Annotated in this window: 21 protein-coding genes (2 of these 21 cut by a window edge); 10 read left to right on the plus strand and 11 right to left on the minus strand. The window is 59.6% G+C overall.

Translation table 11 applies throughout. The features are described from left to right. The 7 genes from ACILSI_RS06050 to ACILSI_RS06080 all read right to left on the minus strand — a co-directional run. Window positions 1–99: the 5' end (the start) of a hypothetical protein gene (locus ACILSI_RS06050; protein ID WP_395720957.1), read on the minus strand. It extends 423 nt beyond the left edge of the window; 99 of the gene's 522 nt are visible here — the first part of the coding sequence; its start codon is at window positions 97–99; its stop codon lies beyond the left edge, outside the window. Between the two features lie 10 nt (window positions 100–109). Then, entirely contained in the window at window positions 110–769 is a 660-nt protein-coding gene (locus ACILSI_RS06055; RefSeq protein ID WP_395720958.1) for a lysophospholipid acyltransferase family protein, read from the minus strand. A 6-nt stretch (window positions 770–775) separates the two neighbouring features. After that, window positions 776–2,272 (minus strand): xylulokinase, encoded by a 1,497-nt coding sequence (gene xylB, locus ACILSI_RS06060; RefSeq protein WP_395720959.1) that lies wholly within the window; start codon window positions 2,270–2,272, stop codon window positions 776–778. Window positions 2,273–2,435: 163 nt separating this feature from the next. Then, a complete protein-coding gene (locus ACILSI_RS06065) occupies window positions 2,436–2,834 on the minus strand; it encodes a hypothetical protein (RefSeq protein ID WP_395720960.1) in 399 nt (132 codons plus the stop codon). A 37-nt stretch (window positions 2,835–2,871) separates the two neighbouring features. Further along, the gene (locus ACILSI_RS06070; protein WP_395720961.1) at window positions 2,872–4,539 is read right to left on the minus strand and encodes an ABC1 kinase family protein; all 1,668 of its coding nucleotides are present in this window, start codon (window positions 4,537–4,539) and stop codon (window positions 2,872–2,874) included. A gap of 54 nt (window positions 4,540–4,593) precedes the next feature. Continuing rightward, entirely contained in the window at window positions 4,594–5,052 is a 459-nt protein-coding gene (locus ACILSI_RS06075; RefSeq protein WP_395720962.1) for a very short patch repair endonuclease, read from the minus strand. A gap of 12 nt (window positions 5,053–5,064) precedes the next feature. Next, the gene (locus tag ACILSI_RS06080) at window positions 5,065–7,107 is read right to left on the minus strand and encodes an FHA domain-containing protein (RefSeq protein ID WP_395720963.1); all 2,043 of its coding nucleotides are present in this window, start codon (window positions 7,105–7,107) and stop codon (window positions 5,065–5,067) included. Between the two features lie 227 nt (window positions 7,108–7,334). On the opposite strand from ACILSI_RS06080, the gene ACILSI_RS06085 reads away from it, so the two are divergent. Both ACILSI_RS06085 and ACILSI_RS06090 read left to right on the plus strand, forming a co-directional pair. Next, a complete protein-coding gene (locus ACILSI_RS06085) occupies window positions 7,335–7,820 on the plus strand; it encodes a DNA-3-methyladenine glycosylase family protein (RefSeq protein WP_395720964.1) in 486 nt (161 codons plus the stop codon). A 69-nt stretch (window positions 7,821–7,889) separates the two neighbouring features. Then, window positions 7,890–9,299 (plus strand): DEAD/DEAH box helicase, encoded by a 1,410-nt coding sequence (locus ACILSI_RS06090; RefSeq protein WP_395720965.1) that lies wholly within the window; start codon window positions 7,890–7,892, stop codon window positions 9,297–9,299. Between the two features lie 21 nt (window positions 9,300–9,320). Here ACILSI_RS06090 and ACILSI_RS06095 read toward each other — a convergent pair whose 3' ends face one another. Continuing rightward, window positions 9,321–10,682 (minus strand): hypothetical protein, encoded by a 1,362-nt coding sequence (locus ACILSI_RS06095; protein WP_395720966.1) that lies wholly within the window; start codon window positions 10,680–10,682, stop codon window positions 9,321–9,323. A 92-nt stretch (window positions 10,683–10,774) separates the two neighbouring features. Here ACILSI_RS06095 and ACILSI_RS06100 point away from each other — a divergent pair, with 92 nt between their 5' ends. The 3 genes from ACILSI_RS06100 to xylA all read left to right on the plus strand — a co-directional run bounded on the left by ACILSI_RS06100 (window position 10,775) and on the right by xylA (window position 14,376). Continuing rightward, window positions 10,775–11,689, plus strand: coding sequence for a ThuA domain-containing protein (locus ACILSI_RS06100; RefSeq protein WP_395720967.1), 915 nt, complete (start codon window positions 10,775–10,777; stop codon window positions 11,687–11,689). 6 nt (window positions 11,690–11,695) lie between these two features. After that, window positions 11,696–12,967, plus strand: a complete 1,272-nt coding sequence (locus ACILSI_RS06105) for an MFS transporter (protein ID WP_395720968.1) — start codon at window positions 11,696–11,698, stop codon at window positions 12,965–12,967. Window positions 12,968–13,065: 98 nt separating this feature from the next. Continuing rightward, the gene (gene xylA, locus ACILSI_RS06110; protein WP_395720969.1) at window positions 13,066–14,376 is read left to right on the plus strand and encodes a xylose isomerase; all 1,311 of its coding nucleotides are present in this window, start codon (window positions 13,066–13,068) and stop codon (window positions 14,374–14,376) included. Between the two features lie 823 nt (window positions 14,377–15,199). On the opposite strand, the gene ACILSI_RS06115 is transcribed toward xylA, so the two are convergent. Continuing rightward, window positions 15,200–16,336 (minus strand): LptF/LptG family permease, encoded by a 1,137-nt coding sequence (locus tag ACILSI_RS06115; protein ID WP_395720970.1) that lies wholly within the window; start codon window positions 16,334–16,336, stop codon window positions 15,200–15,202. A gap of 112 nt (window positions 16,337–16,448) precedes the next feature. After that, on the minus strand, window positions 16,449–17,297 hold the full coding sequence (locus ACILSI_RS06120; RefSeq protein ID WP_395720971.1) for a hypothetical protein: 849 nt from the start codon (window positions 17,295–17,297) through the stop codon (window positions 16,449–16,451). Window positions 17,298–17,479: 182 nt separating this feature from the next. Here ACILSI_RS06120 and ACILSI_RS06125 point away from each other — a divergent pair, with 182 nt between their 5' ends. Beyond that, complete coding sequence (locus ACILSI_RS06125; protein WP_395720972.1) at window positions 17,480–18,037, plus strand: YaeQ family protein; 558 nt, start codon at window positions 17,480–17,482, stop codon at window positions 18,035–18,037. 56 nt (window positions 18,038–18,093) lie between these two features. Continuing rightward, window positions 18,094–19,287, plus strand: coding sequence for a serine hydrolase domain-containing protein (locus ACILSI_RS06130; protein WP_395720973.1), 1,194 nt, complete (start codon window positions 18,094–18,096; stop codon window positions 19,285–19,287). A 31-nt stretch (window positions 19,288–19,318) separates the two neighbouring features. On the opposite strand, the gene ACILSI_RS06135 is transcribed toward ACILSI_RS06130, so the two are convergent. Next, on the minus strand, window positions 19,319–19,528 hold the full coding sequence (locus ACILSI_RS06135) for a hypothetical protein (RefSeq protein ID WP_395720974.1): 210 nt from the start codon (window positions 19,526–19,528) through the stop codon (window positions 19,319–19,321). 456 nt (window positions 19,529–19,984) lie between these two features. On the opposite strand from ACILSI_RS06135, the gene ACILSI_RS06140 reads away from it, so the two are divergent. The 3 genes from ACILSI_RS06140 to vccA all read left to right on the plus strand — a co-directional run. Continuing rightward, a complete protein-coding gene (locus ACILSI_RS06140) occupies window positions 19,985–23,338 on the plus strand; it encodes a PVC-type heme-binding CxxCH protein (RefSeq protein ID WP_395720975.1) in 3,354 nt (1,117 codons plus the stop codon). 301 nt (window positions 23,339–23,639) lie between these two features. Next, window positions 23,640–55,463 carry an autotransporter-associated beta strand repeat-containing protein gene (locus ACILSI_RS06145; RefSeq protein ID WP_395720976.1) on the plus strand — a complete coding sequence of 10,608 codons (31,824 nt, stop codon included), beginning with the start codon at window positions 23,640–23,642 and terminating at the stop codon, window positions 55,461–55,463. Between the two features lie 135 nt (window positions 55,464–55,598). After that, window positions 55,599–57,671: the start of a Verru_Chthon cassette protein A gene (gene vccA, locus ACILSI_RS06150; RefSeq protein ID WP_395720977.1), read on the plus strand. Its footprint extends 3,057 nt past the window's final position; 2,073 of the gene's 5,130 nt are visible here — the first part of the coding sequence; it begins with the start codon at window positions 55,599–55,601; its stop codon lies off the right edge, out of view.

A 57,671-nucleotide genomic window follows, 5' to 3' on the forward strand; every position in this document is an offset into this window, starting at 1 on the left:
CAGGCTGCTCTGGCAGAACTGGCAGGTGACGAAGCGGGTGTTCTCGGCCACCTGAAGCGGGGCACCGCAGTGGTTGCAACGGACGGAGAGCGTTTCCATGCCGTGGAGGCTAGCGGGCACACTGGAGATTTTCAAGAGTGGTCCCAACCCGCATCACATCTTCCAATGCGGCCCGCTTTTGCTCAAATTCCTCCTCGCTCATGCGGCGTGGAATGAGGTGCGGCTTGTCGAAGACGATGGTGACCTTTGCGAAGGGCAGTGGCAGGAGAAACTCGTCCCAGGTCTTGAACTTGATGGCGTGGCTGTAGTGGAGGTGCACCGGAATGATCGGCACGCCGGTGAGCTGCGCGAGTTTCACAATGCCGGGCTGCACTCGATGCAGCGGGCCGCGTGGCCCATCGGGCGTGATGCCGATCTCGTAACCTTCACGCGCCTTCGCGGCGAGGGCGATCAGGGCGCTCATGCCTTTTTCGGGCTTGGAACTCGATCCGCGCTCGGCTTCGATGCCAAAGCTCTCACACACATCGGCGATGATCTGCCCGTCTTTGCTCGGGCTGGTCAAAATGGTGCCCGGCACGTTCGCAAACCACTCGTGGTGCAGCCAGGGGATGAGAAACATGCGGTTGTGCCAGAAGGACCAGATCCAGCCTTTGCGCGTGGCATCGAAGACACCCGCGTCATCGCGAATTTCCCAGCGCAGGGTCATGCCGATGCCTCGCATGAGCCAAGCGACGAGCTTTCCGACGTTTTTGATGCGAATCCTGGCCATCTTGATTTACAGCCAGCCGGTTTGATTCAGACGACCGGTGAGCTCCATCTGTTTTTCGAGCTGGGTGGCATAGAAGGCGGCGTTCTCGGGATTCGGTTTGCAGCGGGTGGATTCGTCGAGGGTGACGAGCTTGGCGCAGAGCTGCTCGTAGCTGACTTTCCCAGTCTGGTTGCCGTGCGCGTAGGCGGCCTGGATGGCTCCGCCGAGCGCGGCGCCTTCGCTGGTGTTGAGCGTGACGACCTCGGCGTTGAAGCAGTCGGCGGCGATCTGACGCCACACACCGCTCTTGCTGCCACCACCCGTGAGGCGGATCTCGGTGGGATTCATGCCGAGATCGCGGAAACGTTTCAAACCGTAGGCGAGACCGAGGGTGGCTCCTTCCACGGCGGCGCGGGCGATGTTGGCAGGAGCCATGTTCGTCGGACGCAGACCGTGGATGACGCCGGTGCCGTTCGGCAGGTTCGGGGTGCGCTCGCCATTGAGGTAAGGCAGGAACATCACGCCGTCCGCGCCGACGGGCGCGGATTTCACGGCGGTTTCGAGCATCTTCAAATCCCAGCGGAACATCTCGCGCACCTGCTCGGTGACGACGGTGACGTTCATCGTGCAGACGAGCGGCAGCCACTGGTCGGTGCTGTCGCAAAACGCGGCTACTTCGCCCTGTCCATCGACGACAGGACTGTCAGCGACACCATAAAGCGTGCCGCTGGTGCCGAAGCTGGCGGTGACGACGCCGGGCTTGATGTTGCCGGTGCCGATCGCGCCCATCATGTTGTCGCCGCCGCCGGCGCTGATGATCACGTCGTAGCTCAGGCCCCACTGCGCGGCGAGTTCCTTGCGGATGGTGCCGTGGACCGATTTGGACGAACCGAGCGGTGGCAGCATGCCGCGCACGCTCGGATCAATGTAGTCGCAGATTTCATAGGCCCACTGACGCGTGTTCACGTTGAGGATGCCCATGCCTGACGCATCGCCGTATTCCATGCGCTTCACGCCGCTGAGCCAGAAGTTGATGTAATCGTGCGGCAGCAGGATGGTTTTCGTTTTCGCGAAGTTCTCCGGCTCGTTCTGCTTCATCCACAGCAGCTTCGGAATCGTGTAGCCCGGCAGCATCGCATTGCCCGCGACGGCGATCACGCCTGGCTGGCCGCCGAAATGATGCGCGATCTCCGCGCACTGAGCTTGGGTGGAAGTATCGCACCACAGCTTGGCCGGGCGCACCGGTTGGTCATCCGCGCCGAGCGCCACGAGGCCGTGTTGCTGTCCGCTAACGCCGATCCCGGCGATCTTTGCCTTGTCGCTGCCGATTTGCTCCAAGCACTGACGGACGGACGCATCCACCGCGTCGAGCCACGACTGCGGATCTTGTTCGAGATGCCCCGGCGGCAGTCCTTCGATCAAATCATAGCTGCTGTGGCCGGTGGCGATGATTTTGCCGCTGTCGAGGTCCAGGATGATGGCCTTGGTGCTCTGTGTGCCGCTGTCGATGCCGAGGAAATACATGGGAAGGGGATGTGAGGGGTAAGTAGTGAGAAGTCAGAGGTTGGCGCTGGTTTTCGGCGAAAAGGATGCGGCTTCCAAGTGCAAAGTTTCAGGTTGCTCGTGTTGAAATGATTTGGGCAGCCTGGATGCTCGATGATTGCTGGGATGACGGGCTGGCACTTTTTCATTCACCAGCCGCATCACCACACAGCCGGACGGAAACCCAAATCAGGGCAGGCAGCGCAACGATGAAGAGCGAAAAGGCCAAACCCAAACGCAGCAGCCAGGGACCCAGACTATGCCGTGTGGTGATGCCTGCGAGGCGGCAGAGTATTTCCGCGATCCATCCAAGGGTATAGCCCATGTTTGCCAAAACCGGAGCAGCGAGCAACGACAAAGGCTCCACGGCATCTTCTCCAGGTCGAAGGTGGCCGGAACTGGAAACAGCCCACACAAAAACTGGCAGGCAGACCAGCACAGCAGAGCCAATGATGAAATTGTAGGCCAGTCGTCGCTTTTCCCACCACTTGATGATCGAGCCGTATGTCGGAGATGAATCGAGGGGTTGAAAGAGCCAGCTCACGTTGGTGAATGGTTGGGGGTGGTCAAAGTGTTGCCCTTCAATCCTTCGACTGGATGTTCCCGGACTTGCGGATGGCGCGCATGAGACGCCAGCCGAGGAAAAGCGAGATCGCATAGCCGATGGCACCGAAGATGGACACACCATAAAGCAGCGGGGCGGCCTGGCGGCTCCACAGTTCGCTGGAGCCGAGGAAGACGGCGGCGGTGAGGATGCCGAGGACCAAACGGTTCACGATGGGATCGAGATGACGGTGGTCGAGATGCACGGTGAGCGATCCATCGCGAAAACGGGCGAGCAGGTCGGTCAGATCACGCGGCAGGGCGGTGAGCAGGCGGTCCCAGACGCGGAAGGTGCGTCGTGCGCGTTTGGCGATGCGGCTGGGCGACAAACGTCGCAGCATCAGACGCGAGCAATACGGCTGCATCAGCTCGGTGAGGCTCACGTCCGGGCTGAAGCGGCGCGAGGTGCCCTCCAGTACGATGATGGTCTTCAAAAGCAGCGCCAGGGCCGGCGGCAGCACGATGTGATGGCTACGGATGATCTCCACGAGATTTGATAGCGCCGCGCCGACGTGGATTTCGTTCAGCGGATGGCCGGTGTAGTCCGCCATGAAGTCCTGCAAGTCGGCGCGGAGTTTTTCACGCGCACAATCGGCCGGCACGGCACCGAGGCGAAGCACCTGCTCGGACACGAGATTGGAATCGTTTTCCACGATGCCAAGCAGCAGCGCCTCCACTTCATCGCGCAGGTCTTCGTCAATGCGGCCGACCATGCCACAATCGACCACGCCCACGACATTTCCAGGCAGCAGGATGAGATTTCCGGGATGCGGGTCGGCATGGTAGAAGCCGTCGCGGAAGACCATTTCGAGGTACATGTTGGCCCCGCGTTTGGCGAACTCACCCAAGTCCTCGCCGGATTGCTTCAGCCTCTCGATCTCCGTGCCGCGAATACCTTCCAGGTGCTCCATGGTGACGACCTGATGCGAGCAAAGATCGCTGAATACTTCCGGGATGCACACGGTCGGGTCGTCGGCGAAGTTGCGGGAGAATTCCTCCAGGTTTTGCCGTTCGTAGCTGAAATCGAGCTCGCGCAACAGCGTGCGGCGGAACTGGCGAACGACGGCGAGCGGCTGGTAGGTGCGCAGGGCAGGGGAATGCTTCTCCAGCAGCTCGGCGAGCGCCTGCACGATCTCCAGATCCGTCGCGGCTTGCTCGGCCACACCGGCGCGGCGTACTTTGACCACCACGCTCTGGCCGGTGTGCAGCAAGGCCTCGTGAACCTGCGCCACGGAGGCGGCGGCGAGCGGTTCGTCGTCAAACTGCGCGAAAAGCTCTTGGATGGGATGCCCCAGCTCTTTTTCAATCGTGGCACGGGCCACAGAAGCGGCATCGGGCGGCACGTTGGCCTGCAATTGGGAGAGTTCCTCGGTCAGCTCAGGGCCGAGCAGGTCGGCGCGGGTGCTGAGCATCTGCCCCAGCTTGATGAAGGTGGTGCCCAGTTCGGTCAGCGCCATTCGCGCCCGTGCGGCCTGCGTCACGCCCTCGGTGAGCGACTGGCCGTCCGCGCTTTTCAGCCGGTCTTGAAGCCAGGCGTATTTGAAGCCGCCGAACAGGTCCGCCAGCCCGTATTTGCCGAGCACGGCGGCTATTTCCGCGATGCGCTTCGCGTAACGTTCCAGTCGGGCCAGGGCGTCGATCTTCATGATGGCCGCCACTCTCTGCGGAAACGTGGCGGCTGACAAGGTGCTTCGCTCTTCTCAGCTTGCGGCGGGCACTCTTCCCAGAGCGCGTCGCAGCCGCGAAAGCGCCCGTCCGGCCTTGTTCTTCGTCAACGCGCATTCCCAAATGCGCAGCACGGTCCAGCCGGCTTTGCGGAGTGCGCGGGTCACGAGGTGGTCGCGTGTCTGGTTCCGTTCGATCTGGGCGTCCCAGAACTTCCGGTTGCTCTTCGGCCGACGGCAATGACGCGGGCAGCCGTGCCAGTAGCAGCCATCGACAAACACGACCACGCGCTCGCGGCGAAACACGAAATCAGGCCGCACTTTGATCCGCCCAGTGGTGGACGGGCGGACGAGCAGCGCCACCTGCCGCCGCCAGCCGGTGATGCGGTGCTCGCGCATCAGTTTCACCAGCCGCAGCTCCGTCGCCGCGTTGCCCTGTGAACGGATCAGGCTCATTACCTCGCTACGCTTCGTCTGGGTGAAGACATCCGCCATGGGGCCGCCTTTCTATGCCTGGGCCTTGCCGCGTATGCGCTCGGATTTCATCGGCGTGCCGGGCTTGGTGCTGCGGGCAAACTCGATGTGCATGATGCGCGGTGCGCGCGTTTGTGAGGCGATGATGTGCCTGCGCAGCGCAGCCTTGCCGGCCTCGATCTCGCGCCAGACTTCCTGCGCCTCAGGCGATGACTGCGGAAGGTCGGCAAAACGCGCGTAAAGCAGGTCCATGGCCTCCTTCCAGTCCCGCATCGGAGTCAGGCGTGCGGTGAGTTCAGCGAGATCCTTGCGGGCGGCGTCGATGGCACGCGCCACTTCGGCCTGCTGGGCTGTGTGCCGGCGGATTTGCTCCAAAGTGTCCTGATGCGCGTGAATGGTGGCGTCAAGGCTTGCGGCCTCGGCACGGAGAGAGGTTTCGCGGGCTTCAAGATCGCTGAGACGCTTCTGCGCGGCCTCGGTGTCCACGGCGAGTTTCTGCGCCAGATGCTCCTGCTCGGCCAGTCGCGCCGCGCCGGCAGACAGCGCGGTGAGCTGCTCTCGGACCTGAATCAGTTGCTCCCCCGCCGAGGCCAGCTCCTCGCACTGTGCTTCGATGCCAGCACGGCGCATGGCGGCCTCGTCGAGACTGGCCGTCGCCTGGGCAAGGCGCTGGGTGGTGTCCGCGAGAGATGCCTCCGCTTCCTCACGGCGGGTGGTGATGGCGGCCAGCTCGTCCTTTTGCTTGCTGATCTCGTCCTGGACACCCCGCAGCGCTGCATCAGCACGCTGTCGGGCGGACTCTGAATCGGCGGTGGCCGAGACAGCCAGCCGTTCGGCATCTTGAAGCGCGGCGACGCGCGCCTGAGCCGCGCTGAGCGCGGCTTCCGCACGCTTTTGCTCGTCACAGAGCGTGGCCTGGCGCGTCTCAGCCTCCTGGCTGAGCATGAGCGTCTGCTTGAGTTTTTTCTCGGCGGCATCCACCTGCTCGGCGATGGCGGCAAGCTGTTTATGCAACGCCTTCTTTCGCAGCTCGGCTTCCGCGGCCTGTTTGCTTAATTCATCATGGCGGGCTGTCTCACGTTCGCAATCCAGGCGTAGTTGCCCAAGTCGGGCGCTTTCCTGCTCTTCCTGGGCTTTGAGGGTCTCCAGTTTGCTTTTTTTGCTGGCTTCAGCGTCGGCGGCCTGCTGGCGCAGCGCCTCGCGGCGGGCTGTCTCAAGCTCACACTCCTTGCGCAGTTGCTCCAGGCGGTCGGTGTCCTGCTTCTGCTGTGCCGAGAGGGCGTCGAGTTTTCCTTTTGCGGCGGTTTCAGCCGCGCCGGCCTGCTGGCGCAGTTCGTCAACACGGGCTTCTTCACGTTCACGCTCCTTGCGCAATTGTTCCAGTAGGGCGCTTTCCTTCTCCTGCTGCGAGGCGTGCGCTTCGAGTTTGGCCTTCGTGGCTGCTTCGGTTGCGGCTAGCTTCTGCAACTCGGCCGATTTTTCCTCATGTTCGGCCGCGAGTGTCTGAATGGCCGCCAGCCATTCGCCATGTGTCGTTTCAGCGTGCTTCGCGGCCGCCTGCAGCGGCAGCATGCGTTCTTCAGCCGCGCGCAGGGTGATTATTCGGCTCTCATGGGCGGATCTCTCCTTCTCAGCCCGCAGCCGCCAGTCGGCCAGCTCCTGGCGGACGTCATCCACCTCCTCCTGCAGGCGTTGCTTTTCTTTTGCCAGAGACGCGGTGTCCTCCTCTGCGTCTGGCCCTGGTCTGGCAGACGGCTTCTTTTCAGCCGGGGCCTCTGAAGTCGTCTCTTGCTCTTCAAGATCGAGCACGGCGGTGAGCGGTCCGAATGAAAGCCTATCTCCCTGGCGGAGGATGCGGCTCTCGACACGCACGTCATTCACCAGCGTGCCGGTGGTGGAGCAGAGGTCGCGCACTTCAACACGCCCATCCGCATGACAAATCACCTCGGCATGGTGGTCGGAAAGGCGCTCGTCATCCACGACCACGTCGTTGTCCTCGGCACGTCCGAGGCTGAGACGATCCGCGAGGGGAACCTCCTCCTGCCCGTCTTCAAGAACGAATGTGAGCTTTGCCATGGGTGTGCATGCCGTTTGCGGCGGAATCACATAAGCATCAACCGCTTTTTTAGCCGAATGCAGCCTTGATCAATCAAGATCTATTGACGAACAGGCTCTGCATGCACGCTGAAGCCGAGTTTTTGCTCTCCCAACGCTGCCCCCTCATGCGCCGACTGATCAAGACGCATGGCCCTTGCGGACTCGTGCCGCAAAAGCGCTCACCTTAAGAGGCGCTCGTCAGCGCCGTGGCACATCAGCAACTTCACGCGAACGCCGCCGAGGCGATTCTGCGCCGCTTCAAGGCGCTATTCCCGAAAACACGCTTTCCCAAGCCGGAACAAGTCTTGAGCACGGCGGATGAGGCGTTGCGTGGCTGTGGCTTCTCCACCAGCAAGATGCTTGCGATCCGCGACATCGCCGCCAAGACGCTCAGCGGTCAGATTCCCACACGCGCGGCGGCATTGAAGCTGGATGATGACGAATTGATCACGCGCCTCGTCGCAGTGCGTGGCGTGGGCCGCTGGACTGTGGAGATGCTGCTCATCTTCACCCTCGGCAGGCCGGATGTGTTTCCCAGCGATGACTATGGCGTGCGCAACGGCTGGCGCGTCGCCCAGAAGCTCGATGAGATGCCCAAGCCCAAGGAATTCCGCCTGCTGGCCGAGCGCTGGCAGCCACATCGCACGCTCGCTGCGTGGTGTCTGTGGCGTGCGGCGGACGCGAGCAAGTAACCCCTTCGCGGCGCAACGGGACCACTGAAACGTCTCGCTTCTTGCCTCGCGCACGCGTATGGACGTGCAATGTCCTTTAAAGCCCTCGGTCTCGACCCACACATCCTCCAAGCCATCCAAGAAGCCGGTTACACGGAACCCACACCGATCCAGGCTGCGGCCATCCCGGTGGTTATTCAAGGTGGAGATGTGATTGGCATCGCGCAGACCGGCACCGGCAAGACCGCCGCCTTCACCCTGCCAATCCTCACGCGTCTGACCGCGCATCCCATTCCCCAGGGGCAGCGCCGCCGCACCCGCGTACTCGTTCTCGCCCCCACGCGTGAACTCGTGGCTCAGATTGAAGAAAACGTGCTCGCTTACGCCAGGCATCTGCCGCTCAAAATCGCGAAAGTGTATGGCGGTGTCGGCGAAAAGCCGCAAAAGGACGCTCTGCGTGCCGGCAGCGACATCGTCATCGCCTGCCCAGGTCGTTTGCTGGATTTGATGGGGCAGGGCTGCGCGGATTTCTCCCAGCTCGAATACCTTGTGCTCGATGAGGCCGACCGCATGCTCGACATGGGCTTCCTGCCGGACATCCGCCGCATTCTCAACCAACTGCCCAAGAAGCGCCAGACGCTGATGTTCTCCGCCACGCTCTCGAAGGAGATCGAAAGCCTCACGCATGAGTTCCAGCGCGCGCCGAAGATCGTGCAGATCGGCAAACGCGCCAATCCCGCCGAGACGGTGACGCAGCTTGTCTATGAGCTGCACAAACACCTCAAGATGGCGCTGCTTTCGCATCTGCTCGAAGATGAAAAAATGCAAATGGTGCTCGTCTTCAGCCGCACGAAGCACGGCGCGGACAAGATCGCCAAAAAGCTCGAACAAACCGGCGTGAAGTGCGCCACGCTGCACGCCAACCGCTCGCAAAACCAGCGCCTGCGTGCCCTGGACGACTTCAAAACCGGCAAGGTTCGCGTCCTCGTCGCCACCGACATCGCCGCGCGCGGCATTGACGTGGACGGCATCTCCCACGTCGTGAATTTCGACTTCCCGCACATCGTTGAGGACTACGTTCACCGCATCGGCCGCACCGGCCGCGCCCAGGCCATCGGCGACGCGATCAGCTTCGTCTCTCCCGATGAAATCGACGACGTGCGCAAACTGGAGCGCTTCATTGGCCGTGGTCTCGTCCGCAAAAAAGCCGAAGGCTTCAACTACAACGCCGCTCCTCAGCCGCTCACCGATGACCGCCCCGAGCGTCGCAACCAGCGCCCGTTCCAGCAACAGCAACGCCGCCCGCAAGGCCAGGGCGGCCCGCGTCAGGGTGGCGGCCCATCAGGTCAAGGCGGCGGTCGCCCAGAAGGCCAGCGCCGAGACAACCGGCGTCCCGCCTCCAGTCAGTCCGCTCCCAGACCCCAAAACCAGCCGCAGCGCGACGCGCAGTCACCCACCGGTGCTCGCAGCCTGTGGAACCGGCTGACTGGCAAAAAATAGCCCGGCTCCGCCGAGTCTGGATCACTTTGCAAACCACCCCTTCGCCAATCGACTTGTGGCGAAGAACTCCAGCAACTGCTTCGCCACTTTCTCGCGACCGCTGTTGCTGGGATGAGTGCCGTCGTTGCTGAAGTCGTCCTTGGTGTATTTGAGATCGTCGAACTTGCGGCCTTTTTCGCCTTCAGACCAAAGATACGGCCCCCACAGTAGCAGCGGTGACTTGGCAGATGCGAGGGCTTCATCACCGCCGATCTGTTTCTGAATGAGATGGCGCACCGCAAAGGCGCCTTCATACGCGTAAGGCTCCGGATTGAGGCCGGTTGAGGCGTAACCGCCGTAGATGCGGCTGGCGAGGTAGGCGATGCGCAGGTTCGGGAAGCGCCTCTTCAAATTGTGCAGCACGGTGGTGGTGTCGGCTTCGAGTTTGGTGAGATGATCGGGCATCGAGCCGTTGGGGGCGGCATTGGCAAGTTTCAACCAAGCCACCTGCACCTGTTGAGGGCTGACACCGGCGGTTTGCAGGCGACGCATCGCTTCATCCCAGTTACGTCCCTCCGGCGGCGCCCATGCGGCCATGGTCTGCCCACCCTGCGCGCAATCGACGATGGTGAGCTTGTCCGATTTGCGGCTGTCCTGGTCAGCAATGCGCTTGAAGAACGAAAACTCCTGCGTGGCGTTCGACATGCTGATGGAAACGAGCACGATCTTGCCGCTGTCGGCGGGTTTGCCCTCGGCATCGAGCGGCTTGATCTGCGCGAGCGCCGTGTCGGCAGATATTTTCAACGCCTCAGGCGGCGCGTTGCTGCCTTTGCCATAGAGGCCACCGTCTTCACCCTCATACTTGTCGTCAGCCGTCATGTCGGTGAGCGGCTTCATCGATTCCGGGGCCTTGCGCTGGTTCGCCTGCCCCCCACGACCACCGCGATTGCCACCACGGCTGCGGACCTCCTTGGCGTGATCAAGATACTTTTGATCTTCGGTGCTGAGCTTTTCGCCGCGTTGTTCGCGCTGAAAGAGATTCTGCGCTTTCTGCCAGTCGAGGCCATCGGTCGCAGGACTGGCTGGCGCGTCTTGAGAGCCGGGTGCCTGGCCTTTGGCAAGCGAGGCGCGTGCTTTGTCGAGGTAGGCCTTTTCGTCGGGCGTGAGGGTTTCACCGGCGCTGTCGCGCTGGTGGAGTTGCCTGGCCTTGTCCCAGTCGATGGGAGCGTCCGAGGTCTGGCTGAAGGATGAAATCGCGCCGAGGAGCAACGCGGCGAATGCGGGGAGGTGGGCGGTGAGCTTCATGGTTAGGCGTGGAAACACCACCACGCTGTTTTGGATGCGCGGCTGGTTGGAACGATGGAACAGGCGGCCCGCTGAAAGCTCATATGAAATATCGTTCATACTCGATCCACACGACCCGTGACTTGCGCTGCAAGAGCCCTCTCCGGCTTTTCGTCTTGTGTTGCGCTCACCAAACCGTCAGCCTGCCAAACATGCACCGTCTCATCTTCTCCTTACTCTTCACCGCCTCCGTCCATGCTGAGTTCACCGCCGAGCAGCAGCAGGTGCCGCTGGAACAAGTGCCCGCCGATGCCAAGGCCGTGAAGATCGTGCTCATCGCCGGCACTCCGAGCAACAAGCCGGGGCAGCACGAGTACTTTGCTGGCTGTGCGTTGCTCATGGACTGGCTGAAGGCCGTGCCCGGCGTCGCGCCGGTGATGGTGGCGGAAGGCTGGCCGAAAAATGAGGCGGTGCTCGATGGCGCGCGCAGCGTGCTGCTGTTCATGGACGGCGGGGACAAGCATTCTTTCCTCGAACCCGCCCGCTGGGCGAAGATGCAGGCGCTCACGAAGGCAGGCACGGGCTTCGTCCTTCTGCATCAAGGCATCGACTGCAAGCCGGAGCGTGCTGCTGACTTCAAAGCGATGTTTGGCGCTGCGTTTCAAAGCGACATCGGCTGCCGCGGTCATTGGGACGTGGATTTCACCAGCATCCCGACGCATCCCATCAACAGCGGCGTGAAGCCCTTCCCGCTGCTCAAAGACGGCTGGCTTTACAACCTCCACTTCGCTGAAAAAGGTGTCACACATCTGCTGCAATGCGCGATGCCTGATAGCAGCCGCAAAAACGATGCCGCCAAAGCGAACGCAGGCCGCGCCGAAACCGTGGCGTGGAGTTACGAGCGCCCCGATGGTGGCCGCAGCTTCGGCTTCACCGGCTGCGATCTTCACGCGAACTGGGTCGAGGCCAATCAACGTCGCCTCCTGCTCAACGGCATCCTCTGGAGCGCCAAACTCGATGTGCCTGCGGGTGGTGTTTCATCCGAAGCCACGCCGACACAGATCGCGAAGAACTGGGATCGCAAAATCTTCGCGCCAAAGGTGAAGAAGGCCGCCCTCACGAAGTAGCCGCCCATGTCTGATCTCAACAGCACCCGCCGCGTCGTCATCGCGAGCTTCATCGGCACCACCATCGAGTGGTACGACTTTTTTCTCTACGGCACGGCCTCGGCGCTGGTATTTAACAAACTGTTCTTCCCGAACTTTGATCCGTTGGCCGGCACGATGGCGGCCTTCGCGACGTATGCGGTCGGATTCTTTGCGCGACCGGTCGGCGGCATCGTGTTCGGGCATTTTGGCGACAAGATCGGCCGCAAGTCGATGCTGGTGACCACGCTCATGCTCATGGGCGTGGCGACGGTGTTGATCGGCCTGCTGCCGACGTATTCACAGATCGGTGTGTGGGCTCCGATCCTGCTCGTGCTGCTGCGTTTTGTTCAGGGCTTCGGTGTCGGCGGCGAATGGGGCGGCGCGGTTCTGATGGCCGTGGAGCATGGCGCACAGGGTCGTCGTGGCTTTTACGCGAGCTGGGTGCAGGCCGGTGTGCCGGTAGGACTGCTGCTGGCGAATGCGGTCTTCATGCTCGCCTCGTCGATGGATGAAAAAGCCTTTCTATCCTGGGGCTGGCGCGTGCCGTTTCTGCTCGGCGTGCTGCTGCTCGGAGTGGGCATGTTCATTCGTTTGAAGATCATCGAGAGCCCGGTCTTCACGCAGGCCAAAATGGAGGATGAAGGCCCGAAAGTGCCGATCCTGGCCGTGCTGCGCGATCATCCGCGCAACGTCCTGCTCGCCATGGGCGCACGCTTTGCGGAGAACGCGTTCTTCTACATCTTTACCGTGCTCGTGCTCAGCTATGGCTCGCAGCAGCTTGGTATGCATAAGTCCACCCTGCTCAATGCCGTGCTCATTGGCTCGGCGGTGCAGTTGATTGTGATCCCATGCTTCGGAGCGTTATCGGATCGCGTGGGTCGGCGGCCGGTTTATCTCGGAGGCGCGTTCTTCCTGATGCTGTTCGCGTTTCCGTTCTTCTGGATGATCGAATCACGCCAAACCGTGCTAGTCGTGCTGGCGGTCGTGATTGGACTCATTGGTCACGCGGCGATGTATGGCCCGCAGGCGGCGTTCTTCTCGGAGCTGTTCGGCACCCGCGTGCGTTACAGCGGTGCCTCTCTTGGTTATCAGCTCGCCTCGCCGCTGGCAGGTGGGCTTGCCCCGCTCATCGCCACCGCGTTGCTGGATCAAAGCGGTGGCAGGCCGTGGTCCGTGGCGCTGTATCTCATCGGCATGGCGGTGATCACGCTGGTCTCGGTGTGGCTGGCGGAAGAGACGAATAAGAAGGCGCTCTGAGGTCGCGCCCAGCGTCCATTTTGGCCCAAAACCTGTCCAATCAGCCCTGACGAACCAGTTGCACGCCGCCCGGTTTCGTCTCCCTTGCACGCCCTACCATGAACGAAGCCTTCCCAGACATCCAAAAAATCCAGTTCGAAGGACCGAAGAGCCGCAACCCGCTCGCCTTCAAGCATTACAACGCCGACGAACTCGTGGGCGGCAAAAAGATGCGCGATCATCTGCGCTTCGGCGTCGCCTACTGGCACGCCATGCGCAACTCGCTCTCCGATCCCTTCGGCGGCGGCACTGCCCAGCGCCCGTGGGATGACGGCAGCAATTCCGTCGCCAACGCGCAGCGCCGCGTGTGGGCCTGCTTCGAGTTCATGGACAAGCTCGGTGTCGATTACTACTGCTGGCACGACCGCGATGTCGCTCCTGAGCTTGAAACACTCGCCGAAAGCAACAAGGCCTTCGACGCCGTCGCCGACGAGCTCGAAAAAGCGCAGAAGCAGACCGGCAAGAAGCTTCTCTGGGGCACCGCTTGCCTCTTCTCCCATGCCCGTTACTGCCAAGGTGCCTCCACCAGCCCGAACGCCGGTGTGTTCGCGTACGCTGCCGCGCAGGTGAAGAAGGCCATGGACGTCACGCATCGCCTCGGCGGTGAAGGGTACACGTTCTGGGGCGGCCGCGAAGGCTACGCCACGCTTTGGAACACCGACATGAAGCGCGAGATCGACCACCTCGCCCGCCTGCTGCACATGGCCGTCGATTACAAGAAGAAGATCGGCTTCAAAGGCCAGTTCTACATCGAGCCGAAGCCGCGTGAACCCTCCACGCATCAGTACGACTCCGACGCCGCCGCCTGCCTGAACTTCCTGCGCGAGCACAACCTGCTCGACCACTTCAAGCTCAACCTTGAGACCAATCACGCCACCCTCGCCGGCCACAGCATGCGTCATGAGATGCAAGTCGCCATCGCCGCGAACGCGCTCGGCTCCGTCGATGCGAACACTGGCGACACGCTCATCGGCTGGGACACCGACCAGTTCCCGACGAACATCTATCTCACCACCGAGATCATGCTCGAAGTCCTGCGCATGGGCGGCCTCACCACTGGCGGCCTCAACTTCGACGCCAAGTGCCGTCGTGAATCCTTCGAGCCCGTCGATCTCTTCCACGCCCACATCGGCGGCATGGACGCCTTCGCCCGCGGCCTCAAGGTCGCTCACGCGATGATCGAAGACGGTCGCATCAACACCTTCATCAAGCAGCGCTACGCCACCTACGACACCGGCATCGGCGCCAAGATCGAGAAAGGCGAGGTCGGCTTTGAAGAACTCGAAGCCCACGTCCTCGCCAACGGTGAGCCTCTTCTCGGCAGCGGCCGTCAGGAGATGCTCGAAAACTTGGTCAACGAGTACCTCTGAGCCTCCTTCCCGCCGTAGGACGGGTGTGGCGCAAGCCCGCCCGTCTCCTCGGCGTCCATCACGAAACAACCCGTCTGCCTGGGTTGAATTCAAATCCCAACGCGAGGCGGTCGGCAACGACCGCCTCGTGTTTATGCGGGAAATGACTCAGTTTATTCGCTCAACGACCCCAAGCTTGGCGACGCGCCCTCCGGGTTCGATGCAGGGCATAGCGACTGTTGATTCAAGACAGACGCTCGGAAATGAAGTTCAAACGTGATGGTCTCATCGTGGTCTCTCTGTTCGTTGTGTTGCGGCCAAAGCGAGCAACAACCCACCGCACCAAACACAAATCAGATGCCATTGGTGGATGTCCGAGTCTGCGGAGATCATGGCTACGGCAGATTTGGTGAGCAGGGCACCCAAGCCAATGATGACTGAGAGCCACGATGCGAAGAGCCGCAGCCAACGTGAGTAAGAACGCTCAGCGCGAATCGCGAACGCCGAGACCAGTGCCGTAGCTGAGGCAAGACAGAGTGCGATATGGAGCCTCTCGGGATACTCGATGATACCGACAAAGCTGCGACGGAATGACCATGCGGCCACAGAAACAAGCTCGGTCAAACAGAAGAGGATCGCTGCGACACAAAGAATCGTGATGGCGGTAGTTCTCATTCGATGGATTTCAGGGGAGATGTGCGGAGTCGCCTAACAGTGAAGATGGTTAACAGATCGTGAGGTATGTTAGCAGCTTTATCTCCAACGGTTATGTCGAAACAATCACGATGTGTATCCTGTTCGGTTGTGGAAGGCGTCGTTCCCAACGGCAACCGGGACGGTCGCCCTACTTCCGGCTTAGCTTGTAAAACAGCCAGCCGCCGATGCCGAGGAAGATCACGTTCGGCAGCCACATGATGAGGTGGGGCATGGCCGCCGGTTTGTCATGGAGCGTGTCTCCCAGAATGATGAAGATGATGTACACCGTGGCGGTGATCAGACTGAGCGCGAAGCCTGATGACGTCTCGCGGCGCTGCGCCGTGACGCCGAGCGGAATGCCGACGAGGGCGAAGGTGAAGCAGGCGAGGGAGAAGCTGTAGCGTTTGCTCAGCTCGGTGAGCGATTTCGAGAGATCAACATCGGTCATCAGCTCCCCGGTGAAGGTGTCTTTTCGGGTTCTGACTTCCTCCGACAGCGCCGGGGTGGATTTCATGGACGCATTGATCCTAACGGTATCCTTCTGCAGCACCGAAAGTGGAAACTCCAAAGGAAATTGACTGAGTGACAATGGTTTGGGTATGGTGTCAGGCAGGGTGAATGTGACATCTGGGAGCTTCTCGACGATGGCATCCTTGAGCAGCATGGTGAAGTCCAGCTTGCCGGGCTCGATTTGGATCAAGGCAGATTTGGCTTTGATGTAGGCACCCGCCGGCCCAATGATGTCCCACTGGATGATGTGCAGGTCTGTCAGCGATTTGTCATCGCGCTTGCCGGTGTAGATGCGGTAGCCGGGCACACGCTCCAGCACCTGGCCCTCCTGGAAGAGCGTTTCGGGGTTCTGCACGGCCACCTCGTAAAACAGCCGCTTCATGCGGTCTTTCGCGGCGGGTGCCAGGCTGACATTTACCCAGAGGCAGAGGCCGCTGAGCAGCAGCGCCAGCACAAAGACCGGCGCGCAGATGCGCTTCATGGACATGCCCGTCATGCGCAGGGAGACGAGCTCGTTGTCCGCCGAGAGGCGGCCGAACACCAGCAGGATCGCCGTCAGAAAGGCCCAGGGGATGGTGAAGATCAGCGAGAAGGGGATGACCAGCGTGACGAACTCCAAAATCACCGACAGCGGCAGCTCGGTGTTGCCCAGCAGCTCGTCGAGCTTCTTGTACACATTCCCCAGCACCATCACGCCGCTGAGCAGCGCCACGCCGATGAGCGTGGCAGATCCAACCTGGCGGCCGAGGTAGCGGTCAAAAATGCGCGGAAACATGTGCCCGTGAGGCTAGCGAGATGTGAACGCCGGGCAATTTGAGATTGCCTGTGGCTTGCGACGATGGGTGTTTTTGAGGTGTGGTGGCGACGAGTTGTCGTCACTCCCGTATCTATTCCGCCCGCCCGGGCTTCACGTTGAGCACCGTGACGGTGGAGACGCCTTTTTCATCGCGGGAGAGCTCCAGCGTGATCGTGCCTTCCGCGAAGTCCTCTTCCTCCTCGGACTTCGGCACCTGCGCGATGAAGACGATACTCACCTTGAGTGGGTCGGAAACGGTCACGCTGGTCTCGGGCTCCACCGCGCCGAGCAGCTCGTACATGATCGAAAAACGGGCCGGATCTTTCTTCTGCGCCTTGAGGATTTTTTCCGCGTTCCTGTTCAGCAGGCCGCGCATGCTCGTCACCTTCGCCTGCTCGCCGTCGCAGTTCACAAAAAAGATGTCGTTGCAGCTCCAGCGGCCGGTGTAGTTCAGCACGCCGTAGTGCCAGCCTTCCTGGTCTGGCCCCCACAGCGTGGCGAGGTCGCAGTGGTTTTTCCCGTTGTAGTGGGGCAGGTAGGTTTCTTCGTCGCTGCTCACGCGGCCCAGGCGCTTTTTCTCTTCGATGCAGACGATCCAGTTTTCCTGGGTGTAATTATCGTCATCCAGCAGCGAAGTGCCGTTTATAGACACTTCCGGGATGATGGAGGGCCACTTGGCCGGCTTCAGTTCCTTCTTTCGTGCTGTGAAGATGACCGAGAGTTTGCCATCGCCGGAAGTGGTGCCCTCGATCGTCGTGGCGGGCTCGTAACCGTCCGCCAGCTTCTTGTCGAAGATCGCCTCCGGCTCCTCCCCGCGTGTCACACTGCCCGTGGCGAGCAGCAGCACCGCCAGCAGCCCTCCGGTGGTTAAAAACAAGCGCGTGCAGCCGGAGCGGCGTGTGTTCGGGGCAAGGGCGGAGGGGTGGATGATGGAGTGCATGAGAAGAGCGCGGGAAAGTTGCCAGTGTGGCGCTCGGTGCCACTGGAAGAAGTGTTTTTTAAGGAGGAAGGGGGGCGTGATGAATCGAGGACGAGTTCGACCAGGAGGAGGATCACCTGTGGTGGGCCGGGGGACACGTCTTGACCTCTTGACCATGCCTTGACCCGCCCCTACGTCCTCCCATGGCCCTCAAGGCAATCATTCACAAAGCCAGCGTCTCGTTTTCCGATCTGGACCGCAATCTCTACAGCGATCATACGCTGACGATCGCTCGGCATCCGTCGGAGACGGAGGAGCGGATGATGATCCGGCTGCTGGCCTATGTGCTGAACGCTCCGGCAAACAACGACCTGGGCTCCCTGGAGTTTGGCAAGGATCTATGGGAGGCGGATGAGCCGGCGTTGAGCCAGCACGATCTGACGGGACTCTTGATCCACTGGATTGAACTGGGGCAGCCAGACGAGAAACGGCTGGTGCGCGTGTGCGGCCGGTCCAAGAAGGTGACGGTGTACAGCTATAACAGCACCGCGCCGACGTGGTGGGCGGGATTGGCGGGGAAACTTTCCCGTGTGAACAACCTGACGGTGTGGCAGATCCCGGCGGCGCAAAGCCAGGTGCTGGGAGCGCTGGCCGGAAGGTCGATGGACCTGCAAATCACACTGCAGGAGGGTGTTTTGTTTGTGGGCGAAGGTGAGCGCAGCGCGGAGATCACGCCGGTGCGGCTGTTTGGAGCGGAGTGAGAGCCTGGGTGCAAAAAGATTTGCTGTGGCCGTGAGGAACACGCAGAGGACGTGCCATGCACCCTCGTCTCATTTCGGCAGGGCCGATGTCTCTCAAGCGGCTTTTCTGGCTCCTGCTGGGGCTGGTGGTGACTGTGGACTTGTCCGCAGAGGATACCGCGCCGAGCAAGGCGCTGGTGGCGGCGGTGGATCGGCTGGTGGCAAAGATTGGGATCGACGCGACAAGTCCGGGAGTGGCGATCTTGATCCGCGTGCCGGGTCGGTTGCTGTTTCAAAAGGGTTACGGGCTGGCGAATCTGGCCCAAAAGACGCGCATCACGCCGGGCACGGTGTTTGAACTGGCCTCATGTTCGAAGCCGTTCACCGCCACGGCGGTGCTGCTGCTGCATGACCGGGGGCTGCTGTCCATTGAGGATGATGTGCGCGATTACATCCCAGAACTGCCGGAGTATGACAGCGAGACCCCGATCCTCATCCGCGATCTGCTGCAGCACACCTCCGGGCTGCCGGAGTACTTTGATTTCGAAGACGTGCCACGGCGGAACAAGACCTGCTGGGTGAATGAGGACTACCTGAGTCAGTTTGCTGCGCAGCAGGCGGATTTTCCGCTGCAGTTCCGTCCAGGGAGCAAGTATGACTACTGCAACAGCAACTTCCTGCTGCTGGCGAGCCTTGTGCAACGCGTGGCGAAGAAGTCACTCGGTCGCTTTTTGCACGACGAGATCTTCGTTCCCGCTGGGATGGAGCACACGTTTGTTTATGACAGTCCGCAGGAGGCACCTCAGATCACCGATCCACGCTACTCACGGGCCATCGGTTATGAATGGAACGAGAAGCGGGAAAACTGGAAGCCCGGCTGGGGCACGCCGCCAGACCGGCAGGAAAAGGTGCTGGTGGTGGGTGACGGCAGTGTGTGGTCAAACCTGGAGGACATGGCGAAGTGGGACAGTGCCGTGCGCACCCGCAAGTTTTTGAAGCCTGAGACCTGGAAACTCGCGCTGACCTCTGCCAAGACCCGCAAGGGTAAAAACACCGGCTACGGCCTGGGCTGGTTCATCTATGCGGAGGACGACGACCAGGTGTATGGCGTCGGCCATGACGGCACTTGGGGCGGCTTTGAGAACTCCTACTACCGCCATCTGCGCACGAACCGCAGCACGGTGATCCTTAGCAACCACGACACGATGGATACGGATGAGCTATGGACCGCGCTGGATGAACTCGTGGAGAAGCACCTGACGAGAGAGTGAGTGTGTTTTTCGGACGTCCCACCGGCAGGGCTTAGTCCATCTCGTCATGCTCCACATCATGGAAAACCGGTTTCCTCATGGTGATGAGGGTGATCAGGCTGAAGGGGCCGACTGCCAGCCAAAAAGCCAGGGCGCTGAGCCAAGCCCAGCCGTTGGCCAGGGCGTCCACGGCGTTCACGAAAGTCCATTTTTGCGTCATGAACAGGTGGGAGACCATGACGGGAATGAGCCAGAAGTACACGATCAAGATCACCGTGCACCAAACGGGGTGAGAGCGAAGGACCAAAGGCCAGTGTGGCTCCAGGGAGGAGAACTGGTCTGTGGGCACTGTGGGAATGGATTCGCGCGTTGAGTCCATGGACCACGTTATTTCAGACTTTAGTTAAGTTAACAACATCAAAATTCTTTCGGATCAAATCAAATGCCTGAAATCCGAACTGAGTCACATCTTAAGCCCAATGCTAGCCAGTGTTCTGAAGAGTCAGGAAATGAGGAGCAGGGAAAGCTGCCAGCTTCGGCGGCATGAGATCATGCGGTGTGAGGTTGCGCCCGGAAGTGGAGGCTGTCTTGAGTGGCGATGCCAGCGGTCGTATTTCCCGGAGAGAATGCTTGCCAAAAGAGCGTGGCGGAGTCGTATCATGCCCCTCTCTTTATGATTCCTCGTTTTGTACTGATTCTTGTTTGTTCCCTCGGTTTTGTGTCTGCTTCGCAGCCGACCTCCGTCGCTGATCTGCCGGATGCGAGCCCGGACGCGGAACTGAAGTCGTTCGTGGTTCCCGAGGGCTTCGAGGTGAACCTCTTTGCGGCGGAGCCGATGATTCAGAAGCCGGTGCAGATGAACTGGGACGCGCAGGGCCGACTGTGGGTGGTGACGAGTTCGACGTATCCGCACATCAAGCCGGGTGAAGCCGCCAAAGACCAGGTGGTGGTGCTGGAGGACACAGACGGCGATGGTAAAGCGGACAAATCGACGACTTTCGCAGACGGGCTGCACATTCCGACGGCGCTGGCACCTGGAGATGGGGGGCTGTATGTGGCGAATTCCACCGAGGTGCTCTTTTTGAAGGACACGGACGGCGACCTTAAGGCCGACGAACGCACGATCCTGCTCAGCGGGTTCGGCACGGAGGACACGCACCACCTGCTGCACACGATGCGCTGGGGCCCAGAGGGCATGCTGTATTTTTTACAGTCGATCTACATCCACACGCACATGGAGACCCCGCATGGCATCCGCAGGCTGATGGGCGGCGGGATTTGGGAATTCCGACCGGAGACGCGGCGGGCGGAGATTCTGAGCAAGGGGCTGGTGAATCCCTGGGGCTTTGAGTTTGACCGCTGGGGCCAGAGCTTCGCGTGCGATGGTGCGGGCGGGGAAGGGGTGAACTTCATTTTCCCCGGCTCGGTGTTTGCCACATCGCCTGGGGCCAAGCGGATCATGCACGGACTCAGCCCTGGCCAGCCCAAGCAGTGCGGGATGGAGATCATCGAAGATCCACATTTCCCGGAGGACTGGCAGGGCTCGTTCGTGCTGAATGACTTCCGTGGGAATCGCTTGAACCGTTTCAAGCTGACGCCGAGCGGCAGCAGCTACATCGCGAAGCAGATGCCGGACGTGCTGGCCTCGACGCATCGCGCGTTTCGGCCGATTGATGTGAAGACGGGGCCGGACGGAGCACTTTACGTCGCCGACTGGTACAATCCGATCATCCAGCACGGCGAGGTGGATTTTCGCGATGCACGTCGCGACCACGAGCATGGTCGGATCTGGCGTGTGACGGCGAAGGGGCGTCCGCTGAGCCCGAAACCCAAAATTGCCGGGGCTGCGACGGGCGAACTGTTGGAGATGCTGAAAAGTGACCGCAACTATGTGCGCCGTTTTGCCAAGCGTGAGCTTCGCGATCAAGGCGCGGCGAAAGTGACGCCGGAACTCGACGCTTGGGCGGCCAAAGCGGAGGACGGACATGCGTTGTTGGAGGCTGCCTGGGCGCGCGAGGGGGTGAACTCTTTCTCTCCGTCGATCTGGCGGAAGCTCTGGGAAAACAGCGATGCGAGGATTCGTGCGGCAGCGCTGCGCATCCTGAGCCACCGCTGGAAGGAATTCCCAGATGCCATGAAGGTGCTCGAAAAGGCCGTGGCGGATGAGAGTCCTCAAGTGCGCCTATGGGCGCTGGCCGTGCTGGCGGACATGCGCAAGCCGGGGGCGATCAGTCTGGCGCTCAAGGTGCTCGACCAACCCATGGATGAGCCGCTCGACTTCCTGCTGGAGTTGACCTGCCGCGAGCAGGTGGACGTGTGGATGCCGGCGGTGGTCAGTGGCAAACTGAAGCTGGACGAGCGCCCGAAGCACTTGGTGTATGCGATGAAGAGCACGGGCCGTAGCGACGCGCTGCCGCCGCTTTTTGCGGCGCTGAAAGGCGGCAAATTGAGCTCTGAAGATGCGGCGGCGGTTCTCGGCATGGCCGGTGACGCGGCGGACGCGGCGCAGGCAAAGTTGATGATTGAGATGGTGAATGACGCAGCGCTGGGAGCCTACTACATGGGGTTGCAGGACGCGTTGGTGAAGGCCGCGACGGATCGCAAAATCGTGCCGGAAGGCGCGGCGGAGACGGTCATGGCGTGGTTTTCCCGCCCAGAGCCGCATGTGGTGCATCGCACCGCCATTCTGGCCGGACTTTGGAAGGTGGAACCGGCGCGTGAGAAGCTGGTGGCGCTGCTGACCGACGCCAAAACGATTCCGGCGATCCGTGACGGGGCGATGCGCGGTCTGACGGCACTCGGGGGTGTGAAGACACGGGATTTGTTCGACAAGCTGTTCACGGAATCGATCGACGGCGGCATGCGCGGGCTGATGATCGATGGTCTGACCACCGTGGGACCGCAAATGGCGGCGAAGCGGGCGGTGGAATTTTTGGCAAAGGCTGATGTGGAGTCTTCGAAGCCTGTTTTGACGGCGTTTTTGAAGAATAAGCAGCTTCCAGGCGTTCTGGCGAAGGAACTGGCAGGCAAGACGATTCCTGACCTCGTGGCGGTCGAAGGCATTCGCATGGTGACCAGCCGGGGCATCCAAGGGCCGCTGGCCGATGCACTCAAAATAGCGGGGGGAGTCAAGCAGATGGACAAACCCCTCACCGGGCCGGAAATGGCTGCTATGGTCGAAAAAGTGAAGAAAAACGGTGATCCAGTTCGCGGTGAGGCGGTGTACCGCCGCCAGCAGCTCCTTTGCATGACCTGCCACGCCATCGGGGAATCCGGCGGAATACTGGGACCGAATTTGGTCAGCATCGGGGCCAGTGCGCCGGTGGATTACCTCATCGAGAGTCTGCTGGAGCCGAGCAAGAAGATCAAAGAGGGCTATCACATGGTCATTGTGAGCAAAAAGGATGGTGGAGTCATCTCTGGCGGCCTAGTGAATGATGGCGCGGAGGAGTTGACGATTCGTGACCCGGCCAACCAGATCGTGAAGGTCGCCAAATCGGCCGTCGCCAGCCGTCAGATGAGCCCGGTGAGCATGATGCCGCCCGGCATGACCGCCAGCCTGCGAGAGGACGAATTTGTCGATCTGGTGCGTTTCCTGAGCGAGTTGGGCCGTGAAGGCGCCTACAAGACTCAGCCAAACCGCTATGTCCGCACTTGGAAGGCGATGGGCAAAATGGAGCAGAAGGATGTGGATCATGTCCGACATGTGGGCAGTTTTGCCCTTAACGACGAAAAGTACGCCTATCCCTGGCAGATTGCCTTCAGCCAAGTCAACGGAGACCTTCCGCTGGCCGAACTGCCAGCAGCACAAAGGATGTATCCGTGGTTTCCAAAAATCGTGCAATTTGGCCTCAAACTGGACAGCCCGGGCAAGGTGAAACTGGGTTTTAGCACGGTGAAGGGAATCGTTGTGGCGGTGGACGGGACCGAGTTGAAAGAGCTTAACCCACAGCAGGAATTCGACCTAGCCGCAGGGACGCATCGAGTCAGCGTGCTGGTGACACGGGATGCTGGGGAAATAGCCGCTTTGCGCGTGGAAATCTTAGATGGCGCGGCCGTGGTGCTTCCATAAGCTTTCGCAAAGCTGAAAATGGGTATGGTCGATGTATTTGCATTGACGTTTAGGGGGCGTTTTCGCTATTCTGAACGCAAAGCACCGGAGCCCTGTCTGACACCCTGAGTTCCCAGCCATCCTTCAACACGCGCATCCATGAGAAAACGTTCCAAACATAGCACGGCCAGCATGCATTTTTCCAGAGCATCCGCCGCGTCTTTTTTTGGAACCTTTTGCCGCTGAGCCAGACCTATTCTCCCAAGGGTCTCGAATATTTCAGACCAGTCCTCTTTTTTCCCTCTCCTAGCCCTTTTTTCTGATGAAAACACTCCGCCATCACCGCCTCCTGTTAGGCTGGTTCATGACCCTGCTTGTGGCTGCGTTGCAGGTCGCCACACCGCTTCAGGCTTCGACTTTCTACTGGGCCCCTGGCGGGTCATCAACAGCCAGTGATAACTGGGATACCACATCGGCCTACTGGGGCTTGGCTCCTAGCACCGGAGGAACAGCGTGGAGCAATGTAGGCGATCACACTGCGGTGTTCGGCAATGCCGGGAGTGGTCCCAGTGTGGTGTTCATCACAGAACCGGTGTCTGTTGGCTCGCTTGTGTTCGACACCAACGATATGTCGCTCTTTGCGTTTTCGGATACGAACACCTTAAATTTTGCCGGGCCTGCCAAGGTCACCCTCAAAGGAGCAGCGGAAACCTTTGCCACCATCCAAGCGAAGCTGACAGGAACCAATGGTCTGACGGTCGAGTTTATTGACACAGCCGGGTCTCCTGGAACCTACTACGGCGAATTGAAACTTGGGGGCAATGCTGCAAGTGCGCTGACCACTCTATCTGGAGGTATCACCGTGAAGAACCGGGCCAGTCTGGCTGTGGATGTGGGACCGCTCGATCTGACCGGTGGGAAGAATCCTCTGGGAGCAAACGCGATCAGTCTCGAAGCTGGCTCAAGGCTGAATATTGTGGGATCCTCCAGTTCTGATCAAGGCCTGTCGGGACGCCTTTTCGCCACCAATGGAACGGGTGACAGCAGTCGAGTGGATTTTACCGGGAACGCCACGGGGGTGATTGTGCCTGGAGGCGCTACCGCACTCGGGCTTCCCGCGACGAACACTAACACGGTATCCTCGCTCAACGGCAGCGCCGCCACCACGTCCATCCGCTATGTGGATGCCAACGATAATACGCAGACGGTTGGCTCTTATGCGGTTCAGTGGGTCGGCAAGGTTAATATTGGCACATCGGGAGATTATACTTTTTTTGCCAGCCCGGATGATGGCGCACGCATCTACATTGACGGAGTATTGATACTCAACAACGATGGTGGGAAAGGGGCGACAGACCTTTCCAGCGCACCCATAGCGCTGGCTCAAGGCTCCCATGACATTCGCATTGATTATGTGCAGGGGAGTGGTGGTGGCAGCATGAATTTGGGCTACGCGGGTCCCCAAACCGGCTACATCCGTCAGGTAATACCGAGTGCGAGTTTGGTCCAGGCTGATGTCAATGAGGCTGGCAGATCCAGCAACGCCCTGCAGTTGGGCAATGCCGTGCATGTGCAGGGGAGTGCCGTGATCAGCTTGACGGACACGGACTTCACTTCCGCGCAGATGGGCAAGCTGCTGCTGAACAGCGGAGCGACTTTGACCGTGGAATCTCGTGAGGCAAACAATGGTGCGATCGTGACTGGCAATGGGGCAGGGTTTGGCAAGACCCTGAGGTTTGGAGGAACGCAGGTTGCGCCGACGATTTTTGGCACCCCAGGGTCGGGTGTCAATGGCACGGTCACCATCGCTTCTGACATGAATGTGGCTTTTGACGGGGTGGTGTCAGATGAAAACCTGCGCAGCATGACAATCGAAAAGACGGGCACAGGGTGGCTGCACTTCAGCCAGACAACCAGCCCGAACTCTTTAAGATCAACATCCGCCATCAAGATGATGGGAGTGAACAGTGCTTTGGTGCTGACCGGCTCGGCGGTGAGTTCCAACAACCCGATTGGCGCGGCGGAGATCGTCCTCGCCAATGGAAATCTGGTGCTGGACACCAAGGGAGCTACCGCTGCGGGTATTGGCCCGGTGTTTAACAACAAGGTCACGGTGCAGCAAAATGCCGTGATACAATCCGTGGCAAATGCGGTCACCGTCACGCTGGGTAGCATTTCCAACGGGATCAGCATTGCAGCCGGTAAAACGTTGGTTTTAGACGCCATCGCAGGCGGGCGTCCTGCCAGCGACCCGGGTGCCAATCTGGTGATCGCAGGGAGCATCACGGGTAACAACACGACCTCCCTGGTGATTCGATCCACGCAGAAAAATGCGGGGACCACTGTCTCCGCCATCACGGCACAGGCTGACAGTGTTGCACAGCGGATCGGTTTTGCCTCTCAGAGCGGTGTGGTGACGCTCAAGGGCAATAATGCTGGTTTTGCAGGAGCTCTGAACTTCGAAGCTGGATCCAACCTGAGAGTGGAGGGCGTGAGCGCTCTTTCTGGCAAGACATTCACCATGGCGGGGGGGACTCTGCAGCTCTTGGATGATGGAGACGGCAGCGGGAGCACACAGAATTTTGCCTTCAACCACGCCATCACGGTGACTGGAAATGCCACGCTGGCTGTCGGGCGCACAGCGACCTCCCAAGCGCCATACTACACCCAAGCGGCGAACAAACTGGCACAAATCACGAGCCTCGGCGCCGGACGGCAGACCGTGACGGTGGCCAACAACAACGGTTATGGCCTGCAAGTGACTGGATTGACCACGCTGACCGGTGCGCCGACCTTCACCGTCAACAATGCGACCACATCAAACGCGCCGACTGGCCTCCACTTGGCCGGACAGGTGACCGGGGTGGGGGCAAGCATCCTCAAAAACGGCGGCGGGACACTGATGCTCAGTGACAACACCAACAACTTTGGCGGTCCTGTGAGCTTCTCCGCTTTTGGTTCGGGCTCGACTTTGACGGTTGAAAGCGTGGCAAAGTTGGTGGCGGGACAAAGAATCACAGGCACCAACATCAACGCTGGAACGAGTGTCAGTGCCATCAATGTGCGGAACTACGCGGCCAGCGTGGCCAACGGCGGCACCGTGCTGACGCTCGGGGTGGATCTGAGCACCCTATTTAGCGCGGGCATGCCGGTTTCCGGCACGGGCATCGTTGCTGGCACCAAAGTGGCGGCGGTGAACAACAACTTTACGAACACCACCACGGGTTCGATTTTTTTCACTCCTAACATTGTGTCGAATGTCGAAAATGGGACCGCTGACTTCCGGGTGGGCATGCCAGTGAGTGGCAATGGCATTGCACCTGGGACTTATGTGGCTGAAATCATTGATACCAGCAGTTTGAGATTAAGCCAGGCCATCACGGCTGACAATCCCACTTTGGTCCGTCGGCAACTGACCTTGGACACTCCGGTGTCGGTGGCTGACCCGACCTTGGTGTTGTCTCAATTGGCGCTCAATCAGGCGCTTGCAGGGGCCACCACAACTGTGAATGCAAACTCAATGATTAACGTCTCGGCAGGTGTGCTGGCGTTCACCAATGACGGAGCGCTTGGGGATGCGACAAACCAGATTCTCGTCAACACCAACTCGGCCACGGTCGGCTTGCGGGTGGATGGCAACGGAACCAATGGCAACGGTATTTTTAGTTCCAGCCGGACGTTCATCATGAACCAGCAGAACAATTCCTTGGAGGTGACGGCTGGAAACATGCTGACGATGAGCTCGGCGTTTACCTTTGCGAATGCCAATTTCGATCTGCAAAAAAACAACCGAGGCACACTGCTGCTGACCCAGGCACAAACCGGCTGGAATGGCAATCTGATCGTGGGGCAGGGAGTGCTCAGGATCAACAACGCGGCAGCTTTGGGTAACCCAGGTTCTTTCAATCTGGGCAGTGGCGTCGCGGCCAGGGCCACGCTGATTGCCAACGTGGCGGCTGCTCTGGAGTTGGATGGAGACCCTAATGCCTTGGGTGGCGGTGTTGGACTGACCATCGCTGAGGCGCTGGTGTTTACCCCCGGCAACAACAACACCTCCAACGGCATCAACGGAGCGGGAGCTTTGCGTAGTGTTACAGGGGTCAACAACTGGAATGGCACCATTTCGTTTTCGGGGCAAAGCACGCAGGACGGCTTTATGCGTGGGGCCGTCATTGGGGTGGAAACCGGTTCGACGCTGAACATCGGCGGGGTGATGACCGGACGAGTTGGAACCGCGGGCGGTGGCACCGGCAGGGGGGCTTGGTTTGCTCTTACCGGCGGCGGAACAGGAAACATCACCCAGTCGATCGGGCACGATGGCAGCCTAAATCCCACGGGCACGAACATTAACACCTTCTCTTTGGTGAAAGCTGGCTCTGGTGTGTGGAACCTCAAGGCCGCCAACGCCTTCTCAGGTCAGAGTATTTATGTGAACCAAGGAACCTTGGTCTTGCGCGATGCCGGTGCCTTGAGTGCTCCAATCGTGGCAGCAGGCGCATACACTGTTTTTGTGACCCCTAACGGGGTGCTGAGCTTGGACAATAATGTGGGGGGCAACATTAACAACCGCCTCGGTGGACGCGGGCTGACGCTGCACGGCGGTGCTGTTAACATCACGGGTGTCAATGCAGGCACAACCAATGAGGTCATCGGAGCGTTCACCCTGAATGCGGGGCACTCAATCATCACCCTCACTGCTGGAAGCACCGGCGGTTCTCTCAATCTGACCACGGGTACCGTCACCCGCACGACAGTCAACGGTGCCGCCGCTGCCAACACCGGAACCCTGGAGTTGATCGGAAGCAATCTGGGTGGTGCGGCAGGTGCGAACACCGCCACCATGCAAGCCACAGGGACGGGTTTTGTGTTCAGCGGCCAGAATGGAGCGGTCGGTTCCTTTTCCAAAGGCATTCTGCCTTATGCGATCATCACCAATGGGGGCCTCAACACAGACACGACCTTTGCCACGGCAGACACAGTGAACGGTGTTTTGCGCAAGCTTGCCGACACCGAGATGACGTCAACGCTCACCAACAATCTGGGTGGCGTTATGACGCCTATGAATGTGAGGCTTTCCGCCGTCGGCACCATCGCCAACACACTGACGGCGAATAGCATGACTGTGAATTCACTGACCTTGAACAACGGGGGCGGGACCAGCGCACAGTCCAGTCAGACGCTCTTTCTGGACAGTGGTGGCGTGCTGGCTCTCACGGGTACGGGGAACGCTGGCATCAGCGGCGGGATCATGCGCGCCCTGAATAACCGGCAGTACATTTACCACACCTTGGCAGACTTGAATGTCTCGGCGACGATGATTGGCTCTTCGAGCGGGTTGGTCAAAACTGGCGAGGGCACCATGACTTTGGCCGCCCAGCAGTTTTACTCGGGTGCCACGGCCGTGAACCAAGGTACTCTCAAACTAGCCAGCGGCGGAACCAACACCCTGTTCTTCAACAATGATTTCATCCTTCAAGGAGGTTCATTGGATCTCAACGGAAGTTCGCAGACGCTCACCACCCTGCGGTTGGACACGGCCTTCGCCCAGAATGCCCTGTTGATTCCGGGGGTGGGCGGGAATGTCATTAATTCTTCAGTCACCCAAGCCACGCTTGGGCTGGCGAATGGCAACAATAATTTCTCCGGCAGCATCAATGGGAATGTGGCGCTGGTGCGCTCGACCGGGGCGGGAAGCTTTAACGGTTGGAACTTGTATAACACCAACACCTACACTGGAGCCACCATCCTGAATGGCGGGCTCACCCAACTGCTTGGCAAAGCCACTCTGGGCGATACGGGCAGCTCTTCATCAATCGAGATCAGCCAGGCCACCCTTCTTATTACCAATAACAACGCCACAGGCATTTATGAGCAGCAGGTGGACAACCGGGTCAGTGACACGGCTCCGATCACGATGCGCGGTGGCATGCTGGAGTACCGTGCTCGTTTCGGCACCGAAGGCACCGAGGTGTTTGGGGCCCTCACATTGAAGGAAGGCAATAGCATACTGAATGTGGCTGAGCCTGGCACGGGCATCAACAGTTCCGTGGTCACCTTCACCAGCCTGACTCAGATGAATCGGGGCACGCTGCGGTTTCTCAATGTGGACGGTGCCTTGGGCAACAATGTCGGTCGTGTGATGATCGGCAATCTGAACGGACAGCCAACCACCACTGTGGGTGATGGACTTATCAATAATCTCATTGGCGGCTGGGCGGTGTTTGAGCGCGAGTTTGCCAGCTACACCCCCGGCACGGGTGTGGGGGCGTTGAACGGCGTGGGCTATGCCGGTTACTCGCCCAATGACATCAACTCGGGTGCCGCCACAGACAACATCCGCCTGTCGTTCCCAGGAGTGGCTTCCACTGGTACAATAGGGACTAATTTGCTCACAATCAGCAGCACGGTTGGTTTGAGCGTCGGAGACGCGGTTCTCGGGACGGGTGTTCCTGTGGGGGCAACGGTGGCTTCCATCGTCAGTGGCACCCAGTTTACCATCAATCAGAATCTCAGCGCGGCCAACCCCACCCTGAATCTGCCGCAGACTGTGACACTGACGAATGACCGCACTATCAATAGCTTGGCCATGGTGGTGGCTGGGGATAGCACCTTGGATCTCGGAACCAAAACTTTGACCCTTGGAAGCGGTGGTTTGATCGCCTCCCAGGGCTTCGATCTCATCAATCCCCAGGTGACGGTGGTGACCAGTTCGACCACCAGCAACATCGTGGACGTTTCCAGCATGCCTCAGTCTCTGGTGGTGGGATCGACCCTGCTGGGCAGGACGGTGACAGCAGTGAACGGCCTGCGAGTCACACTGGACGGCAATGCCAACACCCCCACCACCGCGCCAACCAATCGTGATTTCGTCAGCGGTCTGCAAATGCCGATCACCATTCAGAACGGGGATCTGACCGCTGGCATTGGCAGCGGCGCAGCTAATCTTTACCTGCACGCGCTTAATTATTTGAATGGCAACAATAATGTGTACAATCGTGATCTCATTGTGTCCGCTAGGATCAAGGACAATCTCGACGGTGGAGCGGTGACGCTGGTGATTAATGGGACCGAAGGGCGCGGCACCACCGCTGGCATCAGTGGTCTCCGTTCCAATGAAGTGCTTCTGACCGGCAACAACACTTACACGGGAGGCACCTTCGTTAACGCGGGATTCGTCATGTTGAATTCCTCGGCCCAGGCGCTCGGCACCGGTAATCTGACCATCACCGGCGGCGCCAGCACCAACGGCGCAACGGCAGCGGAACGCACCTCCACGGTGGTCTTTGGCGGTTCAAACCAGCTCGCCAGCGGTGCCACGGTGTTCATGAATGGCGGTTCCACGCTGGAGTTGAACGGCTTTGACCAGACGCTCGGTGGATTGAACTTCGACAACACAGGTGGCAACACCCCCACGCTGCATGTTGGTGCAGGCACGCTCACTCTGAATGGCGGCATCACGGCCACTGCTTCCAACCTGGGCAATACCTCGACCATCACCACAGGAGCCATGTTCTCTCGCTTGGTCAATGGCAGCAACACCATCACAGTTGGCAGCAGCGGTGGTCTGACTGTCGGGATGGCGGTCACTGGCTCTGGCATTGCCGCAGGCACCACGATCACTGCCAAGAGTGGGACGGCGGTTACATTGTCCTCGGCCGTCACCGCCTCCGGGAATAGTCTCCTTACCTTTGCCTCCAGCGGCTCAATCTCCCTGGGGACGGCGAATCGCACCTTTGATGTGGCCCCGGTCACAGCGAATGGGGTAGGCCTAGCTCCTCTGCTTCCGACGTTGAACATCACCGGCACTATCATCGGTGGAGCGGGGGGGGGTATCATCAAGACTGGCAATGGACTCCTGCAACTGGGCGGAACCAACACCTTCACTGGAGGCGTGGATTTGCAGGCAGGTGGTATTCTCATTGCCGCCAGCAGTGTCTTCAACAGCGGCACGCTGGGCGAAGTCACGGCCGGCCCTCTGGGGAAATGGAACGCCACCACCAATGCCACGGGGATTTTGACCGTCGCCGGTGGCACCAAACTGCTTTCCAATGGCAACTTCATCATCGGCAACAATGTCACCGTGACTGGGAATTTTGGTTTTGACAGCACGGTGGCCGCAGGCACCAACCTGGCGCTCAGCGGCACGGTGACGCTGCCTGGAGCCGTGACCATCGACGTGAAAAACCCTGGCATGACCGCTGCCCTCGGCACAATCACCAGGACGGGTGGCAATGACATCACTATCACCAAAACGGGCCTGGGAACCCTGGCGCTGGGAGCCGTGGCTGCGGGCAAGACGGTGCTTGTGAACCTTGGCGTTGCCGCTGGCAACATTGCCCTGCTGCATGACGGGGACGGCACTGGCTCTCTCCAGACCATCGCCACTGGCATCACGCTGGCTCCTACGGAAGCTGTCAGCCTGACAGTGGGACGATTGGGCGCATCCTATGCCCCCTTGTTTCTCACGGCTTCGAATAAAACGCTGGAGATAGCCCTCAGCGGCACTCTTGGCGGACCGCTGGCGGTCACAAACAACCACGGCCATGGCCTTAAAGTGACCGGAGGCGTGGCACTGGGGGCTAATCAGGTTGTGAATGTTTCCACCGCCACCGCCTCGAATGTGGTGCAGGGGCTGACCTTTGCAGGCACGGTTTCAGGATCCTCCGGCATCATCAAGAGTGGTACCGGCACGCTGGCGCTCAGTGGTGACAATAGCGCAACTCTCACCGGCACCTTGGAAGTTTTGGGAGGGGTGCTTGCCGTCAACAGTGATCTGGCCATGGGGAATGCGCTCAACCAAGTGAGCCTGAATGTCAATGCGGCCACTGGCGTCGGTCTGCGGGCCACCGAAACATTCACGACAAGCCGGACGATCCAACTCAATGCGACGAGCAACGCCATTGAGGTCACCGCAGGCAAAGTGCTGACCCTGAGCACCGCCTTCGGTCTTGGGGTTGTGAACAACGCGCTGCGCCTCAATGACAATGGCACGCTGGTGCTCGCCGCGGCTAATACGACTTGGACGGGTGTTCTCACGGTTGGTTCGGGTGCGGTTAGAGCCACAAATAACAGCGCGCTTGGCACAACGGCGGGCGCCACTGTGGTGACCGGTACCGGAGCCGCTCTCCAACTGGGTGGCGTCAGCATTGCCGAGCCGCTGACCTTGAACGGCTCGGGCATCAACAATGGTGGCGCTTTGCAGGCGTTTTCTGGCAGCAACACCGTCAGTGGCACCATCACGCTTGGATCGGCCACGACCATCGGAGCGGACTCGGGAACGACGCTTAATCTGACGGGCGCACTGAGCAGCGGGCAGGCGCTGACGTTTGCCGGTGCAGGAACCATCAATAAAACGACCACGGGCTTCGGTGCGGTTGCCTCGATCACCAAAATGGGCAGTGGCACGACGACGCTCAGCGCCAATAGCGCTTCCTTCGGAGGTGGCTTGGTGGTTAATGAGGGAACCTTCAAAATCACTGGCGCTGGAGTCACCATCGGTGGGACGAGCACGATAACGGTTCAGGGGCCTACCGGAGAGCTGTTGATCGACGACAGCGCGGGCGCTGCTGTCACCCACTTTTCTGGCGTTCGTGCGGTCACGTTGAACGGTGGTGCGCTGACATATCTTGGTGGCACCGGGGCATACAGTCAGACATTTGGTGCGCTGACCACCAACCGGGGCAAGACCAATGTCATAACCTCCACCCGTGGTGCGGGCACCAATCTGACGACCTTTCTTCAATGGAACAACGGGGGGGATTCGAGCACTCTTTTCGCGGGGGTAGGGCTGGGGGTGGACGCCAACAACAGAATCCTTCTCACCAATGCGCCGGGAGCAGCGGGCACTCTGGGGATGATCAACAATGTGGTTCTGCGTGCGACCCTGAATGGGACGGACTTTGTCTCCTACAATCACAATGGAACGGCGGGAAACGGCAACGGCATCCAGGCGTTTGCGGCCTATGACGTCAGCAACAACATCGACACGGCAGCCAATAACACTGCCACCATGAACATTTCTGGTGCGGCCACCTTTTCGGGCACGACAAACAGGGCCATCAATGCCCTCAAGATTTCCGGGAATGGCCTTAATATTGGAAGCGGAATCACGACGCAGGGCGCCACTCTTGCGTTGAGGGCCGGCGCGATCCTCAACTCCTCTGGCAACAACACGATTAGCGTTCCACGGCTGAACTTCGCTGATATCAACAACAACGCGAATGTGCAGGCGTATGTCGCTGTTAATTCAGGCACCCTCACCATCAGCAGTGTGCTCACGGGTGGGGCGGGCTTTGTCAAAGACCTTGGCGGCACCCTGATCATCAATGCGCCGGATGACCGGGCCGGTGTCGCCAACCTCAGCGGTCAAACATTGACGGGAAATTTTGCGATCAACGCAGGCACGGTGAAACTTGGCGGCGGGAACAACACCCTGACGCCCAACCAGTTCCTGATGGTAGCTCCAGGAGCCACCCTGGATCTGAACGGGACCTCCCAGTTCGTCTTTGGCATCCGTGGTGATGGTGCGGCGCTGCAGGGCAATGCAGGTACTGTTACAAACAGCGCTATTGGTCAACAGGCCGCTTTCATCGTTGGAGCTGACAATGGCGGCTTCAACTGGGGCGGGGTGATCAAGCAGGAAGCCGGTGCCGGAGCCATGAGCTTCCTCAAGAGCAGCCCACAACAGTACAATCTCCTGGATGAGAGTACTTACAGCGGGGCCACGGTATTTGCCGGGGGCATCAATTTGCTGGCCAATGGCGGACGGTTGACCAACACCACCTCCATCGCTGTCAACTACGCCTACCTGCAGCTCAACGACAACGTCAACTTTGCTTTGGCCAATCGGGTGAATCTAGCCGCCGATATTACCTTGCGTGGTGGATCCTTGGTGTATCAAGGACGTGCCCAGACCGAAACCTCGCAATCGGTGGGCAATGTCATTCTGGCGGAGGGTTATAACATGATTCAGTCGGCAGTGGGTGGCACGGGCGTCAATTCTGCCACATTGAATCTCACTTCGCTGTCCAGGCCGGGAGGTTCGACAGCCACGCTACGCCTCCCTGAAAACGGTCCCACCGGACTTGGAACCATTGGCAGCAACGCGCGTATTCTCATCACCACTCTCAACGGCTCATCCACCAGCACGGTGGGAGGTGGCCTGATGAACAATCTGATCGGGCCATGGGCTGTCGTGGATCGTGAATTCGCGAGTTATATCCCAGGCCTCGGCGTGGGAGCTCTCAATCGCGTGGGCTTCGCCGGGTATTCCATCAACACCCTGACCGGGACACCGCTGGAGACTGACAACATTCGCGCTACTGCCAATGTGGGGCCTCTGTTCGCCGATACCAAGGTCAACACCTTTGCCATGGTCAATCCCACCGCCGCCGTCACCACGGTTAATCTGGGCGGATTCAAGCTGACGCTTCAAGGGGGCGGCCTGCTCCTGGCCCACAACGGAGCCAACCGTAACATTACGATCACCAATGGGACGATCACCAGCGGCACACTGAACAATGCCAGTGATCTGTATGTGCATGCACTGCCCTATGGTTTTGGTAATGCCACAACCACCATTGATGCGGCGATCGTGAACAACGGCACAGGTGCTGTGCGCCTAGTCTATTCTGGCAGTGATGGCTTGGCCAATCTGACCCTCAACGGCACGAACACCTACACTGGCGGCACGGTGGTCAATGGTGGTGTGTTGATCGTCGGTTCTACCGGCAACCTCGGAGCAGGCAACATCACCATCAATGGGGGCGCTCAGTCCGGCAGCGGTATCTTGGCGCAGCAAGTGGGTGGCGTGATAGACATTAGCAAGACAGGTGCGACCACCGATGGCAGCGCCACGGTGACCGGCATCAATACTTCCAACTTGGTGGTCGGGCAGATGGTGCGAGGGGCTGGTATTGTGGATGGCACGATCATCACAGCAATCGGTGCCAATACGATCACTTTGAGCAATGCCGCCGGGGCAAGCAACGCCACGGCAAGCCTGTTCATGGCCAACACAGTCACCGTCAATGGCACCGGTCTTCTCGTTCTGGCGGGTGCGCAAAATCTGCATGGCCTCGTGTTCAACGGCACGGGTGGCGGCACTACGTCTCCCACGGTCAGCACGGGTGAAGGGCTGCTCACCATCGGCACTGGCGGCATTGTTTCAAACCCGTTCAATCCGGCGGCTGCTCCGCTGCTGGTTGGCCGCATTGATCTGGGACCGACCGCCAACACCGTCACGGTCAACACCTACGATTTCAACACCTTCACCAACTTCGCACCAACCACGCCAGGCCTGATCATGGGTGGCGTGGTGGGGTCTTCCGGCGGCTTCACCAAGAATGGTGACGGCGTGCTGCAAATCAACCAGTCCACCTTCACTGGCGCGGTCAATGTGGTGGCCGGCAATATCCAGTCCGGCGCATTCAACAGTGGTTCCCGTTTCGCGGACCTGAATCTTGGCGCGGGCACGTCCCTCAATCTGAACGGCCAGGCCACGGTCTGGGGAAGCCTGGGTGGCAGTGGCTCAGTCTTCAACAGCGTCGCCAATGCGCAGACTTTGACGGTGGGCTTCAACAACAACGACTCCAGCTTCTCCGGCCAGATCAACCGCTTCAACGACGGCGTGCCCAATGGGGTGTTCCTCAACAAAGTGGGCACAGGAACCATGACCATCACCGGCACGCAGAACGCGCTGAGCGGCTCCACCGGCACCGTCACCATCTCCCAGGGCACGCTGGCCTACAGCGGAGCCGCCGGAAAGGCATTGATGCCGACCCAGACGATCCAGAAAAGCGGCACACTCCTGCTGGACAACAGCGGCACCAACGTCAACAACCGCCTGGCCTCGCCCCTTATCAATGTGGCCGACTCCAACTCCACTCTCAACATCAGCGGTGGCACGCTCAGGATCGTCGGCAACAGCAGTGTCAACACCACGGAACTGCTGACGACGCTCACGGTGGCCAATGGCGGCGGCCTGCTGGATCTGGAAGCTAATCCTGCTCGCAATCTTACTTTGACGGTGACGAATCTCTCCAGCATCAGCACGGGCGGCACGCTCCTGCTGCGTGGTAATTTCAACGCGGTGGGTGTTGCCGGTGCGCAGGATGGCTTTGCCAATTTGGCGGTCACGAATTTCCCGGTCCTGTTCACCCAGTTGAACACCGGCAACGGCACTTTCACCATGAACACCCGTCCGGACATCATCGCGGACTCTTCCCTGACCGGCCAAGGAACGGCCTTCGTCACCAAGGACTCGGTCTCAGGTTATTTGCGGCCGCTGGCGGACAATGAAATGCGCACCACCCTGGCGAGTCTTTCACAGGACAATTTCTCCCTGAGTTCCAATGAGATGATCAGCAACGGCTTCAGTGCGGCGATCAACAGCGTGCGCCTGCTAAGCGGGGGTGGCATCGGCATCACCTCATCCGTAGGTTACTCAGCCGCCGCCTATGGCCTCCAAAGCCGATGGGGGGGGAACCTCGTCAATGGCGGCATTCTCACCGAATTTGTGCGAACGGGCGGTGTCCTGGCTTTTGAGGGCAACGCGGGCATCACCACCCCCGGTCTGGGTGCCTACAGCGGCTGGTTCTACTTCCACACCATCGGGGAAAACACGAACCTCAACATCAGCAGCATTTTGTGGAACGTCGGTGGGGGTCTCGTCAAATCAGGAGCCGGCACGCTCACGCTCAGTGCCAGAAGCTACTACTATGGCAACACCATCGTGAACGAAGGCACGCTCATGCTCGATGGTTCGAATGACTCGCTCGGTCTGGTGAGGCCGGACCTCACCGCAACCTCGCATGTGGCCGCATATTCCAATTTGTACATGAACGGCGGCAAAGTGGACCTCAATGGCGGGAGCCAGATGCTCGGCACCCTGGGCACCGCCAACTCGCTGCCAGTCGGGGGCGAGATCACCAACAGCTCCGCCACAGCGGCCATGCTGACCGTCAACACGGGCAGCGGCGTCTTTGGCGGCAGCCTCACCGGCAACCTAGGCTTCAACAAGAGCGGCAACAGCGAACTGATCCTCAGCAACGCCAACACCTACACCGGGGCCACCATCGTGAGCGGCAACACGCTCACCCTGCGTGACAGCGGCACGCTCTCCGGTACTTCTTCGGTGTCGGTGAATTATTCGCAGTTGCAGTGGGAGAACCGGGGGCTCAATCCGCTGGACAACTCGAATCCCACCCGTGTGGCGGCCAGCGTCCCGCTCAATCTTCTGGGAGGAACCTTTACTATCCAGGGTGGCGGCTCGTTTGACACCACGGTAGCCTTGGGCAACGTGACCATCCAGGGCGGCGGCAGCATCGTGAACGTTTTCCCATCGTTCAATGCCGGCAGCGCGGTGCAGCTTGCCATCGGCAATCTGGTGCGGACCACGGCGGACCACGGCGTGGTCAACTTCGTCTCCAACGTGGGCATGGGTGGAACGGGCAACAACAACAACGCCCAGGTGCTCATTTCCACCATCAACGGTGCCGGATTCTCCGCCGGTCAGTTGACCAACAACCTCATCGGCGGCTGGGCGGTGGTAAATGGCAACAGCTTCGCCACCTACAAAGACGGTGTGGGCGTGGGTGAGCTTGGATCGACGATCGGAGGCAACACCTTTGCAGGCGGCAATGTATTTCCCGGCTACCATGGTGGCGACCTCAGTTCCACCACCACCCAGGCGACATGGAACATCAATGACACCTCCAACCGCATATTGACACTCTCGAAGAGCGTTAACTCCCTGCGCATGGCCAATGGGGGCGCCGCTCAGACCATCACTCTAGGCAGCGGCACAGCCGCCGTAACTTTGTCCCTGGGCGTGGGCCTTTTGACCAACACTGGGCAGGCCACCAACATCGTATCCGCCAATGCGGGTTCGGCACTGACCTCCAGCGGCTCGGAACTGTTTGTCTTCGTCAACCAGGGCACCACCACCTTCAACACCAGGATCACGGGAACGGTTGACCTGGTGAAAAGCGGCGGCGGCACCCTGACTCTGGGCAATACCACTGCCAACAGCCCATCCAACGACTTCACCGGCACGACTTATGTCAACCAAGGCACGCTCAATCTTAATGCTGATGCCGCCCGGATCATGATCCCTGGGAATTTGGTCATCAACAACGCCAATGTGACGATGGGCACTAACAAGTTTGACAGCACCACCGGCCAGATCGCGGCCACCAGTAATGTGACTCTCAATGGCGGTGCCACTTTGAACTTTGCCAACTACGGTGCCACCACCACCACGACGCTCGCCAGCCTCACCTTCAACAATGAGGGCGGCGTCACCCAGCCCGCCGTGCGGTTCAACGCGCCCACCGCGCTGCATACGCTGAACCTGACTGCCGCCAACGCCATCACGGTTGTCAACAACAACCCTGGCACCACGCCGCTGATTGCGGCTGCCAGTGTGGCCGACCGGTCGCTGGTTAACTTCATCAACGCTGCCCCGGTCATCAATGTCTCCGGTATTTCGCCCGTCGGCCTGGTCATCACCGCGCCGATTAGCAGCAGCGGAGCGGCCATTGCGAAGGAGGGCAACGGTTCGCTGGCGCTGTTCGGTGCCAGTACCTACAACAATGGTTTCCATCTCAAGGATGGTACGCTCATTTTTGGCATCAACACGGTGGGCACTCCTGCAGCTCTCGCCAGTGGGCTGAGCGGCAGTGGAGCGATCGGCAGAGGCACGCTGACGATTGGCGGTGGTGGCCCCGGCTCCAATCCTATCATCCAGGCCGCCAACCGACTGGCTCCCTCGATGAATACCACCAACCTCAGCGCCAATGTCACCATCAACACCGGTACCACGGCCACCAGTCTGGCCTTGGCCGTCGGTCAAGCAGTGGTTGGCAGCGGGGTGCGCACGGGAGCGTTCATCACCAGCATCAACTCTGACACCAGCTTCACGCTGTCACACGCCGTGAACAGCACCAACGCGGCCAACTTCCTCCGGCTTACCACGGTCGTGGGCAACGCCGTGACCCTGGCGGGTGATTTCACCTTCGGCGGTGACAGCCCGACCTGGCACCAGAGCTACGATCTGACGCTGACCGGGGGCGTGAATCTCGGCGGAGCGTCACGCACCATCACGGTCGGTAGTCCATGGGCCACTGGCTACATCAGCGGTCAGATCACCAATGGTGTGGATCTGACCAAAGACGGAGCGGGTGTCCTCGTGCTCACCAACAGCAACAACGTGTGGAGCGGGGCCACCAACATCAACAATGGAATTTTGGTGCTGGGCAGCTTCGCGGCGGGTTCCAACGATGGCGTCATCCCCAATGGTTCCGCACTCACTGTCGCCGCCGGGGCGATGCTCGACATGGCTGGACGTAGTGAGACGGTAGGCTCCCTGGCGGGCGGCGGGGTGATTACCAACACCCACAACGCCATCACGGGATTCCCCAATCTCATCTCGACCCTGACCGTAGGCGGGGATAACACCAGCACGGTGTTTTCAGGCATCCTGACCGCGGTTTCAACAAACCTGCTTGCCCTCACCAAGGAGGGCAGCGGCACACTCACCCTCAGCGGTGTTTTGAGCAACTACACCGGCACCACCACCATCAACGCCGGCACCATCAGCGTCAGCACGCTTGGCAATGGCGGCAGCTCCAGCGGCATCGGTGCGGCCTCCAATGCCGCCGCGAACCTCATCATCAATGGCGGCACCTTGAAATACACCGGCATCACCTCCACCACCAACCGTTCCTTCACCATCGGTGCGAACGGGGCCACGCTGGACTCCTCCGGCGGCGCATTGACCTTCACCGGCACGCCCGCACTTGCCTACCAGGGCACCTCGGCGCGCACGCTCACTTTCACCGGCACTTCCGCTGTCGGACTCGTGAACACCTTCGCACCGGTGATCGCCAACGCCACAGGGCTTACCAGCGTCGTCAAGAGCGGTACGAACACCTGGGCGCTGACAGGAGCGAACACCTACACTGGCACGACGAGTGTAAACTCGGGCACGCTGGTGCTCTCCGCTGGTTCGCTGGGCAACACCGCCATCAGCGTGGCATCCCCGGCCACTCTCAATCTTTTTGCGGCCACCTACAATGCTGGAACCACTGGCGCGGGCTCCGCCGGTTCCACGCTGAACCTGGCCGCCGGTTCCACGCTGAACATGTCCAACAATTCGGTCGGAACCTTCAATTTGCAGCAGCAGACCTCGTTCATCGGCACCGCCATGACCATTGGCGCGGCCAGCGGTGCGCCTGTGAGCATGTTCTTCGACATTGGTGGCGCCACCACGACGAACATCGACCGCATCATTGTGAGCAAACCCGTGGTTCTCAACGCCAGCGGAGTGGAAATCACGGTCAATCCCCTCACATCCATCACCCGGATTGTGGCAGCGGGAACTCCTGGTGTTCCCCAGTTCTACAATCTGATCGCAGGCAGCACCTTCACCGGCACCGCCGCCAGCCTGAGCAGCAACGGCCTCATCGTCGGCTCCCAGGATCAGTTAGGCGACATCAACGGTACCACGACGATTTCCGGCCTCGCCACCACCGTTGGCTTGAACGTGGGCATGCAGGTCACCGGCACCGGGATTCCTATCGGCGCCACCATTGCCTCCATTGTGGATGGAACCACGATCACGCTCTCCACCGCCGCCACCAGCACCATCTCTGGGAATGACATCAACTTTGCCAATGCTTACAAGCTGACGCTCTCTCCCAATGCCACCGCCCTTCGGCTGGGGGTGGAGACCGTGACGATCAACAACTGGTATTGGGACGGTTCCGTGAGCACGAATTGGGACGCGGCCAACAACTGGAGTTCGGTTCCCACTGGTTCTGGCACTGGCTCCGTGCCGGATGTGGTGGACAACGTCTTCATGACCGCCAACTCGGCCACCAGGCTGGCCACCACACTCGGGGCGAACATGCAGATCGGCAGGCTGACCTTTACCGGCACCGGCACCTCCGCCACGGGCACCGTGACCATCAGCGGCGCGCCAGGAGCTGACAAGCTCAGCATCAATGCCGGCGGCATCACGGTGCTGAGCGGCTCAGGCGCGCATACGATCAATTCCAGCGTCAATGTCAGGCTGGTCGCCGATCAAACTTGGAACATTGCCAACGTGGCCGGCAACGCTCTCACTGTGAATGCGCTGGTGAGTGACGTCGGAGCAGGCATGGCGCTCACCAAATCCGGCGTCGGCACGTTGAAGCTTAACAACACGGCCAACAGCTACCGTGGCTTCACGCGCATCACTGGTGGTGTGCTGGAGGCCTTCGCGCTTGCCGACGGTAATGCGGTCAGCAGCATTGGTGCCTCTGCCGAGGACGCTACCAACCTAGTGATCACCGGCAATGCTACCCTGCGCTACACCGGGACCGGAGCCATCACAAACAGGCTGTTCTCTGTCGGCACGGGCGGGGCCACCATTGAGTCGGCTGGCACGGGTGCGCTGATCTTCAACGGCATTGGAGCCATAGGCTTCGACGGCGCGACCACCGCGCGCACCCTGACACTACGTGGAGCCTACATTGGTACTGGCGCCTTAATTGGTGCTGGTCCCTACATTGACACTAACACCCTGATGGTGGCCATCGGCAACAACACCGGCGCCACTTCTCTGACCAAAACCGATGCTGGCACCTGGATTTTGGCGCCAGGCAATTCCCTTGTGGGAGTCAACGGTGTCATCAATGGCACCATCACCGTCATCGCGGACACTGCCGGCCTCGTGGTGAACCAGCTCGTCACCGGCGCCGGCATCAAGCCTGGATCCTTTGTTCAGTCCATCGGGCAAACGATCAACCTCACGCTGCCAGGAAATACTCTTGCGGTTAACGATAAGACTGATGCAAATGGTACGCCGAATCCTGACGGTGAATACACCGTTACTACTCGCAATGGCAATGATGTTACCCTCTATACAGATCGTCGCTTTACGATGAACCAGACCAGCGATGCCATGGCTCCCGCTGAGAACGTCCTTCTCAATATCCCAGGACACAGCCTGACGAATGGACAAAAGACTGATGCGGACGGCACACCGAACCCTGATGGAGACTACACCGTCACTGTCATCGACTCGAACAACGTCTCCCTCCTCAAGCCCGCCGAAACCAGCCGCAGCATCGCCTTTGATGCCGCCGCCGGGAATGGTTACACGGGGGCCACCACCATCACAGGCGGTGTGCTCAGCATCGCTGATCTGAAGAACGGCGGCATCGCCAGCGCCATCGGTGCCTCCAACAATGCGGCGGCCAATCTGGTCATCAGTGGCGGCACACTGCGCTACACTGGCAGCGGTTCGAGCACTGACAGGCAGTTCAACCTCGGCACCACGGGCACCATTGATGCGTCGGGCACCGGGGCGCTCGTGTTCTCCAACAGCGCCGGTTCCATAGGTTTCACCAGCGTTGCGCCACGTACGCTGACCCTTGCGGGCACCAGTGACGCGTCCTTGATCAACACCATGTCCTTGTTGATCGCCAACAGCGGCACCGCTCCGAACCTGACGTCTGTGACCAAGTCCGGCAGCAACACCTGGGCGCTCACACGCCTGAACAATTATACTGGAGTCACCACCATCAACGGGGGTGTCTTGCAGGTGGCCAACCTTGCCATTGGTGGTTCAAACAGCAACATTGGCGCCTCCACCGCTGTGGCTGGCAATTTGGTGCTCAATGGCGGCACTTTGCGCTACACTGGAGCGACTGTTTCCACCAACCGTCTCTTCACCCTGGGTGCGTCCGGCGGTGGCATTGAGGCATCAGGCACGGGGACGCTCACCATGAGCAGCGCGGGAGGCAGTGTGGCTTTCACAGGGGCAGGCGCTCGAGCACTGACGCTCGGCGGTACCAACACAGGCACAAACACGCTTGTCGCTGTTATTGGTAATAACGGGACTGATGTCACCAGCTTGGTCAAGTCAGGTTCTGGCAACTGGGTCATCACGGGGGTCAACACCTACACCGGAACCACCACGGTGAATGGCGGCGTGCTGCAAGTTGGCACAGCCAGCACGCATCGCACCGGCACCGGTGCCACCACCGTCAACAGCGGTGCCACGCTGGCTGGTGCTGGCTTGGTCAACGGCACGGCGGGAACAGTTCTCAACGCTTTTGCTGATGGCACCAATCATGTCATCAACAGCGGGGCGACGCTCAGTCCTGGCGGTAGTTTCGGCACGGCCGTGGGCACCTTGACCTTCAACGGCAACCTGGCTTTGAATGACGGCTCGTCTTCGATTTTCTCCATTGCAAACGCCACCCTCAACGGCGGAAGCGGACTGCTCTCTGCCCTGGCCACAAACACCTATGACACCTTGGGCGGCTATCGTGACACCACATACGCCGCCTGGGATGCTACGGCGATCACCGCCGGCCGCCATGATTTCATCCAGGTCAACGGCCAAATTACCTTGGGGCAGCACACGATCACCATTCAGGACGTGAACAACTATCTCACCTTGGCCGCCACCGCTGGTAAGGCGCAGGTCGGGGACATTTTCAATCTGGGCAACTGGCTTGACGCCAGCGCTCTTTCCACCTTCAACGCCGGTCAAAATTACCGCACCGGTGGTTCGGGTGGTGGCAATCTCATCCTGCCCACCCTTGGGGGTGGTTTGGTCTATGATGTGAGCCTGTTCAATGATTATGGGTTAATCATGGCCATCACCAAGCCGGGCGTCGTGCCGCTGGTCATGAACAGCTACAACATCAACCGTAACGGTTCGTGGAATACCGCTGCGAACTGGCGCCCCTCGTCCGTGCCGAATTCTTTGGGCGCGATCGTCAATATGAACACCGACATCGGTCTCGGCGGCCTGCATGCCACGGTGACCTTGGATGGCGATAAAAAAGTCGGTTTGCTGGTCATGGGAGACCAGAACAATACCAACCGCTTCGAGATCGCCCGCGGTGCGGGCACTGGCAGTCTTATCTTCAACAACGGTGACTATGGTCGCGCCTTGCTCAGCAAGGTGCAGTCCAACAGCACGACCGTCGGGGTGGACATGATCAGCGCTCCTGTCATTTTGGAGAGCAATCTGCGCGTCAATGTGAACTCAGGCGGTGCCACCGCCCGCCTGGATATCAGCGGTGGTATTTCCCAATTTGGAGGTTCAACCTTTGGCGTGGACTTCATGGGAGCGGGGCGTACTACGCTCAACGGTCAAACGGCCAATACCTACACTGGGCTTACTACCGTTTTCAGTCGTGGTTTCGGCGACGCCGGCAACCCGCAACTCGTGCTGGCCAAGACCACAAGTGTCATCAGCGCCACGCCTGTGGGGACCACCCAGCAGCAGTCCACTGCCGCCACTACCGCCAGCAGCACCCTCGTTAATCTGACCGCCGGAAACACCAACAACTTTTACATCGGCATGCCAGTCACTGGACACCCGAACATTCCAGTTGGTGCCGTCGTGACGCAGATCAATTCCACCACTCAATTTGTGATCTCGCTGGCGGCGACAGGTGCCACGACCGCCACCACCACGTTTGACACCCGCCGTACGGTGAATCTGGCCAGCACCACCGGCATGTATGCCGGCATGGTCATCAACGGCCATCCGAACATCCCGAACGGCACAATCATTCAGGCCGTCAAAAATGGCACGCAGATCGTGATTTCCACCGACGCTACCGGTGCCACTGCCAGTAATGCCACCTTTGGTACTTACGTTGCGAATGGGGCCATTGCCGGCAACCTCAAGCTCGGCAATGTGAGCATGGGCGGCCTCGGCAGCACTGTGGTACAGCTTGGTGCCAGCGAGCAGATCGCCAACACCTCGCTGCTTCTGTTTGATGCGGGATTTGGCGGTAACTCCGCTGCCAACAACGGCAACAACTCCTACTTCAAGCTGATGGGCTTCAGCGAGACAGTGCGCGGCATTTCCGATTACACCGCCAGTGGGGTGATCGAAAATCTCGAGGGTGAAGGCGGGTCCGCCAACAGCACCCTGACCTTCAACACCAGCGGCACAAGCTACTATAACGGCTTCTTGCGTGACCGCGCCAACAACACCGGCACCGGCGTGTTGAATGTGGTGGTCAGCGGCAACGGCACGCAGGTCCTCGCGCTGGGCAACATCACTTACAGCGGCAGCACGCTCATCAATCCGGGTGCCACTCTCGTGCTTGAAAGCGCGACCGCCATTGGCAACGGTGTCGGAGGCGCAGCCAACTCCGCCATCGGCTCCCGCGCCATCGGTAACAACGGCTCGCTCGGCCTGCGCATCAACAACGGTGCCACCTGGAACTTCAACCGGGTCGTTTCAGGCTCCGGCGGCCTGGTCCGTGATGGAGGCAACGGCATCCTGAATCTCAACTTCAATGCTGGGGTTATCTCCAGCTACAACACCAGCGGTACCACCGTGACTGTTCGCAGCACCGTGGGACTGGCTGTGGGAATGTCCGTTTCGGGTTCGGGTATTCCGGGCGGTGCGACCATCGCGGAGATCCTTTCCCCAACTACCTACCGGCTGTCCGCCACACCGCTGGTTGCGGGCACCAATGCGGCTCTCACCTACGGCTCCGGGCAAATCGGAGGCGGTGTGCAAGTGCTGGACGGCGGAACCACCAACTTCAACTCCACCACCACCGTCACTGGCGGCGGTTTCTACATCCAAGGCATTGAGAATCTGACCACGGTGAACTGGGCGTCGAATGTCAATGTTCAGTCTGGCGGGCTGACGCTGCGCGGCACTGGGGACAACGTGACCAACGGTGCCATCCTCAATGTGAACGCGGCCAGCACGGTGACTGGTGCCATCAACATCCTTGCCGCTGATTTGCGGCTCGGCAGCCAGACGGCCGCAAATAATGGAACGTTGACGGGTATCACCACCATCACCGTCGGTGGTAGCGGCAGCACTGCCGGGGGTAATGCCGCCGCGCAGCAGGGATTGAACATCTCCAACAGGCACGACAGCAACAATGGCAATCGCGTCAATGATAGTGCGGCCATCGTTCTAAAGGCCGGTCGCGTCACCTTGGTGGGCGCCGGTGATAGCGGCAACGGTGCGTTTGCAGAAACTCTGGGGCAATTGTCTCTCTCGGAAGGCTCCAACTTTGTTTACAGCTTCCAGAGCAGTGGCGCTTCGAATGCGCTGACCTTCGCCGGCCTCACGGCGCGCTCAGCGGGTGCCGTGGGTTCGATGGTGGTGTTTGACACAGTTAATGGTGTTTTGGACCGAGGGACAATTTCCTTCACGACCGCGCCAACTTTGACCAACGACATCATCGGTGGCTGGGCTGTGCGCTCTACCGTGGTCTCAGGGGTGCAGCAGCGGGAGTGGGCCACGATGCTTGGAAACAATGTGGTTGCCTTGGGAGACGCTGGCGTGGCTGCTTACACCTTGTCAGAATCCGCCTCGTCTTCAGACTCGTGGACTGCCGGGGCCACGGGGAGCACCCAGAATGTGAAGCTCCGTCTAGCCAATCAGAGCCTGACGGCGAGCCGCAACATCAATTCCTTGAACATTCAGGATACCGCCGGCCGGACACTCACCATCAAGGCGAACACCGTTTCCGCAGCGCAAACTCTCGTCATCCAGAGTGGTGGCATCCTCTCCACTGGAACAACGCACACCATCGCAGGTGGCAATCTGACTGCGGGGACCAATGCCTCGAACCCGAACTATGAGCTGCTCTTTTATCTGCCGACCAACCAGCTCAACGTCACCAGTGTCATCACGAACAATGGCGCCAATGCGGTCTCGCTTGTCAAGGCCGGTGCCTCGACCTTGGTGCTGACCCCTTCTCTTAGCATCGGCACGAACGGGCTGATGAATCCCAACAGCTTTGACGTTACTCTTGCCTCGGGATCATTCAACACGGGCATCCATATCGGTGCTGTGGTCACAGGGGCCGGTATCGCGGCAGGTACCACAGTGGCTGGTATCATAGGTACTACAGGGGTCACTCTCTCCCAGCGTCCTACGGCCGCCGTCACCAGCACGCTGAACTTTGGCCTCTTCAACAGCTACACCGGCAAAACCTACGTCAACGAGGGTGTTTTGCAGATCAGTCGCGAGAGTGATCTGGGAGCCAATCCTCTTTCCTACGTCGCTGGTCAACTGACGCTCAATGGCGGCATCCTGCGCAGCAGTGAGGATCTTGTCTTCAACGACTCCAACCGCGGCATCACCCTTGGCTTGGCCGACGGTTTGTTCCGGGTGGCCAGCAACCGCACGCTTTCGATTGGCGCTGCCAACACGATCAACGGTTCGGCCGGACGCATGATCTTTGCTGCCGACAGCGCCAGCACTGGCGTGCTCATCGTGGCTGGCAACAACGACCTTTCCGGCGGCCTTGAAACCAGTGGCAACCAGTCTGGCACCACCGGCGCTCTTTCATCCACCTTCACCAATGGCAGCACCACCGTGACGGTGGCCAGCACCGCTGGTCTCCAGGTGGGAACTCAGGTCACGGGCAACGATTTTAACAACGATGACATCCCGGACGACATCCCTGCAGGGGCCACGATCGTCAGAATCATCAGCGACACCCAATATGAGATTTCCGCAGCCCCCATTGCCGATGCGACGCGCAATCTTACCTACAGTGGCTTCAATGAGCTGAGGCTGACTGGCGACAACACCATCGGTTTTGTCCGCATGATCGGCTCCTCAATCGTGCTTCAGGGTAACAACACCCTGACAAGCAATATTCTGGTGAACAGCGGCCTGCTGCGTGTCGGGGGCAACAATCAGTTCAGCGGCACCCTTACCCTCACTGGTGGTGCGGTGCGCTTCGAAAGCGACACCGGACTGCAAAGCGCCAGCGGCTACAAAATCAACAACGAGGGCACCGTGGACTTGAACGGCTTCTCCACCACGGTTTCCAGCATCATCGGGGTGGGCGCGGTGACCAATAACAGCACGAGCGCCTCCACACTCATCGTCAATGGCTCAGAAAGCTTTACATACTCCGGATCGATCACCAACGGGGTTCAGAGCTTTGGGGCCGTGGGGTTGACTAAGACCGGCAATGGTATCATGACGCTTTCCAGCAGCACCAATGACTACACCGGGGCCACGGTGATCAACGGCGGTGGAATTCGCGTTGCCAAACTTGGTTTTGGCGGAAGCGAAAGCAGCATTGGTGCTTCAACCAACGCGGCCTCCAATCTCGTCCTCAACGGTGGTTCATTGCGCTTTTTCGGTGCCATTGCCAACGTCACCGACCACTCATTCACCTTGGGAGCGGGTGACAATGCCGGTGCCATTATTGCCGACGGAACGTTCATTGGAGCGACACTCAGCATGGGTTACATCGGACTTTCTCCTGCGGTCGCCTACACAGGCTCCGGCGGCCGCACCCTCACTTTGGGCGGTAGCAATCGTGGCAACAACGAATTCAACCTCGTGCTGGCGGATGGTGACGGTGGTCCGACGTCGGTGAACAAAATCGGCAACGGCACCTGGGTGATGGGCACCACCAGCACCTACAAGGGTGAAACGGTGGTCAATGCAGGCATCCTCGCCACCACAATCAATGGAGGCTTCGGTGCGGCAGGTGGCGCAGGGATTGCTGTCGTCGGTGGGACCAATACCAGCACTTCGCTGGGCAACCAGAACGCCACGGTTGACCTGCGCAATGTCAACTACACGAATGCGCAGAACATGTACTTGGCGGGTGGAACATTGGCCACCACCATTGGAACCAGCACTTGGGCCGGTTCGGTCTTTGTCACGGCAGACTCCAATATTTTGATTCAGCAAGGAGCGTCTCTGGAGATCAAAAGCTCGCTCGGGGGCTCCAGCTTTATCAATCAATTGGGCGAGGGAACGCTCATCCTGAGCGGGCAGGCAGATCCCACCACCCGAAATTTCGCGGGTGCGCTCACCACCAACGGCGTGCCCGGCCACACCGTGCAGGCCGGCACCCTCAGGCTCAATTACACCACCAACACCAACAGCAAGCTCTCAGACAAGGGCTCTCTCACTCTGGGGGGCAGCCGGTTCGGTGGAAAGTTGGAGTTGGTCGGCGGCACGAACATTATTGAAGAGGTGCTCAATGTCACCATTGGAGCCGGGCGTAACCAGATCGTGGGCACCGCTGGTGCCTCACTGCTGCGCATTAACGGCATTGGTCGTCAGGTCGGAGGAAGCGTCAATTTCTCTGCGAGCGACATCGCCAGCACGGACACCAACAACATTGTTGGTATCCTTGGCTCCTGGGCCACCTTGGGCGGGTCAGACTGGGCGGCAAAGAGCCGCTTCAGCGAAGCCGGCGCCGATGGCGGTGTTAACGGCGATCTCCTGGCAGACCGCCTCATCAAAGCCTACACGGGATATAATATTAATGATGCGTCCAATGCCTGGGTGTTGACCAGCGCTTCAGGCAATATGGATGTCACCGGAGACAACACGCAGAACGCGAAACTGGCCAACACTCTGCGCTTCTTCGCTCCTGATGGCGGTGATTTTGTCCGCAAGGTCACCTTGCAGGGCTCCAACATGATCAACACCGGGGGGATTTTGGTGGCCTCCAACATGGGGGCCACAGATGCTGTCATCGACGGCCCCGGCATCCTGACGACGGGCGTGCAGGGCACGCTTATCAATGATTTTGTGATCTTGCAAAACAACCAGGCGTCTGCCTTTGAGATTGCTGCCATCCTGGCCGATGGCTCGGCCAACCGCACCGCCCGCACGGGGGACACCAATGGCACCACGACGGTCAGTAACATCGCTAACACTGCCGACCTCTACGTCAACATGCTGGTCAGCGGCACTGGCATCGCAGATGGCACACGAATCACGGCGATTAACACAACGCTGAATACAATCACGCTCAGCGCCGCCGCTGTGGGCACCGTGAACAACAACACGCTTGCCTTCAGTCAGGACCGTTCGGCTACCACGGCTGCGGGAAATGCCGTGGTGAACCTAAGCAACACCTCCGGCCTGTTTGTGGGCATGGTCGTGACCGGCCCTGGGGTGCTTCAGAACACGCGCATCGCGGCTATTACCACCAACACAAACATCACACTTAGCACCGCCCCCGGTGCAAATGCCGGCGCTGGGACGCTGGGCTTCTGGATGCCGACAGGCATCGACAAGAGCGGTGTGGGCAACCTCATTCTCTCTGGTCTGAACACTTACACAGGCATCAGCAGCCTCAATGAAGGCGTTCTCACGGTGAAATCCTTCTCCGTGTCCGGCTATGCGGCAGGCACTCAACTTATCTCCTTGGCTCCCTCATTAGGGCGCGCCCTAACGGTGAACACCGCTGGTCTCACCATCGGTCAGGGTGTCACAGGTGCCGAGTTGCCTGCGGGTGTGACCATCACGGCCATCGGCAGCCTCACCAGCCTGACCTTGTCAAACGGAGCCCTCATCACCACCACAGGTGCCAATTTGTCTTTTAGCTCGGTGGGCACAAAGACCGGTTCCCAGCCTGCGACGACCACCAACGGCAGCGCCACCGTCACGATTTCTGGCGGCACAGCAGGGCTCACCATCGGTCAGAGCTTAACGGGCGCGAATTTTTCAGGCACTGTCTACGTTCGTTCTATCGTTGATGGCAACACCATCACCGTTGGTGACATCAATGGCTTCGCGATCAACGCCGGCGCCACTGGTGGCGATACCCTGACTTTTGGCTCTCCTGGGCTTTACGTTGGTTCGCGCACCGCCACAACTCAGAGCGGCGCACGGATCGTGGTGGGCAGCACCCTGGGCATGACCGTGGGGCAGACCATTGCTGGGAATGGCATCCCCGGCGGGGCCACGATCCTTCGGATCTTGGACCTCAACACAATCGAGATTTCAGCGCCTGTCTCTGTCACCGGTCAGAATAACCTCACTTATGGTGTGGGGGCTGACATTGGAGCCTCGCTGCTTTCTAGCATTACCAGTGGCAGCAACACGGTCACCGTGCCCTCCACCGCCAAACTGAGCGTTGGTCAGTTGGTCTCCGGTCCAGGCATCCCCCTGGGAGCCACTGTGGCAGCCATCCTGAGCAGCACAGAGATCCGACTGTCCGTTGCAGCCCTGCAGAGCGGTTCCAACAATCTCATGTTTGCGGGAACGGCCAGCGGCCTCGGATCTTCACGGAACTCGGTGGGTAACTTGGTGTTCAACGGTGGGGCGTTGCAGTTCAACGGCACCAATGCCAGTACGGATCGCGCTTTCACCATCAACCAGCCGGCCATTTGGGATGTAGGCAATGCCTACACCGTGCTCACTCTTGGGGGTAATTACGCGACCTCGGGAACCGAGGAGTTCTACTCCATCGTCAAGAGCGGCGAAGGTGTGCTTGAGATGCTTGGCACCTCCTTTGGCGGTTATGGGCTTGAGGCACTCGTGGCTGATGACGGCACGTTGCGTCTGCGGCCTGCCTTCAACGATCAGTATGTCCGCACGGATGTGGGTGCCTTGATCATGTCCGGTGGTACCGTCGAACTGCGCAGCGCTGCTGACAGAAGCACCACGCAGAACTTCATTGGCACGCTGCAAGTCCGTGAGGGGGCCTCGGTGCTCCGAGTGATCGGGGCGGAAAACAACACCACGTTCGTTAACCTGCAGGATGTGAGCAATCCTACCTCTGTGAACTTTGAAAAAGCTGGCACCGTGCTGTTTGACTTGCAGGGCGGCGGCCTTGCGGCGCAGATCACCTTGGCTGGCCGTGGTTTGATTGATGTGGGGGTTCTTATCCCGCGCGCTACTTTCACCAATCGGTCCGCCACCGTCCCGGGTGTCAATAATTTTGCCATCGCGGAGGCTAGCACACGGGTGATCACCTCGGCCGATGCCCTGGGGGTCCACAGTTTCCTCTCGAATCCGTCCTCATGGTCGGTGAGTGACAATGTTCACGATGGAGCGCTCGTGGAGGAGTCTTTCCGTGGCAGCACCAACTCGGGCGCGGCAGTAAACACCATTCTCTTCTACAACAATCGTTATGATGTTGCCGGCGACACATCGGTGGGCAATACGCTGGTCACCAATGTTCCTGGTATTGACCGTCTTCAAGTCGGTCAGCTTGTGCGTGGCAACGGCATCGTGGCAGGTTCTGTCATCAGTGCGATAGACACTGTGAACAACACCATCACGCTCAGTATCGCCCCCACTTCTACCGCTACTCCCGCGACGCTGTACGCATTCGACAATGCTTCGGTCAGCGGAAATTTGGTCCAAAACAGCAACACGGTGTCCAACATCAATGATCCCCGCTTGCGTGTGGGTCAGACAATCAACGGTGGCGGAATTCCTAATGGGACAACGATTACTTCCATTGACACCCTCAACAACACCATCACGCTGAGTCAGAATGCAACACTGACAAGCATCGGTGCGGCTCTTTACTCGGAATATTTGGCGGAAGTTCCGGCTTCGCTAAATTCAAGCACGGTCAGCATCACGGATATCCTGACCCTCCAGAGCGGTGCCATCCTGCAGACCACCCATGCGGGCAATCATCGCAATTCCATCGTTGGGGGCAGTCTCACCAGCGCTCTCGCCAATACGGATGGCACCAGCGCCGATCTGATCGTCCACAACTGGAATCCGCAGGCTCCTCTGTTGATCTCTTCCAGCATCGTCAACAACACCGCTCTCAATCGCGTGGTGAATCTTGTTCTGAGCGGGGATGGCACAACGGCTCTCTCTGGAACCAACACCTACACCGGAGGCACTTATGTTCAGGGCGGTGTGCTGCGCTTGGACTCCGCCGGGGCTCTTCCTGCCAACAGTCATCTGCGTCTTGATGGTGGAGTCTTGGGGCTTAACGCCGACTTGGATTCTGGAAATCCTGCTGACTTCACCCGTAACGTTGGCACCGGTGCCACCCAGGTGGACTGGACCAGCAGCGGCGGCTTTGCTGCCTATAGGGCCAACCGCACGGTTAATCTCGGCGGAAGCGCTGCCACCCTCACCTGGGGTTCAGTCGGTTTTGTGCCGGACAACACTTCATTCATCCTCGGCGCACAAGACGCGGACAAAACGGTCATCTTCGAGAATGGCATCGACTTGGGTCGTAAATCCCGCATGATTGAAGCGGTCAGCGGACGCTCTGCCACCTCTGTGGACGGTCGAATGACCGGTGTGCTCTCAGGTGATGCGGCTCGTGTGGTCAAAGGTGGAAATGGCGTGTTGGAACTGGCCGCTGTGAACACTTACTCCGGCGGCACCTCGCTGGCTCAAGGCACGCTCGTGGGTTCTGAGAGCGGTGCTTTTGGCACGGGCTTGATTGAGGTTGGCACTAGCACTGACACCCGTTCTCCAGACATGGCGCTGGCTCTTGTTCTTCAAAACGCTGGCAGCATCACCATGGCCAACGCCGTGAAGTTTGGCAGTGTCAATGAGGAGGGAATTTCAGTTCTAGCCGTCAATTCCCCTGCTGCGACGATCACCGGTGGCGTGGAACTTGACCGGTTGCAGGGGCGCAATGTCCTGCTCTCCACTACCGCCTCTACGAGCGTCGAGTTCCAAGGGGTCATCTCCGGCACCGGGGGGCTTACTGTTCTCGGCGGTGGCACTGTCAAGCTCTCCGGGGCCAACACCTATGGAACTCTTTCGGGGGCTAGCGGTTCTGCGATCAATGGCGCCACCGTGGTGCGTCATGGCACGCTCGTCGTGGCGAATAGCACGGCCCTTGGCGCTAGCGCCAACGTGATCGAACTGGGGGATACCACCTCGGTGCTCACCAATGTCGTTGATTACGTCACCACGGGCAGTTCTTTGCTGGGTGTTGAGCGTGGCACCACCTTCAGTGTTCCTGGCAATGGGGCGCTGGGCGGTTCCTTCGAAGCAACGGCGGGCGGTCTGACTTCCGGTGGCCTGGCTAACGCCGGCCCGGGCGCGTTCTACAATGTGAGCCGTGTCATTGACGGGGTCACCTTCGGCTCTGCGGACGCGGGTGCCTACTTGGTGGGTAAACGCATTCTGGTGAAGGATGAAATCGACAACCCAGAGCGCAACGGCATCTACCGTATCACCAAGATCAATGATGACCTGACCATGAACTTGGTGCGTGATGATGATTTCAGCACCCCCGCCAACATGCTCTATGGCACCCAGGTCACCGTGGCTAACAACGGCAGCACCTACGCCAACCAAACCTTCTTCATGGCGGCACCGAATGTAACCACCGTCAACGGTGACGGTGCCAACCCCGTCCATTGGATGCTGGACAAGGATAATCCTAACGTCAAGCTGCTGGTGGACAATGCGGCGGTCACGGCTGTGACCCAGGGCATTGACATCAATGCCACGAACGGATTCATCGGCACCACGACGATTGCCTCCACCAATGCGGTTGATTTCCAGGGTTCTGTGAAACTGCAGGATCTGCAGGCCAATGTGCAGGAGAGCAAGACACTCAGCATCGATTCCACCGCCATGACCGGCACTGGCATGGTTTTCAGTGGCATTATCAGTGAGGCTGACGGTGGTGGCGGTGTCACCGATGATGTTCTCTCTCTGCTCAAGATCGGAGCGGGAACAGCCACTTTGTCCGGGGCCAACACTTACTCCGGTGGCACCACCGTCCAAGCTGGCACCTTGCTGGTGAACAACATCACCGGTTCCGGCACAGGCTCAGGTTCAGTCACTGTCCAAGGCGGTGCGGTCCTCGGCGGCACTGGCATCATCGCCCCGACTCAGACGGGGGCGAACATCACAATTTACGGTGGCGACGGCCTCGACGACCCTTACAATCCCGATGGCAAATTAGTCGTGGGAAATCCCGGCAGTGCGGGGACGCTGGGAATTAACCTGCAGACTGGCAGCTCCCTGTTGCTTGCAGGCTCGCTCTTGATGGACATCTTTGCCCGTCCTGACGTGAACCCCCTGACGCAGGAGGCTGACTTGCTCGACTTTGGTCCTGCGGGCACCGTCAATCTGACCGGTTCCACGCTCAAGCTTGGCACCGTTGGGGTTTCATCCACTACTTTTGTTGCCAATGACACCTGGAAGCTGATTGACTGGTCTGGAATCACCCGGGTTGGCACTTTCAGCAATCTCACGGGTGGCAACTACATCCAGTCCAATGCTGATCTGCCCACGCTCTCCGATCTCAGCCTCTACTGGGATATCAGCAATCTCTACACCACAGGCCATATCACGGTGGCTGTGCCAGAACCAGGGCGACTTCTGCTTCTCATCATGAGTTTGCTAGCACTCGGTCTGCGTCGTCGTCGTCGTGGCTGGGCTTGATGCGTCGGATGCTTCACAGCGTGGATCTGGCGTTTGACCGTAAGGGGGGTGTGTAGTTACAAAATAAATACTCTTGCTGTTCTGTGCGCGGTTTTATATCCTCACACAAAATCGTGAAAATAACCGGATAATTTTATGAAGAACGCCCAGCTCTCAGCCAAGACAAACCAAAAGCGCCGTCAGGCCATGGCTTTGATTTTGGTGATCATCACCGTCGCCCTCCTTTCTGTTCTTATTGTGGCAATCTTTTCCGTCACCCGCACGGAGTACAAGGCCACTCAGAGCTTTGTCTCGGCCCGTTCAGCCAAGCAGTACGCGGATTTTGCCGTGGCCATCACTCAGGCGCAGTTGCAAAACGCGCAAAACACGAGTGCCACCACGCGCACGATTCATGCCACCCAGCCCGGCATGGCGCGGGTCTATGCTGCCAACGGGGATTTCATGCGTGCTCACAAGCTCTACTCAAGTTCCCAGATGGTCATCACCAGTGGCAACGAGACGGATATTTTCAGTGCCGCCCACCAAGTGCCCCAAGACTGGAACGCCACCCAGAACAAGGCGCGTTTTGTGGATCTGAACGAACCCGTGGTGCGTCCCGGCCTCGCCAGCGGCACCCAGGCGGTTTATTTCCCCATCATCGACCCTCGGGCTGCCTACACCGGCACGAATACGAAATCCGGCCAGGTAATGACGGCTGTGGAAGGTTTCTCCTATAATAAAACGACTCCTACCATCTCTGGCAGCACGGTCACCTACAACGAGGTTGTCCTGCCAACGGAGGCTGGCAGTGATCCCGATAAGCTGCGTCTTCCCATGCCGGTCGAGTGGATTTATGTGCTGCAGGACGGCACCACGGGTGCCCTCAACTCTTCCAACAAATTCATCAGTTCGGATCAAAACGGCAAAGCTCCCACCTCTGCCAATCCGATTGTCGGGCGTGTGGCTTTTTGGACCGATGACGAGTCTTGCAAAATCAACGTCAACACCGCTTCCGAACCCACCTTTGTAGCCCCTCCTTACTTCTACCATCAGCGTGATGCCAAATGGGCCAACTTCCCGGGTGCCTCCGGAGAGTATCAGCGCTACCCGGGTCATCCGGCCACTGTGGCGCTCAGCGCGGTGCTGGCACCAGGCGTCAGCCTCGACCCCCTCGCACCCAACTTGACCACCAGTGCGATTAACAACATCGTTGAAACCAAGGAACGTATCTACTCGCTCATTCCCAAGGTGGCCACTGGAGGCTCGCGTGCCGGGACGCTGCCCTTTGTCAGAGATGATTTCTCCTCCACCAATGGCGAGCTTTCTCCTGCTGTTAGTGGGGACTTGGCCACCGCGCGCAATGAAAGGCTTTTTGCCAGCGTGGATGAGATGCTGTTTCAGGACCGGGGCTTCGATTCAACCGGCCGCATGGCAGCCAGTGTCGCTCTGCCTGGCCAGAACAATAAGTTCCTCTTTGACCATGACACCCTGGAGCGCTCCCGCTTTTTCCTCACCTCCCACAGCCGGGCTCCGGAATTTACCATTTACGGCCTGCCTCGCATCGCCATGTGGCCGGTGGCAGATGAAGGCCGTGGGGATAACTACCGCACCACCTTTGACAGCATGATCGCCCTCTGTGCCACTCTCAGCCCCTCCTCCAGCGGGGGCGGCGTTCAGCACAGCTACATCTTTCGCCGTGCCCAGCCGCATCATGCCACTCATGATGTGACGGGTTCCACCAGTGATTACGGCTCCTCGCTCGGCCTGCAGCGAAACGCCAAGTTGCTGAACTATCTCTATGAACAGATGACGGGTTTGAACTTCCTCAACACCTCGTCGTTGGGAAGCGCGACCAATTTTGGCACCAAGTATGGAAAACAAGGCGGCAGTGATAACGTGGCCCAGCTAGCTGTGCAGTTCTTTGATTACATCCGCTGCACCAATCTCTACGACGGTGTCCTGGCTCGCGAAAATGACGGATCTTCCGGTTCTAATCTCAGCGGGGCCGCTCTCTATGATCGTAACGAGAATCAATTGGCAAGCCTCCGCCGCACCTACACTGACCATCGCTTTACCCGTAAGGCGTCCGGCAGCCTCAATGACGGCACCCAGACCAGGCTGGGCAGCACACTGATCACCAATGTCTCCGGGGTTTACCCAGGTCATGGCCAGGTCACGCCCGCCCGCTGGGAGAAGAACGGCACCTCCTATCAGGGTTTTGGTCGCATG

Origin of the sequence: Prosthecobacter sp., assembly GCF_044232965.1 — a bacterium.
Taxonomy (GTDB): domain Bacteria; phylum Verrucomicrobiota; class Verrucomicrobiia; order Verrucomicrobiales; family Verrucomicrobiaceae; genus Prosthecobacter.

Coding starts and splice junctions, on each gene's coding strand:
- ACILSI_RS06055 (WP_395720958.1), bottom strand. CDS start 769: ATGGCCAGGATTCGCATCAAAAACGTCGGAAAGCTCGTCGCTTGGCTC.
- xylB (WP_395720959.1), bottom strand. CDS start 2,272: ATGTATTTCCTCGGCATCGACAGCGGCACACAGAGCACCAAGGCCATC.
- ACILSI_RS06070 (WP_395720961.1), bottom strand. CDS start 4,539: ATGAAGATCGACGCCCTGGCCCGACTGGAACGTTACGCGAAGCGCATC.
- ACILSI_RS06075 (WP_395720962.1), bottom strand. CDS start 5,052: ATGGCGGATGTCTTCACCCAGACGAAGCGTAGCGAGGTAATGAGCCTG.
- ACILSI_RS06080 (WP_395720963.1), bottom strand. CDS start 7,107: ATGGCAAAGCTCACATTCGTTCTTGAAGACGGGCAGGAGGAGGTTCCC.
- ACILSI_RS06090 (WP_395720965.1), top strand. CDS start 7,890: ATGTCCTTTAAAGCCCTCGGTCTCGACCCACACATCCTCCAAGCCATC.
- ACILSI_RS06095 (WP_395720966.1), bottom strand. CDS start 10,682: ATGAACGATATTTCATATGAGCTTTCAGCGGGCCGCCTGTTCCATCGT.
- ACILSI_RS06100 (WP_395720967.1), top strand. CDS start 10,775: ATGCACCGTCTCATCTTCTCCTTACTCTTCACCGCCTCCGTCCATGCT.
- ACILSI_RS06105 (WP_395720968.1), top strand. CDS start 11,696: ATGTCTGATCTCAACAGCACCCGCCGCGTCGTCATCGCGAGCTTCATC.
- xylA (WP_395720969.1), top strand. CDS start 13,066: ATGAACGAAGCCTTCCCAGACATCCAAAAAATCCAGTTCGAAGGACCG.
- ACILSI_RS06115 (WP_395720970.1), bottom strand. CDS start 16,336: ATGTTTCCGCGCATTTTTGACCGCTACCTCGGCCGCCAGGTTGGATCT.
- ACILSI_RS06120 (WP_395720971.1), bottom strand. CDS start 17,297: ATGCACTCCATCATCCACCCCTCCGCCCTTGCCCCGAACACACGCCGC.
- ACILSI_RS06125 (WP_395720972.1), top strand. CDS start 17,480: ATGGCCCTCAAGGCAATCATTCACAAAGCCAGCGTCTCGTTTTCCGAT.
- ACILSI_RS06130 (WP_395720973.1), top strand. CDS start 18,094: ATGCACCCTCGTCTCATTTCGGCAGGGCCGATGTCTCTCAAGCGGCTT.
- ACILSI_RS06145 (WP_395720976.1), top strand. CDS start 23,640: ATGAAAACACTCCGCCATCACCGCCTCCTGTTAGGCTGGTTCATGACC.